Below are 51,701 nucleotides of genomic sequence, written 5' to 3' on the forward strand. Positions count from 1 at the left end.
GGGCGTCCTCCCTCACGGTGGGCGGTGAGGGAGGACGCGCCACGATCAGGTCAGCTGATCATCGACCGGCGGCGTCGGCGATCAGTGGCTGTGGCCGTGACCGTGCGAGTGGCCGTGGGTGTGGTGCCCGGCCCCCGCGTGCTCGTGCTCCTCCTCCGGCGCCTCGACGACGGCGGAGTCGGTGGTCAGCACCATCGCCGCGATCGACGCGGCGTTGCCCAGCGCGGCCTTGGTGACCTTGACCGGGTCGATGACGCCCTGGGCGGCCAGGTCGCCGTACTCGCCGGTGGCGGCGTTGAAGCCCTGGCCCACGCCGAGGTCACGGACCTTGCTGACGACGACGCGGCCCTCGAAGCCGGCGTTGTCGGCGATGCGGGCCAGCGGCGCCTCCAGCGCACGCTGCACCGAGCGGGCGCCGGTCAGTTCGTCGCCGGAGAGGCCGAGCGCGTCGACCGCGGCCGCGGCGTGCACCAGCGCGGAGCCGCCGCCGGGGACGACGCCCTCCTCCACCGCGGCGCGGGTGGCGGCGATGGCGTCCTCGATGCGGTGCTTGCGCTCCTTGAGCTCGACCTCGGTGGCCGCGCCGACCCGGATGACGCCGATGCCGCCGGCCAGCTTGGCCAGCCGCTCCTGCAGCTTCTCGCGGTCCCAGTCGGAGTCGGTGGCCTCGATCTCGCGGCGGATCTGGGCGACCCGGTCGGAGATGGCGCCGGCCGTGCCGCCGCCGTCGACGATCGTGGTGGTGTCCTTGGTGACCGTCACGCGGCGAGCGGTGCCGAGCACCTCGAGGCCGACCTGGTCGAGCTTGAGGCCGACGTCCTCGCTGACGACCTGGCCGCCGGTGACGATGGCGAGGTCGGTCATGAAGGCCTTGCGGCGGTCCCCGAAGTAGGGCGACTTGACCGCGACCACGCGGATCGTCCTGCGGATCGAGTTGACGACGAGGGTGGACAGCGCCTCGCCCTCGACGTCCTCGGCCACGATCAGCAGCGGGCGGGCGCCGTTGCCGAGGACCTTCTCCAGCAGCGGCAGCAGGTCGGCCAGCGCGCCGACCTTGCCCTGCACCAGCAGCACGAGGGCGTCCTCGAGGACGGCCTCCATCGCCTCCTGGTCGGTGATGAAGTACGGCGAGAGGTAGCCCTTGTCGAACTGCACGCCCTCGGTGACGTCGAGGTCGGTCGACATGGTGGAGCTCTCCTCGACGGTGATGACACCGTCCTTGCCCACCTTCTCCATCGCCTCGCCGATCAGGGCACCGACCTCGGCGTCCTGGGCGGAGATGGTGGCGACGCCGGCGATGGCCGCCTGCTCCTCGACCGGGGTGGCGACCTCGTCGAGGGCCGCCGACACCGCGTCGACGGCGGCGCGCATGCCCCGGCCCAGCGCCATCGGGTTGGCGCCCGCGGCGACGTTGCGCATGCCCTCCTTGACCAGCGCCTGGGCCAGCACCGTGGCGGTGGTGGTGCCGTCACCGGCGACGTCGTTGGTCTTGGTGGCGACGTTCTTGGCCAGCTGCGCGCCGAGGTTCTCGTAGGGGTCCTCGAGCTCGACCTCGCGGGCGATGGTGACGCCGTCGTTGGTGATGGTGGGGGCGCCGAACTTCTTGTCGAGGACGACGTTGCGACCGCGCGGGCCGAGGGTCACCTTGACGGCGTCGGCGAGCTTGTCGACGCCGCGCTCGAGCGCGCGGCGGGCGTCCTCGTTGAACTTGATGATCTTGGTCATGGGGCCCTTCCGATCAGATCGCTAGGGGTGAGACGACGACCGCCCCGGGACCCGGTCATTCGGGTCGCCGGGGCGGTCGGGTGCCGTGCTGGAACGGCCTCGTCCAGAGGCGCGTCCCGAGCGTGCGAGGGGTGAGGAGGACGAGGTCCTTCTACTTCTCCACGACGGCGAGCAGGTCGCGGGCGGAGAGCACCAGGTACTCCTCGCCGGCGTACTTGACCTCGGTGCCGCCGTACTTCGAGTAGATGACGACGTCGCCGACGTTGACGTCGAGCGGGACGCGGTTGCCGTTGTCGTCGATGCGGCCGGGGCCCACGGCGATGACCGTGCCCTCCTGCGGCTTCTCCTTGGCGGTGTCCGGGATGACCAGGCCGGAGGCGGTGGTGGTCTCGGCCTCGTTGGCCTGGACGACGACGCGGTCCTCGAGCGGCTTGATGTTGACCTTGGTAGCGGTCGTCACGAGGTGACGCCCCCTTCGGGATCGGACGGCTGGTGGTCTCACATGCAGTGGCACGGGGGCCGGGCCTGCCGTCGCGGGGGTCAGGCGCCTGCCCGTGTCGATTGGCACTCTACCCACGAGAGTGCCAGCCACTCAACCGGGTCCACCGCCCGGGCGGCCGGGCGCTGCGGGAGGCTGGCGAGGTGTCCGACGACGGGGTGCTGGCCCTCCTGCGCGCACCCGGCGGCGCGGCCGCCACCGCCCGCGCGGCGGCGCTGCTGGCCGAGGGCGCCGACGTGCTCACCGGCGTGGCCCGGCTGCGTGCCGAGGTGGGACCGGAGCTGGCCGGGCCGGCGTGGGAGCTGGCCCGGTTGCGGGCCCGGGCCCGGCCGGTGTTCGGTGCCGACGCCGACCGGCTGTTCCTCACCGCCGACACCCTCGAGCAGGCCGGCCGCCCCGAGCTCGCCGCGCGCCGCGCCACCCGGCTGCTCACCGACGGCACCGACTCCGTGGCCGACCTCGGCTGCGCCGCGGGCACCGACACGGTCGCGCTCGCGCGGGCCGGGGCGCGGGTGCTCGCCGTCGACCGCGACCCGGTGGCCCGGGAGCTGACCGCCGCCAACGCCGCCGCGCTCGGCGTCGACGGCGACGTGTGGGTGGTCGCCGGTGACGTGGTGGAGCTGGTCGGCGCCGCCCGCGGCGGGGAGGTGGCCGGCTGCGGCGCCGCCGTCCTCGACCCCGCCCGGCGGTCCGGGGGGCGCCGGCAGCTCGACCCCGACCGGTGGTCGCCGCCCTGGTCGACGGTGGCCGAGCTGCTCGACCGGGTGCCGCGCGCGGTGGTCAAGGTGGCGCCCGGGCTGGACCACGAGCGGGTACCCGTGGGCGTCGAGGCCGAGTGGGTGTCGGTGCGCGGGTCGATCGTCGAGGCGCTGCTGTGGGGCCGCGGGGTCTCGACGGTGTGGCGGCGGGCGACCGTCGTCCGCGACGGCGCGGTGTCCGAGCTGACCGCGGACGCCGACCCCGGCCCGGCGCCCACCGGACCCGTGCGCGGGTGGCTGCACGAGCCCGACCCCGCCGTCATCCGCTCCGGGCTGGTGTCGCGGGTCGCCGCCGACCTCGGCGCGACGCTGGTCGACCCGACGATCGCCTACCTGACCTCGGACGCGGCCGCCGGCTCCCCGTGGGTGCACTCCCACCGGATTGAGGAGGTGCTGCCGTTCAACCTCAAGCGGCTGCGGGCGCTGCTGCGGGCGCGTGGGGTCGGCCGGGTGGTGGTGAAGAAGCGCGGCTCGCCCATCGAGCCCGAGACCCTGTCCCGCCAGGTGCGCGGACCCGGCGCGGCGACGGCCACGGTCGTCGTCACCCGGGTGGCCGGCGCCCCGACCGCCCTGGTGTGCGACGTCGTCAACCCAGGTTGACGAGCCCGACGTCATCAACCTAGGTTGACGGCGTGGCGGTCGAACCGGTCGACGTCCCGGGCCCCGAGGACCCGGAGGCGGCGCTCGCCGCCGTCGTCGCCCTGCGCCGGCTGGCGAGCCGGCTGGAGGTCGAGGCGGTGGTCGAGGCGGTCGGCCGGGGGTGGACGTGGGCCCAGGTCGGCGAGGCGCTCGGGATCAGCGCGCAGGCCGCCCACAAGAGGTTCGCCGCCGAGGTCCGCGCGCGGCGCGGGCACCGACCAGGAGGAGAGGGCTGATGGGGATCGTCACCGCGGTACGGGACCTGCGGACGGTGCGGGCGCTGCTCACCGGCGCCGAGGCCGAGGCGCGCGGCGCCGGGGAGGCGACCCCCGGACCCGAGCACCTGCTGCTCGCGGCCACCGCCCTGCCCGACGGCACGGCCGCCGCCGCACTCGCCCGCGTCGGGGTCGACGCCGCCCGCCTGCGCGGCGCGGTCGAGGCCGCGCACGCGGCCGCGCTCACGTCGGTCGGGGTCGGAGTCGCCGCCGGGGACGCGGGCCTGCGCGGTCCGGCCACCGGCCCGATGCGCTCGACCCCGCAGGCGCAGCAGGTGTTCCGGGCAGCGGTCACGGCGGCGAGGGCGGCGCGTGCCCCGCTGCGCGGCGCGCATGTCGTCGCCGCGGTGTGCGACCTCGAGCGCGGCACCGTCGTCCGCGCGCTGTCCGCCCTCGGCGTCGACCGCGACCGGCTGCGCGACGCCGCCCGCGCGGAGGCGGCCCTCAGACGGTGACGGCGTCGATCGGCAGCGAGCTGTCGGCACCGAGGTCGGGCGCCGACGGCGCGACGCCGGCGGCGACCAGCCGCGAGCCGAGCGCGGCGACCATCGCGCCGTTGTCGGTGCACAGCTTCCGGCTGGGCACCCGCAGCACGATCCCGGCCGCGGCGCAGCGCTCCTCGGCCAGCGCCCGCAGCCGCGAGTTGGCCGCCACTCCCCCGCCGAGCACCAGGTGGTCGACGCCGTGGTCGCGGCAGGCGCGCACGGCCTTGGCGGTCAGCACGTCGGCCACCGCCTCCTGGAACGACGCCGCGACGTCGGCAATGGGCACCGGCTCACCGGCCTTGCGGCGGGCCTCCACCCAGCGGGCGACGGCGGTCTTGAGCCCGGAGAAGCTGAAGTCGTAGGGCGCGTCGCGGGGGCCGGTGAGCCCGCGCGGGAAGTCGATGGCGGCGGGGTCGCCCTCGCGGGCGGCGCGGTCGATCGGCGGCCCGCCGGGGAAGGGCAGGCCCAGCACCCGGGCGACCTTGTCGAAGGCCTCGCCGGCGGCGTCGTCGATCGTGCGGCCCAGCGAGGTGACCTCGCGGGCGAGGTCGGGCACGAGCAGCAGCGAGCTGTGCCCGCCGGAGACCAGCAGCGCCAGCGACGGCTCGGCCAGCGGACCGTGCTGCAGCTCGTCGACGGCGACGTGCGCGGCGAGGTGGTTGACGCCGTACAGCGGCTTGTCCAGCGCGAGCGCGTACGCCTTGGCCGCGGCCAGCCCGACCAGCAGCGCGCCGGTCAGGCCGGGGCCGGCGGTGACGGCCACGGCGTCGACGTCGGACGCCGACACCCCGGCGTCGGCCAGCGCGCGGTGCACGGTCGGGACCATCGCCTCCAGGTGCGCCCGCGAGGCGATCTCCGGCACGACGCCGCCGAAGCGCTCGTGCTCGGCGACCGAGGTGGCGAGCGCGTCGGCCAGCAGCGTGTGGCCGCGGACGACGCCGACGCCGGTCTCGTCGCAGGAGGTCTCGAACCCGATGACCAGGGGGGCGCTCACCGCTTCTCCCGTCTCATGACGACCGCGTCGGTGTTGCTGGGCTGGTAGTAGCCCCGGCGCCGGCCGATCTCGGTGAACCCGCGCCGCCGGTAGAGCTCCTGCGCCCGCTCGTTGTCGGCGCGGACCTCGAGCAGCACGACCGGGCTGCGACGGTCGGCCTCGGCGAGCAGCGCGTCGAGCAGCAGCGCGCCGATCCCCTCGCCCTGACGGGCGCCCGCGACGCCGACGGTGGCCACGTGCGCCTCGTCGTCGTAGGCGATGAGCCCGGCGTAGCCGACGACGTCGTCGCCGTCCTCGGCGACCAGGTAGTGCCGGGTGTCGGTCCGCGCGAGCTCGTCGCGGTACATCGCGCGGGTCCACGTGTCGGGGGCGAAGAGCTGCTCCTCCAGCGCCAGGACGGCGTCGAGGTCAGCCAGCCGCATCGGCCGCAACCGCACCGTCACGACGTGGTCACCGGCTTGAACGACGTCGGCGGGACCGCGTCGGGCCGGCGCAGGTACAGCGGCACCAGCGGTCCGGCGGACAGCGGGTCGTCGAGCAGGGACGACGCGGCCAGCAGCAGCCCGGCCGTGGTCACCTGGGCCGGGGTCACCTCGGCGCCCAGCCGCTCGGCGAACCGCGGGTCGCCGACGAGCGGGCCGGGGAACCGGGCCTCCTCGGGGCGGGCGACGCCGGGCCCGTCGACCCGCGCGCCGGCGGCGTCGTAGGCGGCCCAGTAGACCTCCCGGCGCCGGGCGTCGGTGACCACCGTCCGCGCCCCCGACCCGACGGCGTCCAGCGAGCAGACGCCGACCGCGGGGATGCCGCGGGCGTCGGCGAGCGCGGCGGCGGTGACCACGCCGACGCGCAGCCCGGTGAACGGCCCGGGACCGAGCCCGGCGACGACGGCGGCCACGTCGGCGAGCGCGAGACCGGCGTCGGCCAGCGCCGCGCGCACGGTCGGGACGAGCAGCTCGGCGTGCCGGTTGCCCGAGGGCACCGCGCGCTCGACGAGCACCTCGGCGTCCCCGCCGGCCGCGTGGCGGGCGACGCCGGCGACCAGCGTGGGGGTCGCGGTGTCGAGGGCGAGGACGAGCACGACCGCCGAGGTTAGTCCGGTGTCCGCCAGGACCCACCGGCCGCACCGGCCAGCCCGCGGACGACGTCGGCCCAGGCCGGGTGGGCCAGGCGGAGACCCGGGAGGTCCGCGGCGGTCACCCAGCGCAGCTCGTCGTGCTCGTGCGGCTGGCGGTTGCGCGGTTCGCCGTCCCAGGCGCGGACCGCCCACAGCGCGAGGTGCAGGTCGCCGTCGTCGACGACCAGGACCCGGTGGGTCTCCCGCGGGGTCACGCCGAGCTCCTCGCGCAGCTCCCGGGCCAGCGCGGCCGCCTCGTCCTCCCCCGGCTCGACGTGCCCGCCCGGGAAGTCCCACACGCCCGGGTACCAGCGCCGGCCCGGCGACCGGTGCCCCATCAGCACGGCGGAGCCGCGGACGAGCACCCCGGCGACGACGAAGTGGGCCGCAGCGCTCACACCGGGAGCTCGTGCACGATCTCGAGGCCGTCGACCTCGTCGACCTCCTCGCCCACCTCGACGAAGCCGAACGGGCGCGCCACCGCCAGGGAGGCCGCGTTGTCCGGGGCGATCGAGAGACGGACCACCCGCACGGCCGGCTCGCGGCGGGCGCGGTCGAGCAGCACCGTCAGCGCCGCCCGCGCGTAGCCGCGGCGCCGGTGCTCGGGCAGCACGGCATAGCCGATCTCGACCACGCCCTGGGCGTCCGGCGGGCCGTGGAACCCGGCCCGGCCCACGGCGAGGCGCCGGGCGGGGTCCCAGATCACGCCGGTCACCCAGGACGCCACGGCGGGGTCGGCGGCGACCTGCGCGGCCCGGATCCGCCAGACCGGCGCCCAGTCGGGGTCGGCGAACGCCGGCGGCAGCGGCACCGGAGCGGCGGCGCCGGCGGCCGCGAGATCGCCGTCGGCCAGGGCGGTGAACACCGGGCCGGAGAGGGCGAGCACCTCCACCTGCGGGGTCACGCGTCCAGCCGGGCTTCCCAGCCGGGGCCGCGCGGCACGAGCACGGCGGTGCGGACGTCGTCGTCGCGCCGGTCCAGGCGCACCTCCAGGTGCTCGTCGGCGAGTTGCTCGACCAGCCCGGCGCCCCACTCGACGACGGTCACCGACTCCTCGGTCGAGGCATCGAGGTCGAGGTCGTCGACGTCGGCGACGCCGCCGAGGCGGTAGGCGTCGACGTGCACCAGCGGCAGCCGCCCGCCCCGGTGCACGCGGGCGATGACGAACGTGGGCGAGGTGACCGGCTCGGTCACGCCGAGCGCGACGCCCAGGCCCTGGGTGAGCGCGGTCTTGCCGGCGCCGAGCGGCCCGGTGAGCACCAGCAGGTCCCCGGGCGCCACGACGGCGGCGAGCGCGGCGCCCAGCCCCCGGGTGTCGTCCACCGTGGGCAGGACGTGCTCGCGCCTCACCGCAGGCTCGCCGCGACGGCGGTGAGGTCGGCCAGCAGCCCGGCGCGCGGCGCCCCGGACGGGCCGAACCGGATCGCCGCCGAGGGGTGGTAGGTGGCCCAGACGGCGCGGCCGTCGACGTCGTGCGGGCGGCCGCGGGCCTCGGCAAGCACCGTCCTCGGCCCGAGGAACCACTTGGCCGACGACAGCCCGAGCGCGACGACGACCGGCGGGTCGAGCAGCTCGAGCTGGCGGCGCAGCCAGCCGCTGCAGCGGGCCACCTCCGGCGTCTTCGGCGTGCGGTTGCCCGGCGGGCGGCACTTCACGACGTTCAGCACGGCGGCCTCGGCGCGGTCGAGACCGGCCTCGCCGAGCAGCAGGTCCAGCAGCTGCCCCGACCTCCCGACGAACGGCCGGCCGCTGTCGTCCTCGGTCGCGCCGGGCGCCTCGCCGACCAGGGCGAAGCGGGCCCGGCCGCGCGCCGGCGGGTCCCCGACCACGACGTGCTGCCGGGTGGCGGCCAGCTCCGGGCAGGCCACGCAGGGGGCGGCGGCCGCGGTGAGCGCGTCCCAGTCGGCCGCGGCCGCGGCGGTGCGGGCGACCTCCTCGGCCGTGGCGTCGAACCGGGGCGGACGGGGAGCGGCCACGCACCGACCCTACGGCGGGCGTCCCGCCGTGGCCCGAGGGCTTCCGCGTGCGCGCCCGGCCTGTCACCGTTCTCCGCGGGGGACCCCACGCCGGGAGGAGCCGCCATGACGTCGCAACCGGACGTGTACGACGTCGCCTACCTCGCCGGGGGTCCGCAGCGGGTCGTCGACACGGCCCTGGTGGCGCTGCTGGTGACCGGCCGGGTCCGCGCGGTCGCGCCCGGGGAGCTGCAGGTGGTCGACCCGCGGCGGCGCCACCCGGTCGAGGCCGCCGTCCTCGACGCCGTCGGCGGCCGGGGACGCCGCTCGGTCGAGACGGTGCGCTGGCGCGCGCTGGCCGACGAGCGGGTCACCGGCATCGTCCGGGCGCTGCGCGACCGGCGGCTGCTCGGGCGGCTGGCCCGCCGCACCGCCGCCGGACGCCAGGTGCTCCTGCGGGCCCGGGCCGCCGACGTCGGGCCGGTGCTGCACGTCGCGCTCGACGGGCGGGAGCGGATCGCCGACCCCGCGCTGCGCGAGGCGGTCCTGGAGCCGCCGCCGCGGCCGGTGCTCCCCGACAGCGGGGTCTCCCCGTGGGTGCTGTCCTACGCCGACGGCTGCGACGTCGCCCGGCGGACCCGCGACCGGCTGCTCGGGCGGGCCCTCGACGGACACCTCCAGTAGGCCGGCAGCGGCCCTCAGTCCAGGACGCGCCCGGCGACCCCGGCGGCCACCCGGCGCACCAGCCGGCCCAGCGCGCGGGTCACCTCCTCGGGCTTCTCCAGCGGCACCAGGTGCCCGGCCTCGGGGACGACGACGTACTCGACCCCCGGCCCCTCCCCGCCCAGCAGCTCGACCAGGGTGTCGCTGTGCGCCATCGGGATCAGCTTGTCCGCGTCCCCGGTGAGCACCAGCGTCGGTACCGCGCGCAGCGGCTCGAGCACGCCGGCGTGGTCGAGGCCGGCCAGCGCCGGGTAGAACTCGGCGATCACGTCGACCGGGGTGCCGGCGATCATCGCGTCGACGTAGCGGCCCAACCGCGGGTCGACGTCGGTGGAGGCGAACGACAGCGACCAGGTGGCCGCCGAGACGACGTCGGCGGCCAGCCGGCGGGTGCGCTCGGCGAAGGCCGGCCGGCGGCGCATGGTGAACGCCGCGATGGGCAGCACGGCCGCCCGGACGCGGGTGAGGAACTCGGGCAGGCCGAAGTCGAGGTCGGCGAGGTTGCCGCTCGACGTCGACACCAGGGCCGCCCCGGCCACCGTCGTGCCGAACAGCTCGGGGTGCAGCGCGGCCAGGCCCATGACGGTCATCCCGCCCATCGAGTGGCCGACGAGCACGACCGGCCCGGTGGGCACCCGCGCCTCCAGCACCGCGGCGAGGTCGCGGGCGAGCTGCTCGATGGTGGAGTTCTCGGCCGGCCCGCGCGAGGAGGACCCGTGGCCGCGCTGGTCGTAGAAGACCAGCCGCGCCGCGGGCCGGTGGCCGTTGGCCGTGGCGAGCTGGGCGCCCAGGGCCCGCCGCTGGAAGGTCCACGACGCCATCGACAGCGTGTAGCCGTGCACGAAGACGACCGTCAGCGGCGCGTCGAGCGGGCCGACTTCCTCCACCGCCAGGAGCACGCCGTCGTCGGCCTGCACCAGCGCGGTGCGGTCGGCCCGGCAGGACGCGGCACCGAGTGGGTCGTCCTCGCGCAGGTCGGCGTCGCTGGCGCCCTCGGGGAGCGCGCCGCCCGGGCTGAGCCGCTCGGCCCGCACCCGGCGGGTGGCGATCCGGGCCACGGCCACGCCGACGGCGGTGGTCGCCGCCGCCAGGCCGACGACGGCACCGGCGACGCCGGCCGCCGGGTGCCGCTCGAACGCGCCGGCGAGGCCCGTCCTGGGCTCCGGCGCCCGCTGCAGCCGGGACAGGACGTGCCGCTGTGCCATCAGATCGCTCCCGCGGACCCGACGTGGCGGCGGGTGAAGCGCCCCCCGACCCGGGTCACCAGCTCGTAGTGGATGGTGTCGACCGCGTCGGCCCACTGCTGCGCGGTCGGCTCGCCGCCGTCACCGGGACCCCACAGGACCACCTCGTCGCCTGCCGCGACGGCCGCGTCGCCGACGTCGAGGACGAACTGGTCCATGCACACCCGCCCGGCGATGGTGCGCTGCGCGCCGCCGGCGAGCACCGGTGCGCGGTTGCCCGCGGCCCGGGGCACGCCGTCGGCGTAGCCGACCGGCACCAGGGCCAGCGTGGTCTCGGTGGCCGGGGCGTAGGTGTGGCCGTAGGAGACGCCGGCGCCGGCGGGGACCCGCTTGGTCAGCGCCACCCGGGCGCGCACGGTCATCGCCGGCCGCAGGCCGTGGGCGGCGGGGTCGCCGCCGAGCGGGTCCAGGCCGTAGAGGGCGATGCCGGGCCGGACCATGTCGTACCAGGTGTCGGGCAGCGCGACGGTGGCCGCGGAGTTGGCCAGGTGCCGGCGGCCGCGCAGCCCGGCGGCCGACGCGATGCCGAGGGCCTCCTCGAACAGCCGGACCTGGGCGCCGATCGTCGGGTGGGTGGGCGCGTCGGCGTAGGCCATGTGGCTCCACAGCCCGACGACCTCGACCTCGCCGTCGGCCTGTGCGCGGGCGGCCGCGGCGACCAGGCCGGGCCAGTCGGCCACCGTGGCGCCCTCGCGGGACAGGCCGGTGTCGACGAACAGGTGCAACCGGGCGGTCCGGCCGGTGGCGCGGGCGGCGTCGACCACCTCGGCCAGACCCCACTCGGCGTTGACCGACACCTCGACGTCGGCCTCCAGCGCCGGGGTGAAGTCGGTGCCGGGCGTGTGCAGCCAGGCCAGCAGCGGCGCGCGCACCCCGGCCGCGCGCAGCGCCAGCGCCTCCTCGAGCACCGCGACGCCGAGCTGGTCGGCACCCCCGGCCAGCACCGCGCGGGCCGCGGGGACCAGGCCGTGCCCGTAGCCGTCGGCCTTGACCACCGCCATGAGCGGCCGGCCGACCCGCTCGCGGAGCACGGCGGTGTTGGCCGCGATCGCGTCGAGGTCGACGACCACCTCGGCCCGGGGTGCGTTCACACCCCCCAGTGTCCCAGGCCGGGACCGCGGACCCGGCGCACCGCCTCGGGGAGCCGCCGGACCAGGTCGCCGGACACGATCGGCCCCGCCTCGGCGGCGACCTGCCCGGTCCGGCCGTGCAGGTGCGCGGCGGCCGCGGCGGTCCGCGCGGCGGGCGCGCCGGTGGCCAGCAGCGAGCCGAGGATGCCGGACAGCACGTCGCCGCTGCCGGCGGTGGCGAGGTCCGAGGTGCCGGTCGCGTTGACGTAGGCCGTCCCGTCCGGGTCGGCGACGACGGTGGCGTCGCCCTTGAGCAGGACGACGGCGCCGAGGTCGGCGGCCAGCCGGCGGGCGCTGCCGATCCGGTCGGGGCCCACCGGGACGCCGAAGCGGGCGAACTCGCGGTCGTGCGGGGTGAGCACGGTGGGGGCCTCCCGGCCGCGGACCAGCTCCGGTTCGCGGGCGGCCAGCGTCAGCGCGTCGGCGTCGACCACGACGGGCAGGTCGGTGGCCAGCACCTCGGCCAGCACGTCGCGGGCGGCGTCGTCGGTGCCGGCGCCCGGGCCGACCACCCAGGCCTGCACCCGCCCGGCGTCACCGGGCCGGCCGTCGGTGACGATCGCCTCCGGCCACGCCGCGCGCACCGCGTCGCCCGCGGTGCCGGCGTAGCGGACCAGGCCCGGCCGCGTGCGCAGCGCCGCCCCGGTGGAGAGCACCCCGGCGCCGGGGTAGGCGGCGGAGCCTGCGGCCACGCCGACCACGCCGGTGGAGTACTTGTCGTCGGTGGCGCCGGGCGGCTGCAGGTGCGCGGCGACGTCGGCGTCGGTGAGCTGGTGCGCCCGGGCGGGGGCCAGGTGCGGGCCCAGGCCGATGTCGACCAGGTGCACCGTGCCGGCGTACCCGCGGCCCGCTCCGGTGACCAGGCCGGGCTTGACCGCGCCGAAGGTGACCGTGTGCACCGCGGGGAACGCCGCGCCCTCCACCGCGCCGGTGTCGGCGTCGACGCCGCTCGGGACGTCGACGGCGACGGTCAGCCCCGGGCCGGTGGCCGCCCGCTCCGCCAGCCGCGCGGCGTCGGGGCGCAGCCCGCCGTGGCCGCCGATGCCGACGATCCCGTCGAGCACGAGGTCGGCGCGGTCGAGCCCGTCGGCGCGGTCGGGTCCGGTGACCCGGCCGCCCGCGCGGCGCAGCGCGGCCAGCCCGGCGGGGTGGGCGCGGGCGGCGTCGAGCAGGACGGCGGTGACCCGGGCACCGCGGGCGGCCAGGTGCGCGCCGGCGAACAGCGCGTCGCCGCCGTTGTTGCCGCCGCCGACCAGCAGCGTGACGCGGGTGCCGTGCGCCCGGCCGAGCAGCCGCAGGCAGACGGTGGCCAGCCCGGTGGCCGCGCGCTGCATGAGCGCGCCCTCGCGGGTGGCGGCCAGCAGCACGTCCTCCGCGGCGCGCACCTCGGCGACGGTGGACAGGCCGATCACGGCGCGCCCTCCGGCGCGGGTCCGCCCTCGCCGACGACCACCGCCGAGGCGATCCCGCCGTCGTGGCTGAGCGACAGGTGCCAGCGGGTGATGCCCAGCTCGGCGGCCCGCGCGGCGACGGTGCCGCGGACCTCCAGGTGCGGCCGGCCGTGGTCGCCGACGGTCACCTCGACGTCGTGCCAGCGCAGGGCGCCGGGCGCGCCGAGCGTCTTGGCCACCGCCTCCTTCGCGGCGAACCGCGCGGCGAGGGACTCGGCGGAGCGCTCGGTCCCGCGCGGGGTGGTCTGCTCGGCCTCGGTGAACAGCCGGTCGCGCAGTCCCGGGGTGCGGACCATCGACTCGGCGAAGCGGGTCACAGGGACCACGTCGATCCCGACCCCGATGATCACCCGGTCAGTCTGCCGTGCGGCCGCGGATCGCGCCGTCCTGGCGCACCGCAGCGCGTCCTCCCGCACCGCAGCGCGTCCTCCCGCACGGCCGGCGGTGAGGGAGGACGCCGCACGATCAGGTCACCTGATCGTGCGCGGGCCTCACTCGACGGTGACGCTCTTGGCCAGGTTGCGCGGCTGGTCGACGTCGAAGCCGCGGGTGTCGGCGATCTCGCAGGCGAGGATCTGCAGCGGCACGGTGGTGACCACGGGGGCCAGCAGGGTCGGCGTCCGCGGCACCCGGATGAGGTGGTCGGCGTAGGGGACGACGTCGTCGTCGCCCTCCTCGGCGATGACGATCGTGCGCGCGCCGCGGGCCCGGACCTCCTGGATGTTGGAGACGACCTTGCCGTGCAGCAGGCTGCGCCCGCGCGGCGACGGCGCGATGACCACCACCGGGGTGCCCTCGTCGACCACCGCGATCGGGCCGTGCTTGAGCTCGCCGGCGGCGAACCCCTCGGCGTGGATGTAGGCGAGCTCCTTGAGCTTGAGCGCCCCCTCCAGCGCCACGGGGAAGCCCACGTGCCGGCCGAGGAACAGGATCGTGCCGGCGTCGGCCAGCGACCGGCCGAGCTCGCGCACCGGCTCCATCTGGGTGAGCACCTGCGCGACGGCCTCGGGCAGCTTCTGCAGCTCGTGCACGATCGCGGCGACCTCGTCGGCGTACTTGATGCCGCGCACCTGGGCCAGGAACAGCCCGACGAGGTAGCAGGCGACGATCTGGGCCAGGAAGCTCTTGGTCGAGGCGACGGCGATCTCCGGGCCGGCGTGCGTGTAGAGCACGGCGTCGGACTCGCGCGGGATCGTCGAGCCGTTGACGTTGCAGATGGCCAGGACGCGGGCCTTCTGGTCCTTGGCGTGCCGCAGCGCCATGAGGGTGTCCATCGTCTCGCCGGACTGGCTGATGACGACGACCAGCGTCGAGCGGTCCAGGACCGGGTCGCGGTACCGGAACTCGCTGGCGACCTCGACCTCGACCGGGATGCGGGTCCAGTGCTCGATGGCGTACTTGGCGATCAGCCCGGCGTGGTAGCTGGTGCCGCAGGAGACGACGAAGACCTTGTCGATGTCGCGCAGGTCCTGGTCGGACAGCCGGACCTCGTCGAGCACGAGCTCGCCGTCGTCGCCGAGCCGGCCGAGGAGGGTGTCGGCGACGGCCTGCGGCTGCTCGGCGATCTCCTTGAGCATGAACCAGTCGTGGCCGCCCTTCTCCGCGGCGGCCGCGTCCCAGTCGACGGTGTAGGCCACCGGCTCGGCGGGGGCGCCGTCGAAGTCGGTGACGCTCACCCCACGGGTGCGGTCGATCTCCACGACCTGGTCCTGCCCGAGCTCGCGCGCCTCGCGGGTGTGCGCGATGAAGGCCGCGACGTCGGAGCCGAGGAAGTACTCGCCGTCGCCGACGCCGACCACCAGCGGGCTGTTGCGGCGGGAGGCGACCAGCGTGTCGGGCTCGTCGGCGTGCGCGGCGACCAGCGTGAAGGCGCCCTCCAGCCGGCGGGAGACGGCGCGCAGCGCCTCGGCCAGCCGGCCGGGGCCGGCGGGCAGGTCGCGGTAGACGGCGGCCAGCAGGTGGGCGACGACCTCGGTGTCGGTCTCGGAGCGGAACTCCACCCCGGTGGCCTCGCACTCGGCGCGCAGCGCCGCGAAGTTCTCGATGATCCCGTTGTGGATCACGGCCACCCGCCCGTCGGCGGACAGGTGCGGGTGGGCGTTGCGGTCGGTGGGCCCACCGTGGGTGGCCCACCGGGTGTGCCCGATGCCGATCGTCGACTCCGGCAGCGGCCCGTCGGCCAGCACCTTCTCGAGGTTGGCGAGCTTGCCCGCCTTCTTGGCCGCGGCCAGCTCACCGGAGTCGGGGCCGCCCACCCGGACGGCCACGCCCGCGGAGTCGTATCCGCGGTACTCCAGCCGCCGCAGGCCCTCGAGGACGACGTCGAGGGCGTTCTTCGGGCCGACGTATCCGACGATGCCGCACATGTGGACCGAGGGTACCGGCGGTGGTGGACCGATCCGTCCCTCCGAGGTGTGAGACCGGCCGGCCGCCCCAGCCGTCCCACGGGCACCGACACCTGACACGCGGCCCGGCCAGGGACCCCGGCTCAGCCGACGGCGACGACGACCCCCGCCAGGCGTTGGGCGATCCCGTCGGCCTGCTCCTGGGTGGGCGCCTCGACCATCACGCGCACCAGCTGCTCGGTGCCCGACGGGCGCAGCAGCACCCGGCCGTCGTCGCCGAGCTCCTCCTCGGCGGCGTTGACCGCGGCGGCCACGGTGTCGCTCTCGACGACGGCGATGCGGTCGCGGACCGGCACGTTGACCAGGGTCTGTGGCAGCCGCTGCACCACCGAGGCGAGCTCGGCCAGCGAGGCCCCGGTGGCCGACATGCGCGAGAGCAGCGCCAGCCCCGTGAGCAGGCCGTCGCCGGTGGTGGCGTGGTCGAGGAAGACCAGGTGGCCGCTCTGCTCACCGCCGAGGGAGAGCCCGCGGGCGCGCAGGGCCTCCAGCACGTAGCGGTCACCGACGGCGGTGGTGTGCACCGCGATGCCGGCGTCGCGCATCGTGTGGTGGAAGCCGAGGTTGCTCATCACGGTGGCGACGACGGTGTCCGCCGCCAGCGCCCCGCGCTCCTTGAGGCCGAGCGCGCAGACGGCGAGGATCGCGTCGCCGTCGACGACCTCGCCCGCGGCGGTGACGGCCAGGCAGCGGTCGGCGTCGCCGTCGTGGGCGATGCCGAGGTCGGCGCCGGTCGCCCGGACCGCCTCGGTGAGCGGACCGAGGTGGGTGGACCCGACGCCGTCGTTGGTGTTCCAGCCGTCGGGCTCGCCGCCGATGACGGTGACGTCGGCGCCGGCCCGGCGGTAGACGTCGGGGGCGCAGGTGGCGGCCGAACCGTGCGCGCAGTCGACGACCAGGCGCAGCCCGGAGACCGGGGACGGCAGCGTCGAGAGCAGGTGCGCGGCGTAGTCGGCGGCGCCGCCGGGCAGGTCGCGGACCCGGCCGATGTCGGCCCCCGAGGGCCGGTGCCCGGCCGTGTCGCCGGCCAGGACGGTCGACTCGATGGCCGCCTCGACCGCGTCGGGCAGCTTGTGACCGCCGCGGCTGAACAGCTTGATGCCGTTGTCGGGCATCGGGTTGTGGCTCGCCGAGATCATGACGCCGAGGTCGGCGCCGGTCTCGGCGGTGAGGAAGGCGACGGCCGGCGTCGGGAGCACGCCCACGCGCAGCACCTCGGCGCCGGCGCTGGCCAGGCCCGCGACCACGGCGGCCTCGAGCATCTCCCCGCTGGCACGGGGGTCGCGGCCGACGACCGCGACGGGACGCGAGGTCCCGTCGCGGTCAGCGAGCACACCGGCGGCCGCACGGGCCACCGAGAGGGCCAACTCCGGCGTGAGGTCGGCGTTGGCCCGACCCCGGACGCCGTCGGTCCCGAAGAGGCGACCCACGGCGGTGCCGGTCAGCGCTTCGAGTACTGAGGCGCCTTGCGGGCCTTCTTGAGGCCGTACTTCTTGCGCTCCTTGACCCGCGCGTCGCGGGTGAGGAAGCCGGCCTTCTTCAGCGCGGGACGGTCCTCGGCCTCGACCTCGATGAGGGCGCGGGCGATGGCCAGCCGCAGCGCGCCGGCCTGGCCGGTGACGCCGCCACCCTTGAGGATGCCGACGACGTCGTACTGCTCGGCCTTCTCGAGGGTCACGAACGGCTCACGGATGAGCTGCTGGTGGACCTTGTTCGGGAAGTACTGCTCGAGGGTGCGGCCGTTGAGGCGGAACTGGCCGGTGCCCGGCACGAGCCGCACGCGGACGATCGCCTCCTTGCGCCGGCCGACGGTCTGCACCGGACGCCCCTCGGCGTCGGTCACGGTCGGAGCCGCGGTCATGGGCGTGGTCACTGGGCCACCTGCTTGATCTCGAAGGTCTGGGGCTGCTGGGCGGCGTGCGGGTGCTCGGGACCCGCGTACACCTTCAGCTTCTTGATCATCTGCCGGCCGAGGCTGTTGTGCGGCAGCATGCCCTTGACGGCGCGCTCGACGACCCGGTCGGGGTGCGTGCGGATCTGGTCGCCGACGTTGATCGCCCGCAGGCCGCCGGGGTAGCCCGAGTGCCGGTAGGCGGTCTTCTGGTCCCGCTTGGAGCCGGTCAGGGCGACCTTGCCGGCGTTCACGACGACGACGAAGTCGCCGACGTCCACGTGCGGGGCGAACTGGGGCTTGTGCTTGCCGCGCAGCAGGGTCGCGATCTGGCTGGCGAGTCGACCGAGCACCACGTCGGTGGCGTCGATGACGTGCCAGGCGCGGTCGACCTCGCCGGGCTTGGGTGAGTACGTGCGCACGGCGCTCGTGTCCTCCGTCGTCGTCGGGGCGGCTGGTGGGATCGCCTCACCGAGCACGGGAGACGGAGCGGCGCGCGCGCACCAGCCGGCGGCCGCGCACCAGCCGACCACGATACCAGCGGCCCGCAGGGCCGCCGCGACGTGCCGGAACGGCCCCGGGTGACGTGCCGGAACGGCCCCTGGTGACGTGCTGGAACGGCCCCGTCCAGAGGCTCGCCCCGAACGTGCGAGGGGTGAGGAGGACGGGGTCCTCCGACTTCAACCGTCGATCAGGTCCCGCTGGGCCGGCAGCAGCCGGTCCATCGCCGCGACGTCATCGGCCGCCGCCAGGCCCAGGACGTCGACGCTGGCCAGGTGGCTGCCGTAGCCGACGTAGCAGCGCTGGTAGAAGCCGTCCGCCGACTCGAACCAGAAGCACGGCGCCTCGGGGATGGAGGGCAGGGTGAAGGGCGTGCCGCCGAACTCGGCCTGCTCCAGCTCGGCGAAGGCCGTGTACACGGTGTTGGTCTGCTCCGACGACGGGAAGGCGTACAGCGCCACGGCGTAGCTGAGGTCGGCCTCGTCGGCCTGCTTGGAGTAGAAGCCGCGGAAGCCGTTGGCGGTGAGCAGGTCGCGCTCGCGGACCGGGTCGATGGCCAGGCGCAGGTAGCCCTCGAGGTCGTAGGGACCGGAGAAGTCGGTGGGGTCCCCCGGCGGGTCCAGGGTGAGCTGCTGGAGCCCGTCGGGGTCGACCGGCAGCGAGGGCACCTGGTCCTGCGGGGTGGGCGCGAAGCCCTGCAGCAGCCCCACCTGGTCGGTGAGGAGCCGGCCCACCTCGTCGGGTCCGCGGCCGGCGCCGGTGACGTGGAAGGCGTAGGCCAGCATCCGGCCGACCGGCACGAACGCCTGGACGAGGTCCTCCCCGCCGTCCTCCTGCAGCACCACCTCGCCGTCGAGGCCGGGCACCTCGACGGGCGCGTAGCCCGCGGCGACCTGGTCCTCCGCGAGCTCAGCCGCCGCCCGCCGCGCCGACTCGGGGTCGGACAGCTCGGCCACCATCGTCAGCGTGCTGCGTCCGTCGGCGGGGTCGGTGTTGCACTGGCCCCAGGCGGTGACGAAGCCCCAGCGGTCGAGGACCGCCCCGGCCGTCCCGGTGCCGAAGTAGGCCTCGTCCAGCGCGGCCGCGTCGCTCCAGGGGCCCGACGGGAAGCAGGTGTCGGTCCGCTCGGGGAAGGTGACCTGCACCAGGGAGGTCACCGACGCGATCCGGTGCGACTCCACCAGCGTGCCGACGCCGGGCCGGGGCGCGGGGGTGACGTCGGCCGGCGGCTGCGCCGGCGTCGTCTCCGCGGGCGGCTCGCTCGTCGAGGGCGGTGCGCTCGCCAGCGGCGTCGCCGTCCCGCTCACCGTGCTCGTGCACCCCGCCAGCAGCACCCCGGCCACCAGGGCGACCGCCGTCCCGCGTCCCCGTGTCCCCGTCACGGGCGCGGAGGATAGGGGCGGCGACGGCCCCGGTGGTGCGTCCTGCGCCTGCCGGGCGGATCTCAGTCGATGCGGCGGAGCCGTCCGGTCGACACGTCGTAGACGGTGCCGCAGATCTCCTTCGACAGCAGGAACGGGCTCTCCCGCAGCAGCCGGATCGACTCGCGGACGTCCTCGTCGACGTCGGTGAACGCCCGCGCCGGCCACGGCGGGCGGGCACCGGTGGCCCGCTCGACGAGGTCGGCGAAGGAGGCGTCGTCGGTCTTCTGCAGGCCGCAGTCGGTGTGGTGGACCAGCACGATCTCGCGGGTCCCGAGCAGGTGCTGGGAGATGGTCAGCGAGCGGATCGTGTCGTCGGTGACCACGCCGCCGGCGTTGCGGATGACGTGCGCGTCACCGACGGCCAGACCCAGAAGCGGGAACAGCGGCATCCGGGAGTCCATGCAGGCGACGACGGCGACCTTGCGCGCCGGCGCCACGGGCAACTCGCCGCCGAAGTCCCGGGCCCACTGCTCGTTGGCGACCAGCATGCGCTCGTACTCGGCCACGTGGCGCTCCTCTCGTGTCAGGCATGGGAAGCTCTCCGCACGTCTGGGGCGCGCGGACGTGGGGAGAGCTTCCTATGCCTCGGCCACGCGTTCGCGGGCGACCTGTGCGGCGAGTGCGTCCGCGGTGAGTGCCGGCCGGCCACCGAGCCGCTGCACCGTCAGCGTCCCCGCCGCCGAGGCCGCCCGCGCCGCCCCGGTCGGGGAGGCGCCGTCGAGCAGCGCGGCGGTCAGCGCCGCGACGAAGGCGTCCCCGCCGCCGGTCGGGTCGACGGGCTCGGTGTCCGACAGCGGCACCCGGACCACGCCGTCGGGCGGCCAGTCCGCACCCCGGCCCACCGGCGGGCGACCGCCCCGCCAGGCCACCACCTCACCGTCGTCACCGGCTGACAGCGCGACCAGGCGGGGCCCGGCCGCCACGAGCTCGCGGGCCGCGGCGCGGACGTCGTCGACCCCGCCGAGGGCCCGGCCGACCAGCAGCCCCGCCTCCTGCGCGTCGGCGCGCAGGACGGTGGCGCGGTCCAGCAGCGCGGCGCGGGTGGCATCGTCGGCCGGCGCGCCGTCGGCGACGACGAGCGCGTCGGGGCGGGCCAGCCGCAGCGCCGCGCGCACCGCCTCCCCCGGCTGCTGCAGCTGCAGGGACAGCGCCCGGCAGCCGGTCACCGCGCCGGCGGCCGCGGCGACGTCGTCGGCGGTCAGCAGCACGCCGTCGGGCACGTCCTCGAGCAGCCGGCGGCGGCCGCCGTCCTCCACGACGTCGACGAGCAGCGCGGTCGCCACCCGGGCACGCCGGGTCACGCAGCCGACGTCGATGCCGTCCGCCCGCGCCGCGGCGGTCACGTCGGCGCCCGCGGTGTCGTCGCCCACCACACCCACCAGCGCCACGGTCACGCCGAGCTGGGCCAGCGCCACGGCCTGGTTCGCGCCCTTCCCGCCGAGGACCTCCCGCCGCTCGGCGACGTCCGCCGAACCGCCGGCCTCCGGCAGTCCACCGACCCGCAGGACGAGGTCCCGCCCGACCTGTCCCAGGACCACGACGCCGGTCACGCCCCCACGCTCCCCGCGACGCCCGGGGCCCGCCAGCCGGGCGGGGGCCCATCGGCCAGGATGGCCGGGTGCGCACGGTCGAGGAACACCAGGCGGCGGTGGCCGCCCTGCTCGCCCCCCTCGGGGAGGAGGAGGTGCCGCTGGCCGCGGCGCACGGCCGCGTGCTCGCCCGTGACGTGACCGCCGGCGTGCCGCTGCCCGGCTTCGACAACTCGGCGATGGACGGCTACGCCGCGCGCTCGGCTGAGCTCGCCGGCCTGCCCGTCCGGCTGCCGGTCGCCGACGACGTCCCCGCCGGCCGCACCGACGTCGTACCGCTCCGCGCCGGGACGGTGCAGCGGATCATGACCGGCGCGCTGCTGCCGCCGGGTGCCGACGTGGTCGTGCCGGTGGAGCTGACCGACGCGGCCACCGACGTCGTCGAGATCCGCGACGCACCCGCCGCCGGCACCCACCTGCGCCGGGCCGGGGAGGACATCACCGCGGGCACCGTCGCGCTGGAGGCCGGGAGCCCGCTGGGAGCCGCCCAGCTCGGGCTGGCCGCCGCCGTGGGCGCGCGGACGCTGTGGGTGCGCCGCCGGCCGCGGGTGCTGGTGCTCTCCACCGGCAGCGAGCTGGTCGAGCCGGGTGAGCCGCTGCTGCCCGGGCAGGTGTACGAATCCAACTCGCTGCTGCTGTGCGCGGCAGTCGAGGACGCCGGCGGCACCGCGCGGCGGCTGCACTTCGTGCCCGACGACGTCGGCCAGTTCCTCGGTACCGTGCGCGCCGAGCTCGCCGACGCCGACCTGCTGGTCACCAGCGGCGGCGTGAGCGCCGGGGCCTACGAGGTGGTCAAGGACGCGTTCGGCACGCTGGGCACCGTCGAGTTCGTCAAGGTGGCCATGCAGCCGGGCGGCCCGCAGGGCGCGGGCACCGTCGACGGCGTGCCCGTGGTGACCCTCCCCGGCAACCCGGTGAGCTCGTTCGTGTCCTTCGAGGTCTTCGTGCGGCCGGCGCTGCGCCGAGCGCTCGGCCACGCCGCGCCGGGCCGGCTGCGGGCGCCCGCGGAGCTCACCGCGCCGCTGCGCTCCCCCGCCGGGCGCCGCCAGTTCCTCCGCGGCCGTTACGACGCCGGCCGCGTCTCCCAGGTCGGCGGGCCCGGCTCGCACCTGGTCGCCCACCTCGCCCGCGCCAACTGCCTGGTCGTCGTGCCCGAGGACGTCACCGAGCTGCCCGCGGGCGCCGCGGTCGACGTCGTCCTGATCGAAGGAGCGCTCCAGTGACCGAGCTGACCCACGTCGACGAGACCGGCGCCGCGCGCATGGTCGACGTCTCCGCCAAGCCGGTCACCGCCCGCGAGGCGACCGCGGCCGGGCGGGTGCTGGTCAGTCCCGAGGTGGTCGCGCTGCTGCGGGGCGAGGGCGTGCCCAAGGGAGACGCCGTCGCGGTCGCCCGGATCGCCGGCATCGCCGGGGCCAAGCGGACGCCGGACCTCGTGCCGCTGTGCCACCCGATCGCGCTGCACGGTGTGACCGTGGACGTCACGGTGGCCGACGACGCCGTCGAGATCACGGCCACCGCGCGCACCGCCGACCGGACCGGCGTGGAGATGGAGGCGCTGACCTCGGTCGCCGTCGCCGGGCTGACCGTCATCGACATGGTCAAGGCCGTGGACCCGCGGGCGTCGATCACCGACGTCCGGCTGCTGGCGAAGTCCGGCGGCAAGAGCGGGGAGTGGCGGCGGTGACCCTCCCCGAGGGCGCGCGGGCGGTCGTGGTCACCGCGTCCAACCGCGCGTCGGCCGGCGTCTACGAGGACCGCAGCGGACAGGCGCTGGCCGAGGGGCTGCGGGAGCTCGGGTTCGCCGTGGACGGGCCGCACGTGCGCCCCGACGACGTCGACGCGCTGGCCGCCGTCCTCCGCGAGGCGGTCGCGTCCGGGGCCGACGTCGTCCTCACCACCGGCGGCACCGGCCTGTCGCCCACCGACGTCACGCCCGAGGCGACCCGCGCGGTGGTCGAGAGGGAGGCGCCGGGGCTGGCCGAGGCGGTGCGCCGCTACGGCGAGGGGAACGTGCCCACGTCCGTGCTCTCGCGCGGGATCGCCGGCACCGCGGCGCGGACGCTGATCGTGAACCTGCCCGGGTCCACCGGCGGGGTGCGGGACGGGCTGGCCGTCCTCGGCCCGCTGCTCCCCCACGTGGTCAGCCAGCTCCGCGGCGGCGACCACCCGCGGCCCTGACCCGGCGCGGCGAGGGTGTGCGCCGGCGCCGCGTTCCCGGCAGCAGCACCCGGCGTGGGCGCACACGCTCGTGGTCAGTCGGGCAGGACGAGGCGGTCCTGGCGGGTGTAGACGTTGCAGCCGTCGCCGCGGAGGAAGCCGACCAGCGTGATGCCGACGTCGGCGGCCAGCTCCACCGCGAGCGACGACGGCGCCGACACCGCGGCCAGCACCGGGATCCCGGCCATCGCCGCCTTCTGCGTCAGCTCGAAGCTCGCCCGCCCGCTGACCATCAGCACGTGCCCGGCCAGCGGCAGCCGGCCCTCGCGCACCGCGTCGCCGACGACCTTGTCCACGGCGTTGTGCCGGCCGACGTCCTCGCGCAGCGCCACGAGCTCCCCGTCGGCGGTGAACAGCCCGGCGGCGTGCAGCCCGCCGGTCTTGCTGAACACCTCCTGCGCGGCCCGCAACCGGTCGGGCATCGCCAGGAGCGTGGCCAGCTCCAGCCGGGTGGCGTCGGCGGCGACGTCGTGGCGGGTGCGGGTGCGGATGGCGTCGATGCTCGCCTTGCCGCACACCCCGCACGAGCTCGACGTGAGGAAGGTGCGGTCCAGCGCGGTGGCGGGCGGCTCGACGCCGGCCACCAGGTCGACGTCGACGACGTTGTAGGTGTTGCGGCCCTCGTCGTCGACGGAGTTGCAGTACCGCAGGCCGGCGACGTCCTCGACGCCGGCGATGACCCCCTCCGTGGCGAGGAAACCGTGCACGAGGTCGAAGTCGGCGCCCGGCGTGCGCATCGTGACCGCCAGCGGCGTGCCGTCGAGCCGGATCTCCAGCGGCTCCTCCGCGGCCACCGTGTCGGGTCGGGTGGTGCGCACGGGGCCCCGGATGCGCAGCACGGGCGTGCGGCTGGTGACTCGTCCCACGACCGGGACGGTACCCACGCGCGGCCCCTACGGTCGGTCCGTGACCGCACCGGCCCCGCTCCCGCCCTACGCGGCGGTCGTGCTCGCCGGCGGCCGCGCGGCCCGGCTGGGCGGGCGGGCCAAGCCGCAGCTGGAGGTCGGCGGGCGCACGATGCTGGCCGCCGTCCTCGACGCCGTCGCCGACGCCCAGCCGCGGGTCGTGGTCGGCCCGCCGCAGCCGGTGCCCGGTGACGTCGTGGTGGTGCGCGAGCGGCCGCCCGGCGGTGGCCCGGTCGCCGCGATGCGCGCCGGTCTGGCCGTCGTCGACACCGACGTCGTCGCCGTCCTCGCCGGCGACCTCCCCTTCGTGACGCACGCGCTCGTGCGCGATCTCCGCGAGCGGCTGACCGGCGACGGCGTCCTCGTCGTCGACGACGCCGGCCGCGACCAGTACCTGCTCGGCGTCTGGCGGACGGCCGCGCTGCGGCGGGCGCTCGCCGGCACCTCCGGCCCGCTGCCGGTCCGCCGGGTGGTCGCCTCGCTGACGGTCACCCGCCACCGGCCGGACCGGCGGCCCGGCACGCCACCTCCCTGGACCGACTGCGACACCCCTGCCGACCTCGCCCGCGCCCGCGCGGCCGCCGGGGAACTCGGCTGGGGATGACCGGGCGCTCCGGATAGGGTGCGCCATGCGCGTCGCCATCGCCGGTGCCCACGGCCAGGTCGCCCGCCGCCTCGGTCGCCTCCTGGCCGGCCGCGGGGACACCGTGGTCGGGATCGTCCGCAACCCCGACCACGCCGCCGACCTCGAGGCCGACGGCGTGACGCCGGTCGTGCTGGACCTGGAGTCCGCGTCGGTCGACGAGGTGGCCGACGCCGTCCGGGGAGCCGACGCCGTGGTGTTCGCCGCGGGTGCCGGACCGGGCAGCGGCGCGGCGCGCAAGCACACCGTCGACCACGCCGCCGCGGTGCTGCTGGCCGACGCCGCCGAGCGGGCCGGCGTGCGCCCCTACCTGCTGGTGTCCTCGATGGGAGTGGAGCAGGCCCGCCAGGGGACGCCGAAGGGCATGGACCCGGTGTTCGCCGCCTACCTGCAGGCCAAGCTGCGGGCCGAGGACGTGATCCTCCCGCGGCCGGCCCTCGACACGGTCGTCCTGCGGCCGGGCCGGCTCACCGACGACCCGGGCACCGGCCGGGTCACCCTGACCCACGGCGTCGAGTTCGGCGACGTCCCCCGCGACGACGTCGCGGCGGTCCTGCTGGCGCTGCTCGACGCCGGCAAGACCGACGAGGTCGTCGAGCTGGTCAGCGGGCCGACGCCGATCGAGGAGGCCGTCGCGGCGCTGCCGTGACTCAGCTGCGCAGGGCCCGGGTGAGCTGCGCGCGGGCCGCGAGGTCGGCGTCGGCCGGGTAGTCGACCCGCACCAGCGTCAGCCCTCCCGGCGGGGCGACCACGACCTCGTCCGCCCGCTTGCGGCGGGTCAGCAGGCCGGCCGGCCAGTCCGGGTCGCGGCGACCCTCACCGACGGCGAGCAGCGCACCGACGAGGCTGCGGACCATCGAGTGGCAGAACGCGTCGGCGGACGCCTCCACGGTCACTAGGTCGCCGTCGCGGGCCACTCCCAGCGCCAGCAGGGTGCGGATGGTGGTGGCGCCCTCGCGGCGGCGGCAGAAGGCGGCGAAGTCGTGCCGGCCGAGCAGCCGTGCGGCGGCGGCGGCCATGGCACCGGCGTCCAGGCGCCGTGGCCAGCTGACGGTGTCGGCCCGGCGCAGCGGCGACGGCCCGCCCTCGGCGTCGGTGAGCCGGTAGACGTAGTGCCGCGCCAGCGCGCCGAAGCGGGCGTCGAAGCCCGGCGGCGCCTCGGTGACGGCCGGGACGGCGACGTCGGGCGGCAGCACCCCGCGCAGTCGGCGGACCAGGCGCCCCGCCTGCTCGGTCCAGGCGGCGTGCGGCACGTCGGCGTGGGCCACCTGCCCGGTCGCGTGGACGCCGGTGTCGGTGCGACCGGCGACGGTCAGCTGCACGGGGGCCCGCAGGACCGTCGCCAGCCCGGTCTCGAGCTCGGCCTGCACGGTGCGCCGACCGGGCTGGCGGGCCCAGCCGGAGAATCCGGTGCCGTCGTAGGCGACGTCCAGGCGGAGACGGACGAGCCCGCCACCGGGAACGGTGGCGGGCTCGTCTGCGAGGTGGTCGCTCCTCAGCGGGGGTCGGGCGCGGACTCGCCGCCCGGCGCGAGGGTGCCGGAGGTGGCGGCGTCACCGAGCTCGGCGGCCTCCACCTCCGCGGCGGCCGCCCGGGCCACGTCGGGCGACAGCGTCGGGTCGTCGACGACGGCGGCGTTCTCCCGCTGCGGCTCCGGCCGGACGTTGCTCTCGTCCTGGCGGTCGCCGTCGGGGTTGTAGACGTCGGTGACGACCTGCTGGGCCTCGGGGTCGACGTCGCCGGAGGTCACGGCCGGCGAGGTGTCGCCACCGGGACCGGTGGTCTCACCGGCGAACGTGGCGCCCTGGTCGCCGCCGCTGGCGGGGACGCCGACGGCGCCGACGTTGCCGCCCTCGCCCGGACGCTCCTCCGTGGTCACCGGGTGCCGCCCGGGGCGTCGGCGTCGCCCGGGGTCTCGGTGTCGCCCGGGGACTCGGCGTCGGCGGCCACGGTGTCGGCGTCGGCCGGCTCCGCGTCGGCCTCGGCGGCCTCGACGGCCTCGACCTCGTCGGCGACCGCGGCGTCGGCGGCAGCGGCGTCGTCGGCAGCGGTGTCGTCGATGCTCACGGCAGCCGTGTCGTCGGCCGCGGTGTCGTCGGCGTCGGCGGTCTCGATCGCGTCGGCGGTGACCTCGCCGGAGGCGGCGGCCGCGCCGGCGCCGGAGGCGAACCGGGTGCCGCGCGCACGCTCGGCCTCACCGACGGCCTCCTGGGCCACGGTCAGGCCCTCGACGAGCTCGATGACCGCCATGGGCGCGTTGTCGCCCTTCCGCGGGCCGACCTTGGTGATCCGCGTGTAGCCGCCCGGCCGGTTCTCGAAGCGCGGGCCGATCTCGGCGAACAGGTGGTGGACGACGTCCTTGTCCCGGATGACCGTCATGACCTGGCGGCGCGCGTGCAGGTCGCCGCGCTTGGCGAAGGTCACCAGCTTCTCGGCGAACGGGCGCAGCCGCTTGGCCTTGGCCTCGGTGGTGGTGATCCGCCCGTGCTCGAACAGCGAGGTGGCCAGGTTGGCCAGCATCAGCCGCTCGTGCGAGGGGGACCCGCCGAGACGGGGGCCCTTGGTGGGGGTGGGCATGTCGGTCCTTCCTCAGGCGGCCGGGCGGGCGTTGCCGGCTGCTTCCGGGTGGTGCTGTCGTCTGTGCTCAGTGTGGCGGGCCGGGAGCCCACGGCCGGGCGGTGGGGTACCCACCGCCCGGCCGGTGCAGCGTCAGAGCTGCTCGGTCTCCTGGTAGGAGCCGTCGTCGTACTGGACCTGCCCGTACTCGGTGCCGTACTCGCCGGTGCCGTGGTAGGCGTCGGTCTCGTAGCCCTCGTCGTAGCTCTCCACCGAGGTGGGGATGAACCCGGGCGGGCTGTCCTTGAGCGCGAGGCCCATGGCCGCCAGCTTCATCTTGACCTCGTCGATCGACTTGGCCCCGAAGTTCCGGATGTCGAGCAGGTCGGCCTCGGAGCGGGTGACCAGCTCGCCGACGGTGTGCACGCCCTCGCGCTTGAGGCAGTTGTAGGACCGGACGGTGAGGTCCATGTCCTCGATCGGCATCGAGAAGTTGGCGATGTCGGCGGCCTCGGCCGGGCTGGGGCCGACCTCGATGCCCTCGGCGTCGACGTTCAGCTCGCGCAGCAGGCCGAACAGCTCGACCAGCGTGGAGCCGGCGGAGGCGATGGCGTCGCGCGGGGCGATCGACGGCTTGGTCTCGACGTCGACGACCAGGCGGTCGAAGTCGGTGCGCTGCTCGACGCGGGTGGCCTCGACGGCGTAGGTGACCTTGAGGACCGGCGAGTAGATCGAGTCGACCGGGATGCGGCCGATCTCCTGGCCGGGCTGCTTGTTCTGCGGGGCCGGCACGTAGCCGCGGCCGCGCTCGACGACCAGCTCGATCTCCAGCCGGCCCTTGCCGTTGAGCGTGGCGATGTGCAGGTCGGGGTTGTGCACCTCGACACCGGCCGGGGGCGCGATGTCGGCGGCGGTGACCTCGCCGGGGCCCTGCTTGCGCAGGTACATGGTCACCGGCTCGTCGGAGTCGGAGCTGACCACGAGGCCCTTGAGGTTGAGGATGATCTCGGTGACGTCCTCCTTGACCCCGGGCACGGTGGTGAACTCGTGCAGGGTGCCCTCGATCCGGATGCTGGTCACGGCAGCACCGGGGATCGACGACAGGAGGGTGCGGCGCAGCGAGTTGCCGAGGGTGTAGCCGAAACCGGGCTCCAGCGGCTCGATGACGAACCGCGAGCGCTGCTCGGTGAGGGTCTCCTCGGTCAGCGTCGGACGCTGGGCGATGAGCATGGGTGTTCTCCTCTGTGACCTCCGGCGCCCGCCATATGACGCCGTGAGGGAGTGGTGCTGGCCCCGGCGGACATCCGTCCGCCCGCCGGGGCCGGTACTGCAGGTGGTGCTGCGAGCCCTTACTTGGAGTAGAGCTCGACGATCAGCTGCTCCTGGACCGGGGTGTCGATCACCTGGCGGGCCGGGATGCTGTGGACGACGGCGCGCAGCTGGCCGCTGATGACCTCCAGCCACGGCGGCACGGGACGCTCGCCGGCGCGGGCCTGGGCGATCTCGAACGGCACCATCCGCCGCGACTTCTCGGCGACCTCGATGATGTCGTTGGCGCTCACCCGGTACGACGGGATGTCGACCTTGCGGCCGTTGACCCGGATGTGGCCGTGCTTGACCAGCTGGCGGGCCATGTCGCGGCTCTCGCCCCAGCCGGCCCGGTACACGACGTTGTCCAGGCGGGACTCGAGGATCTGCAGCAGGACCTCACCGGTCTTGCCCGTCTTGCGGTTGGCCTCCTCGTAGTAGCCGCGGAACTGCTTCTCGAGGACGCCGTAGATGCGGCGGGCCTTCTGCTTCTCGCGCAGCTGCAGGAGGTACTCGCTGTCCTTGCTGCGGCCCCGGCCGTGCTCGCCCGGCGGGTAGGGCCGGATCTCGATCGGGCACTTCGGGGACTCGCACTTGCTGCCCTTGAGGAACAGCTTCATCTTCTCGCGCCGGCACATCCGGCAGTCGGCTCCGGCGTAACGGGCCACGTCAGGTACTCCTCGTTCGTCTCGTCAGTGGCCGGTCAGACCCGGCGGCGCTTCTTGGGGCGGCAGCCGTTGTGCGGCTGCGGGGTCACGTCCTGGATCTGTCCGACCTCGAGGCCGGTCGCCTGCAGCGAGCGGATCGCCGTCTCGCGACCGGAGCCGGGGCCCTTCACGAAGACGTCGACCTTGCGCATGCCGTGCTCCTGGGCCTTGCGCGCGGCGTTCTCGGCGGCCATCTGGGCGGCGAACGGCGTCGACTTGCGCGAGCCCTTGAAGCCGACGTGGCCGGCCGAGGCCCAGCTGATCACGTTCCCGTTGGGGTCGGTGATGGACACGATCGTGTTGTTGAACGTGCTCTTGATGTGCGCGGCGCCGTGGGCGACGTTCTTCTTCTCCTTGCGGCGGACCTTCTTGGCCCCAGCCGCGGCGCGAGCCCTGGGAGGCATCTCTCTCCGGTTTCCTTCTGATCAGTGGCCAGTTAGAGCGCGTCGCGCACCGCCGCTCCCGCCCTCACGGGTCGCTGCGACGGCGCGCGGACACACTTACTTCTTGCCGGCCTTCTTCTTGCCGGCGATGGTCTTGCGCGGGCCCTTGCTCGAGCGCGCGTTGGTGCGGGTGCGCTGACCGTGCACGGGCAGCCCACGACGGTGGCGCAGGCCCTGGTAGCAGCCGATCTCCACCTTGCGGCGGATGTCGGCGGCCACCTCGCGGCGCAGGTCACCCTCGACGCGGAAGTGCTCGTCGATGTAGTCGCGCAGCTTCAGCAGGTCCTCGTCGCCGAGGTCCCGGACGCGCAGGTCGGGGCTGACGCCCGTCGCGGCCAGGGTCTCCTTGGCGTGGGCCTTGCCGATGCCGTAGATGTAGGTGAGCGCGATCTCCATCCGCTTCTCGCGGGGCAGGTCGACGCCGGCCAGTCGTGCCATGTCTCAGGTACTCCCTCAGCCCTGCCGCTGCTTGTGGCGGGCGTTGTCGCAGATGACCATGACCCGGCCGTGCCGGCGGATCACCTTGCACTTGTCGCAGATCTTCTTCACCGACGGCTGGACCTTCACCGTTGCCGCCCCTCATTCCTGTCGATCGATGGCCGCCCGCGCGGCACCCTCGGGTGCCCCGCGCCGGCGGCGGTCACTTGTAGCGGTAGACGATGCGACCGCGGGTCAGGTCGTAGGGCGAGAGCTCCACGACGACGCGGTCCTCCGGCAGGATGCGGATGTAGTGCTGGCGCATCTTGCCGCTGATGTGGGCGAGCACCCGGTGCCCGTTCTGCAGCTCGACCCGGAACATCGCGTTGGGCAGCGGCTCGACGACGCGACCCTCGACCTCGATGGCCCCGTCCTTCTTCGCCATGCCCGACACGGCCTCCCTGACTCGGTGGTGCTGGTGGATGTGGTGCTGGAGTCGCGGACGACCACGCCGGGGCCCGGCGGTCGTACGCGGTGGTTGCAGACCAGGTGGTGCAGGCGCTCCCGCGAGGGCGTCCCGCGCCGTGCGGCCACAGCACGACGACAGGACGGCGCGAACGCCGTCGTTCACTGTACCCCGCTGCGACGGGCCTCTCCAACCCGGCCTCTGTCACAACGGAAGGCCCCGGGTGGCCCCGTCGCAGGGTCCCACCACGAGCTCGCGAGTGGTGGGGGGCGAGGGGGCCCTTGCTCAGGTGCGGGGGGTGATCCCGAAGGGGGCCAGCCCCGCGACGCCGCCGTCCTCCGCCGTCAGGACCCAGGGCCCCTCGGGGGTGATGGCGACGGTGTGCTCGAAGTGGGCGGCCCGGGAGCCGTCCTTGGTGACCACGGTCCAGCCGTCCTCGAGTTCGACGGTGGCGGGGTCGCCCACCGTCACCATCGGCTCGATCGCCAGCGCGAGACCGGGCACCAGCCGGGGGCCGCGGCCGGGCCGGCCGTAGTTGAGGACGTGCGGGTCCTGGTGCATCTCGGTGCCGATCCCGTGGCCGCCGTAGTGGTCGACGATGCCGTAGGGGTGTGACTCCGCGGTGATGGCCTGCTCGACGGCGGCGCTGATGTCGGTGAGCCGGCCACCGGCGACCGCCCGGGCCAGGCCTGCCCACATGCTGCGCTCGGTGACGGCGATGAGGGCGGCGTCCTCGGCCGAGGGCGGGCCGACCGTGACGGTGACGGCCGAGTCGCCGTGCCAGCCGTCGAGGATGGCGCCGCAGTCGATCGAGATGTTGTCGCCCTCGGCGAGCACCCGCTGCGGGTCCGGGATGCCGTGCACGACCTCGTCGTTGATCGACGCGCAGATGCTGCCGGTGAAGCCGTGGTAGCCCAGGAACGACGGGACCGCCCCGGCCGACCGGATGGTGTCCTCGGCGATGGCGTCGAGCTCACCGGTCGTCACGCCGGGACGGACGGCGGCGCGCACGGCGCCGATCGCCTTCGCGACGACGAGGCCGGCGCCGCGCATCAGCTCGATCTCCTGCGGCGTCTTGATCTGGATCATGCGTCCACTCCACTTCGCCAACAGCGGGAGGCGGCTCAGGATCCCGGCCGACATGCGCGGCGCCGTCCCCTCAGCTGTCGTCTGACCGTCCGGGCTGCCCGAGGGCGGTCATCACGCGGTCGGTGACCTCCTCGATGGTGCCGATCGCGTCGATGCGCGACAGCAGCCCCTCGCCGTCGTAGAACCCCGAGAGCGGCGCGGTCTGTTCCCGGTAGACCTCCAGCCGGTGCCGGACGGTCTCGGGCCTGTCGTCGTCGCGCTGCACCCACTCGCCGTCGACGAGCATCCGCCGGCCGGAGAGCCGGCGGACGAGCTCCTCCTCCTCGACGACGAGCTCGAGGACGCGGTCGAGGTGGTGCCCCAGCTCGGCCAGCGAGCTGCGCAGCTGCTCGGCCTGGGCGATGGTGCGCGGGAACCCGTCGAGCAGGAAGCCGGCCTTGGCGTCGGGCTCGGCCAGCCGGTCCTTGACCATGGCGACGGTGATCTCGTCGGGGACCAGGTCGCCGGCGTCCATGTAGACCTTGGCCTTGCGGCCCAGCTCGGTCCGGCCGCTGACGTTGGCGCGGAAGATGTCGCCGGTCGAGATGGCCGGCACGCCGAGCCGTCCCGCGATGATCTGCGCCTGCGTCCCCTTGCCGGCTCCAGGGGGACCGAGCAGCACGACGCGCACTACTTCAGGAACCCTTCGTAGTTGCGCTGGTTGAGCTGGGTCTCGATCTGCTTCACCGTCTCCAAGCCCACTCCCACCATGATCAGCACCGCGGTCCCGCCGAACGGGAAGTTCTGGTTCGCTCCCTGCTGCGTGATCGACAGGAAGAAGTTGGGCAGCACCGCCACGATGCCGAGGTAGATCGACCCCGGCAGGGTGATCCGGGAGAGCACGTACTGCAGGTACTCGGCCGTGGGCCGGCCGGGGCGGATGCCGGGGATGAAGCCGCCGTAGCGCTTCATGTCGTCGGCCCGCTCCTCGGGGTTGAACGTGATCGACACGTAGAAGTACGTGAAGAAGACGATCAGGCCGAAGTACAGCGCCACGTGCACCGGGCTGCTCTGGTCGATGACGTAGTTCTCGAAGAACTGCCGCACCGGCCCGGTCTCGTCGCCCTGCAGCTGGGTGATCAGCTGCGGCAGGTAGAGCAGCGACGAGGCGAAGATGACCGGGATGACACCGGCCTGGTTGACCTTCAGCGGGAGGTAGGTCGACGTCCCGCCGTACATCCGGCGGCCGACCATGCGCTTGGCGTACTGGACCGGGATGCGCCGTTGCGCCTGCTCGACGTAGACGACCGCACCGATGATCAGCAGGGCGAAGGCGCAGACGACGGTGAAGACGACGCCGCCGCGGGTCTGCAGGATCGCGCCGCCCTCGGCCGGGATGCGGGCCGCGATCGAGGTGAAGATCAGCACGGACATGCCGTTGCCGATCCCCTTCTCGGTGAGCAGCTCGCCGAGCCACATGATGACGGCGGTGCCGGCGGTCAGCGTGATGACCAGGATGACCGTCGTCCAGATGCTCTGCGACGGGATGATCTCCTGCTGGCAACCGGGGAACAGCTGGCCGCTGCGGGCCAGCGCGATGATGCCGGTGCTCTGCAGGACCGCGAGGGCGATCGTGAGGTAGCGGGTGTACTGGGTCAGCTTCTGCTGCCCCGACTGCCCTTCCTTCTTCAGCTGCTCGAAGCGCGGGATCACCACGACCAGCAGCTGCACGATGATGCTGGCGGTGATGTAGGGCATGATCCCCAGCGCGAAGATCGACAGCCGCAGCAGCGCCCCGCCGGAGAACAGGTTCACCAGCGAGTAGACGTCGCGCTGGTCGGAGGCCTGCGCCTGCTCGAGGCAGCTGTTGATCGCCTCCACCGAGACCCCGGGACCCGGGATCGCGGCCCCCAGCCGGTACACGGCGATGATCGCCAGGGAGAACAGCAACTTGCGCCGGAGGTCTGGCGTCCGGAACGCCGCGGCGAACGCCTGCAGCACGTGCCCTCCCCTTATCGGTCGGACGAGGTTAGCAACGACGGAGGACCTTCCCTGCCCCCACCACTCGCGGACGCGCGGCGGGGGGCCCGGAGAGAGGCCGCAACCCGCCCGCCGGAGGGCGGACGGGCCGGGAACAGCAGACGACCCCCGGGGCTGGTGGTGCGGCCCCGGGGGTCGTCCGTCGCTCAGATGCGGGTGGTGCTGCCCCCGGCCGCGGCGATCTTCTCCGCCGCGGAGGCGGAGAAGGCGTGCGCGTGCACGGTGACCCGGACGCCGCCCAGGTCGCCGGTGCCGAGGACCTTCACCGGCTGGCCGCGGCGGACCGCGCCGGCGGTGGCGAGCGAGTCGGGGTCGACGTGCCCGCCCTCGGGGAACAGGGACGCGATCCGGTCGAGGTTGACGACCTGGAACACGACCTTGTTGCGGTTCTTGAAGCCGGACATCTTGGGCAGCCGCATGTGCAGCGGCGTCTGACCGCCCTCGAAGCGCGCGGAGGTGGTGCCGCGCGCGCCGGTGCCCTTGGTGCCGCGACCGGCCGTCTTCCCCTTGGAGCCCTCACCACGGCCGACTCGCGTCTTGGGGGTGTGGGCGCCCGGGGCCGGACGCAGGTGGTGGACCTTGAGAGTCATGATCAGTCCCTGCTCAGATCTCTTCGACGGTGACGAGGTGCGTCACCGTGGCGACCATCCCGCGGATCTCGGGACGGTCCTCCTGCACGACCGTGTCGTTGACCCGCTTGAGGCCCAGGGACCGCAGCGTCTGCCGCTGGTTGGGCTTCGTGCCGATCGCCGACCGGACCTGGGTGACCTTGAGCTGCGCCACGTCAGACCCCCTGACCCGCACGCGCCCGCAGCATGGCGGCTGGGGCGACGTCCTCGAGGGGCAGCCCGCGACGGGCGGCGATCTCCTCGGGCCGGACGAGGTCCTTCAGCGCCTGCATGGTGGCGTGCACGATGTTGATGGGGTTCGACGAGCCCAGGCTCTTCGAGAGCACGTCGTGGATCCCCGCGCACTCGAGCACGGCGCGCACCGGGCCACCGGCGATGACACCGGTACCGGGGCTGGCCGGCTTGAGGAGCACGACACCGGCCGCCGCCTCCCCCTGCACCGGGTGCGGGATGGTGCTGGCGATCCGCGGCACCTTGTAGAAGTGCTTCTTGGCCTCCTCGACGCCCTTGGCGATCGCCGCGGGCACCTCCTTGGCCTTGCCGTAGCCGACACCCACGGTGCCGTCGCCGTCGCCGACGATCACCAGCGCGGTGAAGCTGAAGCGCCGGCCGCCCTTGACGACCTTGGACACGCGGTTGATGGCCACCACGCGCTCGATGTAGTTGCTCTTCTCGGCAGGCGCGCCGCCGGGCCCCCGCCCGCCGTCACGACGGTCGCGGCGGTCGTTGCCGCCGCCGGCGCCGCCGCCGCGTCGCTGTGGTCCTGGCATCAGACGTCCCTCTCGATCTGCTCGTAGGCGGTGCTGCTCATCAGAAGTCCAGCCCGCCCTCTCGTGCGCCGTCGGCGAGCGCGGCGATACGGCCCTGGTAGCGGTTGCCACCGCGGTCGAAGACGACCCGGGTGATGCCCGCGGCCTGGGCGCGCTCGGCGACCAGGGTGCCGACCCGGCGGGCCAGGGCGGACTTGTCGCCCTCGGCGCCGCGCAGGCTGGCGTCCAGCGTCGAGGCGCTCACCAGGGTACGGCCGACGGTGTCGTCGACGACCTGCACATGGATGTGCCGCGAGCTGCGGTTGACCACCAGGCGCGGACGCTCGGCCGTGCCGGCGACCCGCTTGCGGAGCCGGTTGTGGCGGCGCAGCCGCGAGACGCGGCGGCGCGTGCTGATGTCGGTGCCGACGGGCGAGTGCACCCGAGCGGCCTTCTCGGTCTGTGCCATCACTTACCCGTCTTCCCGACCTTGCGCTTGACGACCTCGCCCTGGTAGCGGACGCCCTTGCCCTTGTACGGGTCCGGCCGGCGCAGCTTGCGGATGTTGGCGGCCACCTGGCCGACCTGCTGCTTGTCGATGCCGGTGACGCGCAGGCGCGTGGGCGACTCGACCGTGAAGGTGATGCCCTCCGGCGCCCGCACGGGCACCGGGTGGCTGAAGCCGAGGGCGAACTCGAGGTCGCTCCCCCGGGCCTGGACGCGGTACCCGACGCCGACGATCTCGAGGGTCTTGGTGTAGCCCTCGGTGACGCCGGTGATCATGTTGGCGATCAGCGTGCGGGACAGGCCGTGCAGGGCCTTGCTCTCGCGCTGGTCGTCGGGACGGCTCACCGCCAGGGTGCCGTCCTCGCCCTTGGCGACGGTGATCGGCGCGGCGACGGTGTGCGACAGGCTGCCCTTGGGGCCCTTGACGTTGACCGTCTGGCCGTCGATGGCGACGTCCACACCACCGGGCACCGGAATCGGCAGTCGTCCGATCCGTGACATCTCGCTCGCTCCTCTTACCAGACGTAGGCGAGGACTTCCCCGCCCACGCCCTTCTTGGTCGCCTGCCGGTCGGTCAGCAGCCCGGTCGAGGTGGAGATGATCGCCACCCCGAGGCCGCCGAGCACCTTGGGCAGGGCGTTGGACTTCGCGTAGACCCGCAGGCCCGGCTTGGACACCCGGCGCACCCCGGCGATGCTGCGCTCGCGGTTGGGGCCGAACTTCAGGTCGATCACCAGCTCCTTGCGGGTGGCGCCGTCCTTCTCGACCTCCTCGACGCGCCAGCCGGCGATGTAGCCCTCCTGCTGGAGGATCTCGGCGATGTGCGTCTTGAGCTTCGACGACGGCATGCGCGCCGAGTCGTGGTAGGCCGTGTTCGCGTTGCGCAGCCGCGTGAGCATGTCCGCGATCGGGTCGGTCATCGTCATGGGTGTCGTGCCTCTCTCGCCGCGGTTCCTCACGCGTCCCTCGCGTGGGCCTCTCGGCGAACGGTGGAGCTGGGGCCGCCCCGCGCGGTCAGCGCGCGGTGCGGGTACTGCGGACTACCAGCTGGACTTGCTCACGCCCGGCAGCTCGCCGGCGTGCGCCATCTCCCGCAGGCAGATCCGGCACAGGCCGAACTTGCGGAAGACCGAGTGCGGACGACCGCACCGCTGGCAGCGGGTGTAACCGCGGACCGCGAACTTCGGCTTGCGGGCCGCCTTGTTGATCAGCGCCTTCTTGGCCATCTCGGTGTCTCCTCGGCCCGGCTCAGCGGATGGTGGTGACGACGGGCTGGCCGGCGAACGGGAAGCCCAAGAGGCGGAGCAGCTCGCGACCCTCCTCGTCGTTGGTCGCGGTGGTGACCAGCGTGATGTCCATGCCGCGGGGACGGTCGATCTTGTCGACGTCGATCTCGCGGAACATCGACTGCTCGGTCAGCCCGAACGTGTAGTTGCCGTGCCCGTCGAACTGCTGGGCGTTCAGGCCGCGGAAGTCACGGATGCGGGGCAGGGCCAGCGCCAGGAGCCGGTCGAGGAACTCCCACATGCGGTCACCGCGGAGGGTGACCTTGGCGCCGATGGGCATGCCCTCGCGCAGCTTGAACTGGGCGATGGACTTGCGGGCCCGGACGACGGCCGGACGCTGGCCGGTGATCGCGGTCAGGTCGCGCACCGCGCCGTCCATGAGCTTGGCGTCGCGGGTCGCCTCGCCGACGCCCATGTTGACGACGATCTTGGTCAGCCGCGGGATCTGCATGACGTTGGCGTAGCCGAACTCGTCCTGCAGGGCCGGCACGATCGACTCGCGGTAGTGCGCCAGCAGGCGCGGGAGCTCGCGGGTGGGTGCAGTCATCGTCAGAGGTCCTTACCCGTCCGCCGCGACACCCGGATGTTGCGGCCTTCCTCGTCCTTGCGGTGGCCGACCCGGGTCGGCTTGCCCTCGGAGTCGATCACCATCACGTTGCTGACGTGGATGGGAGCCTCCTGGGTGACGATCCCGCCCTGCTGCGCGCCCCGCTGGTTCGAGCTGATGCGGGTGTGCTTCTTGACGCGGCCGACGCCCTCGACGAGGACCTTCTGCAGCTTGGGGTAGGCGGCGATGACGCGGCCGCGGGCGCCCTTGTCCTTGCCGGACAGGACCACGACCGTGTCGCCCTTCTTGACCTTCATGGACGGCGTCCTCTTGTTCTCGGCCATCTTCTTGTCGGCCATGGTCAGAGCACCTCCGGGGCGAGCGAGATGATCCGCATGAAGCGCTTGTCGCGCAGCTCGCGGCCGACGGGGCCGAAGATGCGGGTACCGCGCGGGTCACCGCTGTCGCGGATGATCACGGCGGCGTTCTCGTCGAAGCGGATGTAGGAGCCGTCGGGACGACGGCGCTCCTTGGCGGTGCGGACCACGACGGCCTTGACGACGTCGCCGCGCTTGACGCCGGCACCCGGCAGCGCGTCCTTGACCGTCGCCACGATGACGTCACCGATGCCCGCGTAGCGTCGCCCGGAGCCGCCGAGCACCCGGATGCAGAGGATCTCCTTCGCACCGGTGTTGTCGGCGACCCGCAGTCGCGACTCCTGCTGGATCACGTCCTACTCCCAATCTCAGTGGTGACAGCCGGGCCGGAACGGTGAACCGGCTGTCCGGTTCCCACGTGCGGACGCACCGGCAGCGGAGGGCTGCCGGTGCGTCCGACACGGGTACCGGGATGCGGCGCTCACCCGGAGGGGCGCCAGTCGTCCAGGGTACCTGGTCCCCGGACGTCCCACGAGGGGCCGTCCGTCACAGGACCGGGACGCCCGGACCCCTCACTTGGCCTTCTCGACGACCTCGACCAGCCGCCACCGCTTGGTGGTCGACAGCGGCCGGGTCTCCATGATCTGCACGCGGTCGCCGATGCCGGCGACCCCCTGCTCGTCGTGGGCCTTCAGCTTGCTGGTCCGGCGGATGACCTTGCCGTAGAGGCCGTGCTTCACGCGGTCCTCGACCTCGACGACGATCGTCTTGTCCATCTTGTCGCTGACCACGAGGCCCTCGCGGACCTTGCGGTAGCCGCGGCCGGCCAGGCCGGGGCCGCTGGCGACAGCGGTGTTGTCGGGCTCGCTCATGCCACACCCTCGTTCGGGGCGGCCGAGAGACCGAGCTCGCGCTCGCGCATGATCGTGTAGATCCGGGCGATGTCGCGGCGGACGGTCTGCAGCCGCCGGTTGTTGTCCAGCTGGCCGGTGGCCACCTGGAACCTCAGGTTGAACAGCTCTTCCTTGTGCTCACGCAGCCGCGTGGCGAGCTCGTCGGCCGAGAGCTCGCGCAGCTCCGGGGCGGTCAGACCGGCAGCCATCACACCTCTCCTTCACGCGTGATGAAGCGGCACTTCATGGGCAGCTTGTGGATGGCGCGGCGCATGGCCTCGCGGGCGACCGGCTCGGCCACGCCGGAGAGCTCGAAGAGCACCCGGCCCGGCTTGACGTTGGCGACCCACCACTCGGGCGAGCCCTTGCCCGAGCCCATGCGGGTCTCGGCCGGCTTCTTGGTGAGCGGACGGTCCGGGTAGATCGAGATCCACACCTTGCCGCCACGGCGGATGTGCCGCGTCATGGCGATACGGGCGGACTCGATCTGCCGGTTGGTCACGTAGGCCGGCTCCAGGGCCTGGATGGCGTACTCGCCGAAGTTGATGGCGGTACCGCCCTTGGCCCGGCCGGAGCGGTCCGGGTGGTGCTGCTTGCGGTGCTTGACGCGCCGGGGGATCAGCACGTGTCAGCCCTCCGTCTGGGTGTCGGTCGCCGTCGTCTCGGCCGCCGCGGTGCCCTCGGGGCCGGCCGCCTGGGCGACGGTCTGCTCGGCCGCGACCTCGCCGGAGGTCACGGCCAGGGTGCTGTCGGCGGTGTCCGGGCCGGTGGGCGCGCCCGACGACTCGGCCGCGGCGCGGCCGGCCTCGGTGCCACCGGCGGTCGTGCCGCTCGAGCCCGACCGGCGGGGGCGCTGCGGCCGCTCACGGCGCTGCTGCCGGGCGGCGAGGGCCTCGAGGGCCTCCCGCTCGGCACGCGAGCCGCTGACGTCGCCCTTGTAGATCCACACCTTCACGCCGATGCGGCCGAAGGTGGTGCGGGCCTCGTACAGGCCGTAGTCGATGTTCGCGCGGAGGGTGTGCAGCGGCACGCGCCCCTCGCGGTAGAACTCCGACCGGCTCATCTCGGTACCGCCGAGGCGCCCGGAGCACTGCACCCGGATGCCCTTGACCTGCGGGCTGCGCTGGGCCGACTGCATGGCCTTGCGCATGGCGCGGCGGAAGCTCACCCGGCTCGACAGCTGCTCGGCCACGGCCTGGGCCACCAGCTGCGCGTCGGCCTCGGGGTTCTTCACCTCGAGGATGTTGAGCTGCACCTGCTTGCCGGTGAGCTTCTCCAGCTCGCCACGGATGCGGTCGGCCTCCGCGCCGCGGCGGCCGATGACGATGCCCGGCCGGGCGGTGTGGATGTCGACGCGGACCCGGTCACGGGTGCGCTCGATCTCCACCTTGGAGATGCCGGCGCGCTCCATGCCCTTGGTCATGAGCTTGCGGATGGCCACGTCTTCCTTGACGTAGTCCTTGTAGAGCTTGTCGGCGTACCACCGGGACTTGTAGTCGGTGGTGATGCCCAGGCGGAACCCGTGCGGGTTGACCTTCTGACCCACTAGCGGGTCCCTCCCCTCGTGTTGGCGCGCTGCTGCGTGCCCTGCTGCCCGGTCTGCTGGACCGCGGGGCCGGACTGGCCGGTGCGGCGGCGGGCGGTGCGGGACTTGCCGGCGAGCTCGGCGCTGGAGCCGACCTCGCTCACCTCGACGGTGATGTGGCTCGTCCGCTTGTTGATCCGGTAGGCCCGGCCCTGCGCCCGCGGACGGATCCGCTTGAGCGTGGGGCCCTCGTCGACGTAGGCGGCGCTGACGACGAGCGCGGCCGGGTCCAGCCGCAGGTTGTGCTCGGCGTTGGCGACGGCGCTGGCGACGACCTTGGCCACCGGCTCGCTGGCGGCCTGCGGGGCGAACCGCAGCAGCGCCAGGGCCTCGTCGGTGGGCAGGTAGCGGACCAGGTCCACCACCCGGCGTGCCTTCATGGGGGCGACGCGGACGAACCGGGCGGTGGCCCGGGCGACCTGCGTCTCCTCTCCCAGCTGGGAAGTCATCTCGTGTCTCTCTCTCGCGGGACCGTGCTCAGCCCCGCCGGGACCGGCGGTCGTCCTTGACGTGGCCCCGGAAGGTCCGGGTGGGGGCGAACTCGCCGAGCTTGTGCCCGACCATCGCCTCGGTCACGAACACCGGCACGTGCTTGCGCCCGTCGTGCACGGCGATGGTGTGGCCGAGCATGTCCGGGATGATCGTCGAGCGCCGCGACCAGGTCCGGATGACCGTCTTGGTGCCCTTCTCGTTCTGCGCGTCCACCTTCTTGAGCAGGTGGTCGTCGACGAACGGGCCCTTCTTCAGGCTGCGTGGCATGTCTGTCGGACTCCTCTACCCGCTCAGCGCTTCTTGTTGGTGCGGCGACGGCGCACGATCAGGGCGTCGCTGGCCTTGCGCTTGCGCGTGCGGCCCTCGGGCTTGCCCTTCGGGTTCACCGGGTGGCGACCACCGGAGGTCTTGCCCTCACCACCACCGTGCGGGTGGTCGACCGGGTTCATGGCGACACCGCGGACGGTCGGGCGCTTGCCCTTCCACCGCATGCGGCCGGCCTTGCCCCAGTTGATGTTCGACTGCTCGGCGTTGCCCACCTCGCCGACGGTCGCGCGGCAGCGCACGTCGACGTTGCGGATCTCGCCCGACGGCATGCGCAGCTGGGCGAAACGACCCTCACGGGCGACCAGCTGGACGCTCGTGCCGGCCGACCGGGCGATCTTGGCGCCGCCGCCCGGGCGCAGCTCGATGGCGTGCACCACCGTGCCGACCGGGATGTTGCGCAGCGGCAGGTTGTTGCCGGGCTTGATGTCGGCCGAGGGGCCGCACTCCACCGTGTCGCCCTGCTTGAGCCGCGCCGGCGCGATGATGTAGCGCTTCTCGCCGTCGGCGAAGTGCAGGAGCGCGATCCGCGAGGTGCGGTTCGGGTCGTACTCGATGTGCGCGACCTTGGCCGGCACGCCGTCCTTGTCCGCCCGGCGGAAGTCGATCAGGCGGTACGCGCGCTTGTGGCCGCCGCCCTGGTGGCGAGCGGTCACCTTCCCGTGGACGTTGCGCCCACCGCGGCCGTGCAGCGGCCGGACCAGCGACTTCTCGGGATGGTCGCGGGTGACCTCGGCGAAGTCGGCGACGCTGGAGCCGCGGCGGCCCGGCGTCGTCGGCTTGTACTTGCGGATAGCCATTGCTGACTCGGTTCCTCTGTCTCTGGTCCGAACGATCCGGGCGCTCAGGCGCCGGGACCACCGAAGATCTCGATGCGGTCACCGGGGGCGACCGAGACGATGGCGCGCTTGGTGTCCTTGCGCTTGCCCATCCGGGTGCCCCGGCTGCGCTTGCGCTTGCCCTGGCGGTTGATCGTGTTGACGGACAGGACCTTCACGTTGAAGACCTGCTCGACGGCGATCTTGATCTGCGTCTTGTTGGCCTCGGGGAGCACCACGAACGTGTACTGGTTGTCGTCCAGCAGCCCGTAGCTCTTCTCCGAGATCACCGGCGACAGCAGGACGTCCCGGGGGTCGCGGACGCTCACTTGGTCTCCTCGGTGGTGTCGGTGCCGGCGTCCTCGTCGGCGTCGTCGGCGTCGACGTCCAGGTCGGTGGTGCCCTGGGCCGGCTGGACGGACGGGATGGCACCGGGGATGTCCGGCGTCGTCAGGTCGGGCTTGGTCAGCGAGGTGGTGCGGGCACCACCGTGCGGACCGGCCACGAACTCGGCGAGGGCGGTCTCGGTGAAGACCACCTCGTCGCTGACCAGGACGTCGTAGGTGTTGAGCTGGCCGGCCTCGATCAGGTGCACGCGCGGCTCGTTGCGCAGGCTCACCCAGTTGAGGACGTCGTCGCGGTCGAGGACCACCAGCACGCGCTTGGCGCTGGTGACGGCGTCGAGGGTGGCCAGCGCCGCCTTGGTCTTCGGCGCGTCGCCGTCGACGAAGGTGGTGACGACGTGCACGCGGCCCTCGCGCGCCCGGTCGGAGAGGGCGCCGCGGAGGGCGGCGGCCTTCATCTTCTTGGGCGTGCGCTGCGAGTAGTCGCGGGGCTGCGGGCCGTGGACGGTGCCACCGCCGGTGAACTGCGGGGCCCGGATCGAGCCCTGCCGGGCGCGGCCGGTGCCCTTCTGGCGGTAGGGCTTGACGCCACCGCCGCGGACGGCACCGCGGGTCTTGGTCGCGTGCGTGCCCTGGCGGGCGGCGGCCAGCTGGGCCACCACGACCTGGTGCAGCAGCGAGACGTTGGTCGCCGTGTCGAACAGGTCGCCGGGCAGCGTCACGCTGCCGGAGGTCTCCCCGGCCGGCGTGCGGACGTCGACCTGGCGGTCGGCGCGCGCGGCCTCGGTCGCGGTCGAGCGGGTCACTGGTTGTCACTCCCCACGGGCCCGCCCTTGACGGCCGAGCGGACGAGCACGAGGCCGCCCTTCGGGCCGGGGACGGCGCCCTTGATCAGGATCAGGCCGCGCTCGGCGTCGACCTTGTGGACGACGAGCGAGAGCGTCGTGGTCTTGACCGCGCCCATGCGGCCGGCCATGCGCAGGCCCTTGAAGACACGGCCCGGGGTCGAGGCGCCGCCGATGGAGCCCGGCGACCGGTGCTTGCGCTGGGTGCCGTGCGCGGCACCCAGGCCCCGGAAGCCGTGACGCTTCATGACACCGGCGGTGCCCTTGCCCTTGCTCGTGCCGATGACGTCGACCTTGGCCACGCCCTCGAACACCTCGGCGGTCAGCTCCTGGCCGACCGTGTACTCGGAGGCGTCCTCCGTGCGCAGCTCCACCACGTGGCGGCGCGGGGTGACGCCGGCCTTGGCGAAGTGGCCACCCTCGGGCTTGTTCACCTTGCGGGGGTCGATCTCGCCGAAGCCGAGCTGGACGGCCGAGTAGCCGTCGACCTCGGGGGTGCGCACCTGCGTCACCACGTTCGGGCCCGCCTTGACGACGGTCACCGGCACGATGCGGTTGTTCTCGTCGAAGACCTGGGTCATCCCCAGCTTCTCGCCGAGGAGCCCGCGGAACGTACTCGCCATGACTGGTCTCGGTCCCTTACTGGATGTTGACGTCGACCGAGGCCGGCAGGTCGATGCGCATGAGCGCGTCGACCGTCTTCGGCGTCGGGTCGAGGATGTCGATGAGCCGCTTGTGCGTGCGCATCTCGAAGTGCTCCCGCGAGTCCTTGTACTTGTGCGGCGAGCGGATGACGCAGTACACGTTCTTCTCCGTCGGCAGCGGCACCGGGCCGACGACGCGCGCTCCGGTCTTCGTGACCGTGTCCACGATGCGCCGCGCCGAGGCGTCGATCGCCTCGTGGTCGTAGGCCTTCAGCCTGATGCGGATCTTCTGTCCCGCCATCGCTGTCTCTCGCTCCTGCCGATCGCTGTTCTGCTTGCTGGGGAACGCCGGGTGCGTCCGGAACTCATCCGGTCTGGCCCCAGCGGGGAGGGTGGCGGTGCACACAGGCGGGCCGCGCACCCGGGGACGGGCGGCGGCGCGGTCCCGCGCCGCCGCCCGTCGGGGGTGTTACTTGATGATCTTGGTGACGCGACCGGCGCCGACGGTGCGGCCACCCTCACGGATGGCGAACCGCAGGCCCTCCTCCATGGCGATCGGCTGGATCAGCTCGACCGTCATCTCGGTGTTGTCGCCCGGCATGACCATCTCGGTGCCGGCCGGCAGGGTCACGACGCCGGTGACGTCGGTCGTCCGGAAGTAGAACTGCGGACGGTAGTTGTTGAAGAACGGCGTGTGACGGCCACCCTCGTCCTTCGAGAGGATGTAGACCGAACCCTCGAAGTTGGTGTGCGGGGTGATCGAGCCGGGCTTCACGACGACCTGGCCGCGCTCCACGTCCTCGCGCTTGATGCCGCGCAGCAGCAGACCGACGTTGTCGCCGGCCTGGCCCTGGTCGAGCAGCTTGCGGAACATCTCGACGCCGGTGACGGTGGTCTTGGTCGACGACGGACGGATGCCGACGATCTCGACCTCCTCCGACACCTTGACGATGCCGCGCTCCACGCGACCGGTGACGACGGTGCCGCGACCGGTGATGGTGAAGACGTCCTCGACCGGCATGAGGAACGGCTTGTCGATCTCACGCTGCGGCTCGGGGATCGCCGTGTCGACGGCGTCCATGAGCTCCATGAGCTTGTTGCCCCACTCGGCGTCGCCCTCGAGCGCCTTGAGCGCCGAGACGCGGACCACGGGGACGTCGTCGCCCGGGAACTCGTACTCGCTGAGCAGCTCGCGGACCTCCAGCTCGACGAGCTCGAGGATCTCCTCGTCGTCGACCATGTCGGCCTTGTTCAGCGCCACGACGATGTAGGGGACGCCGACCTGGCGGGCCAGGAGGACGTGCTCCTTGGTCTGCGGCATCGGGCCGTCGGTGGCGGCGACCACCAGGATGGCGCCGTCCATCTGCGCCGCACCGGTGATCATGTTCTTGATGTAGTCGGCGTGCCCGGGGCAGTCGACGTGCGCGTAGTGACGGTTCTCCGTCTGGTACTCGACGTGGGCGATCGAGATCGTGATGCCGCGGGCCTTCTCCTCGGGCGCCTTGTCGATCTGGTCGAAGGCCGACGCCTCGTTGAGGTCCGGGTACTTGTCGTGCAGGACCTTGGTGATCGCCGCGGTCAGCGTGGTCTTGCCGTGGTCGATGTGCCCGATGGTGCCGATGTTGACGTGCGGCTTGGTCCGCTCGAACTTGGCCTTGGCCACTGGGTTCCTCTCCTCGTGGTGTCGCAGTCGTGCTGACGCTGGGGTGGGCTTGCAGGGGGCCGGGCGGGGACGTACCCCGCCCGGCGGTCACTCGCCGGTGGCCTTGGCGATGATCTCCTTGGCCACGTTCTGCGGGACCTCGGCGTACGAGTCGAACACCATGGTGTAGCTCGCCCGCCCCTGGGTGCGGCTGCGCAGGTCGCCCACGTAGCCGAACATCTCCGAGAGCGGGACCAGGGCCCGGACGACGCGGGCGCCGGAGCGCTCCTCCATCGCCTGGATGAGCCCGCGCCGGGAGTTCAGGTCGCCGATGACGTCACCCATGTAGTCCTCGGGCGTGACGACCTCGACGGCCATCATCGGCTCGAGCAGCGCAGGGCTGGCCTTGCGCGCGGCCTCCTTGAAGACCATCGAGCCGGCGATCTTGAAGGCCATCTCCGAGGAGTCGACCTCGTGGTACTGGCCGTCGACGAGGGTCGCCTTGACGCCCACCATCGGGTAGCCGGCGAGGATGCCGTACTGCATGGCGTCCTGCATGCCCTGGTCGACCGAGGGGATGTACTCCCGCGGGATGCGACCACCGGTGACGGCGTTGACGAACTCGTAGGTCGGGCCGTCGCCGCTGACCTCGAGCGGCTCGATGCTCACCTGCACCTTGGCGAACTGGCCGGACCCACCGGTCTGCTTCTTGTGGGTGTAGTCGACCTTCTCGACCGCCTTGCGGATGGTCTCGCGGTAGGCCACCTGCGGCTTGCCGACGTTGGCCTCGACCCGGAACTCGCGACGCATGCGGTCGACGAGGATCTCCAGGTGCAACTCGCCCATGCCGGAGATGACCGTCTGGCCGGTCTCCTCGTCGAGCTTGACCTGGAAGGTCGGGTCCTCCTCGGCCAGCTTCTGGATGGCCGTGCCGAGCTTCTCCTGGTCGCCCTTGGTCTTCGGCTCGATCGCGACCGAGATGACCGGGGCCGGGAAGGTCATCGACTCGAGGATCACCGGGTTCTGCGGGTCGCAGAGGGTGTCACCCGTGGTGGTCTGCTTCAGGCCGACGACGGCGACGATCTGACCGGCGCCCACGCCCTCGCGCTCCTCGCGCTTGTTCGCGTGCATCTGGTAGATCTTGCCGATCCGCTCCTTGCGGTCCTTGGTGCTGTTGAGCACCGGGGACCCGGAGGAGAGCCGGCCCGAGTAGACCCGGACGTAGGTCAGCTTGCCGAGGTGCTGATCGGTCTGGATCTTGAAGGCCAGGGCGGAGAACGGCTCGTCCTCGTCGGCGTGCCGCAGGACCTCGGTCTCGCCGTCCATGGCGGTGCCGACGATCGCCTCGATGTCCAGCGGGCTGGGCAGGTAGTCGGTGACCGCGTCGAGCAGGGGCTGCACGCCCTTGTTCTTGAACGCCGTGCCGGTGAGCACCGGGTTGATCTGCGCGGAGATGGTCGCCTTGCGGATCGCGGCCTTCAGCATCTCGACGGAGATGTCCTCGCCGCCGAGATAGGCCTCCATGAGGTCGTCGTTGGTCTCGGCAACGGTCTCGAGCAGCTTCTCGCGGTACTCGGCGGCCTGGTCGGCGAGCTCGGCCGGGATCTCCTCGACGGCGTAGTCCTCACCCATGGCGGTCTCGCCGCGCCAGGTGAGGGCGCGCATCTGCACCAGGTCGACGACACCGATGAAGTCGGCCTCGGCGCCGATGGGCAGCTGCAGCACCGCGGGGTTGGCGCCGAGCCGCTCGACCATCATGTCGACGCAGCGGAAGAAGTCCGCGCCGGTCCGGTCGAGCTTGTTCACGAAGCACATGCGCGGGACGCCGTACTTCTCCGCCTGCCGCCAGACCTGCTCGGTCTGCGGCTCCACGCCGGCGACACCGTCGTACACGGCCACCGCACCGTCGAGCACGCGCAGGGACCGCTCCACCTCGACGGTGAAGTCGACGTGCCCCGGAGTGTCGATGATGTTGATGTCGTAGCCGTTCCAGGAGCACTTCGTCGCGGCCGACGTGATGGTGATGCCGCGCTCCTGCTCCTGCTCCATCCAGTCCATCGTGGCCGCGCCGTCGTGGACCTCACCGATCTTGTAGTTGATACCGGTGTAGAAGAGGATGCGCTCGGTCGTCGTGGTCTTGCCGGCGTCGATGTGCGCCATGATCCCGATGTTGCGGGTCTTGGCGAGCTGGGCCGCGTTGGTGGCCATCTCTGACTCCTCTTTGTCTCTGGTCCGCGTGCGGGTCGTCCGGGGGTGGCCCGGCGTGTCCCGCCGGCGGGTGCTGGCGGGGTGCCACCAGCCGGGTGCGACTACCAGCGGTAGTGCGCGAAGGCCTTGTTCGACTCGGCCATCTTGTGGGTGTCCTCGCGGCGCTTGACCGCGGCACCGAGGCCGTTGCTGGCGTCGAGCAGCTCGTTCATGAGGCGCTCGGTCATCGTCTTCTCGCGGCGCGCGCGGCTGTACTGGATCAGCCAGCGCAGGCCCAGGGTGGTGCTCCGGGAGGCGCGGACCTCGACCGGGACCTGGTAGGTCGCGCCACCGACGCGGCGGCTGCGGACCTCGAGGGCCGGCTTGACGTTGTCCAGCGCGCGCTTGAGCGTGACCACCGGGTCGGTGTCGGTCTTGGCGCGGCAGCCCTCGAGGGCGCCGTAGACGATCGACTCGGCGACCGAGCGCTTGCCGTCGACCAGGACCTTGTTCACCAGCTGGGTGACCAGCGGCGACTGGTAGACCGGGTCGGCGGTCAGCGGACGGCGCGGCGCGGGGCCCTTGCGCGGCATGTCAGCTCTTCTCCTTCTTCGCGCCGTACCGGCTGCGAGCCTGCTTGCGGTTGCGGACGCCCTGGGTGTCCAGCGAGCCACGGATGATCTTGTAACGCACACCCGGGAGGTCCTTCACGCGGCCGCCGCGCACGAGCACCATCGAGTGCTCCTGCAGGTTGTGGCCGACGCCCGGGATGTAGGCGGTCACCTCGATGCCACTGGTGAGGCGGACGCGAGCGACCTTGCGCAGCGCCGAGTTCGGCTTCTTCGGCGTCGTCGTGTACACGCGGGTGCACACACCACGACGCTGAGGGGAGCCCTTCAGCGCCGGGGTCTTGGTCTTCTCGACCTTGTCCTCGCGGCCCTTGCGGACCAGCTGGTTGATCGTGGGCATGGGTGGCCTGGATCTCCTACCTGCGCTGGGTCGTGCTGTGGACGGTGCTGCTGTCGTGTCGCCGGTGCCGGTCCTGCCGGGGTCGTCCGCCCTGGTCGCGAGCCACTCACCGGCCCCCGCGGTCGGGCGTGTCGCCCTCCCCAGGACCGACCGGCGGTCGAACCGGACAGGTCGCCCCCCGCGACTCGGCGCCGCCACCTCCGGCCACCGTCCTGTCGTGGACGGCCCACCGGGGCGGACCCTCGGCCAGGAGGAGGACCTCCGGACACCCAGGCGCACCGCGAACGGGAGCAGGCCCAGGGCACCCTGGGCACGGCTGACCACGATACCCGCGGTCCGGGAGGCGGTCAAAGCCGGGTCCCGGGCGCCCTGCGGGCAGGGCCTGCCTGACGCCCGGACCGGCTCGCAGGGTGCAACGGCGCAGGTCCGGGGACTGTTCCCGGAGCCGGCGCCGGGTCGGCGGACCGCCCGGGGTGGCGAGGACTGTACCGCGGTCCCGCCGCCGCGCCAGGGTGTGACGCGACTCTCCGGGGCTCCCGATCCGGACGTCGCCCCGGGCCCCGGCCCGGACGCCGACCCGCCGTGGCGGCGGCGCGCGACTGTCGGTACCTCCCCCTACCGTCGGTGTCAGCAGAGCCACACACCGCAACGGAGGTCTCCGTGCTCATCGACTCGGCGCGCGAGCTCAAGGCGCGCCTCACCGTGCGGCTGGCCGAGGGCTTCCCCCTGGTCACCGCGAGCGACCTCGGCGGCCGGCTGTGGACCCGGCCGGCCATCGGGCTGGCCCCGGTGTCCCCGGGGAGGGCACACCTGGCCATCCGGGTGGCGGCGGCGGCCGACGCGCGGGTCCTCCTGACCGGCCTGGACGACGTCGTCCGCGCGGAGGTCGACGTCCGGGTGACCGGGCCGATACTGCCGCAGACGGCCCTCTCCCCCGGGCGGTTGCAGCAGCGCACCCGGCCCCTGGTACCCGGCCTGTCGGTGGCACACCCGGCGGTCAGTGCGGGGACGCTGGGCGGCTTCGTCCGGCTCGACGGCCGACTCGCCGTGCTGTCCAACAACCACGTGCTGGCCGCCGCCGACGCCGGCGCGGTCGGTGACGCGGTGCTGCAGCCCGGCCCCGCCGACCGCGGCACCCCGGCCGACCGGGTCGCCACGCTGGCCGCGTCCGTGCCGTTCACCGACCGCGCCAACCGGGTCGACGCCGCCGTGGCCACCCTCGACGAGGGCGTCGAGGCCGATCCGGGCCGCGTCCCGGGCGGGCCGCTGGGGACCACGGTGCCCGACGGGGTGGAGGTCGAGCCCGACGAGGAGGTGGAGAAGGTCGGCCGCACGACCGGTCACACGCGCGGCCGGATCACCGCGGTGGAGGTCGACGGGGTCGCCGTCCAGTACGAGGACGGCGTGCACGTCTTCGACGACCAGATCGAGATCGAGGGCCTGTCGGGGGCGTTCTCCGCCGGCGGTGACAGCGGCTCGGTCATCTGGCGCAGCAGCGACCGCGCACCACTGGCCCTGCTGTTCGCCGGGAGCAGCGAGGGCGGCAGCACCGGGGCCGGGCTGACCTTCGCCAACCCGCTGGCGACCGTGCTGGCGACGCTCGGGGTGGAGTGGGTCGCCTCGTGAGCACATCCCCCAGGTCAGGGGGATGTCGCTCCGGGCGGGGACGAGGCACCATGGGGAGGTGACCGAGCCCGCCCGACCGCCCGGGGCCTTCCTCGCCCCTGGCTCCCGGCCGGCGGGCGTCAGCGAGGAGCCCTCGTGACCGACCGTGCCGCCGCCCGCGCCGCCAAGACCACCCTGGTCCGCCAGCTGTCCGCCCAGCCCGGCGTGGTGGGCATCGGCCTGGCCCGGCGGGACACCGGGTACGTCGTGAAGGTCGACGTCGCCGATGCGGACGCTGCGGGCCGGGTGCCCGGCGACGTCGACGGCGTCCGGGTGGTCACCGAGGTCGTGGGTGCCGTCCGCCCGCTGCGCAGCCGCACCGCCTGACCCATCCGCGCACCGCACCTGAGGCCGGGGGCCGGCCCGGGGCACCCGCTACGGTCGCCGGTGGCGCCGACGCGGGCGCCGCCGACCAGAGGAGTGCAGGTGCGCATCGGCATCCAGGCCAGCTACGCCGGGGGTTTCCAGGAGACGGCGGCGGAGATCGTCGACCTCGAGGCGGCCGGCCTCGACCTCGCGATGTGCGCGGAGGTCTACACCTTCGACGCCGTCAGCCAGCTCGGCTACCTGGCCGCCGTCACCCAGCGGGTCGAGCTGATGAGCGCGATCCTGCCCATCTACAGCCGTACGCCGGCGCTGACGGCGATGACCGCGGCCGGCCTGGACTTCGTCTCCGGCGGCCGCTTCACCCTGGGGCTGGGCGCCTCGGGCCCGCAGGTCATCGAGGGCTGGCACGGCGTCCCCTACGACGCGCCGCTGCAGCGCACCCGCGAGGTCGTGGAGATCTGCCGCCAGGTGTGGCGGCGCGAGCGGCTGGTGCACGAGGGCCCGAAGTACACCGTCCCGCTGCCGGCCGACCAGGGCACCGGGCTCGGCAAGCCGCTGAAGCTGATCAACACCCCGGTCCGCGACCGGATCCCCGTCATGCTCGCCGCGCTGGGCCCCAAGAACGTGGAGCTGGCCGCCGAGATCGCCGAAGTGTGGGAGCCGATCTGGTTCATGCCCGAGCGCGCCGACGACGTCTGGGGCGAGGCCCTGCGGGCCGGCAAGGCCAAGCGCGACCCGGAGCTCGGGGAGCTGCAGGTCATCTGCGGCGTCCCGGTGGCGATCGGCGAGGACGTCGACCACCTGCACGACCAGGTGCGGCCGCAGCTGGCGCTCTACGTCGGCGGCATGGGCGCCAAGGGCAAGAACTTCTACAACGACCTGGCCCGGCGCTACGGGTACGAGGAGGCCGCCGAGACCGTGCAGGACCTCTACCTGTCCGGGCGGAAGGACGAGGCCGCGGGCGCGCTGCCGGAGGACTTCGTCCGCCGGGTGTCGCTCATCGGGCCGGAGTCCTACGTCGCCGAGCGGATCTCCGCCTACGCCGATGCCGGCGTCACCACCATCGCCCTGCAGCCGCTCGACGACAGCCGCGAGGGCCGGCTGCGCACCGTGGAGACCATGCGCCGGCTGGCCGACGCCTAGGCCGGGGATTGCGTCACGTGACGCGAGGCGGGGCCACGGGTCGGCGTCCTCGTCCTCCCTCACCGCCAGGGGGGCGCCCCCCCCCCCCCCCCCGCGCGCCGCCCCCCCCCCCTAACCGTAACAGATAACCCCCACCCCCCCCCCACCCCGGCGGGG

The 51,701-nt window shown here is 73.9% G+C and carries 70 protein-coding genes; 12 read left to right on the forward strand and 58 right to left on the reverse strand.

The genetic code is table 11. The features are described from left to right. Positions 1–81: 81 nt before the first annotated feature. Positions 82–1,725: a chaperonin GroEL gene (gene groL / locus ACI79O_RS18160; RefSeq protein ID WP_456914840.1), complete on the reverse strand. Its 1,644-nt coding sequence runs from the start codon at positions 1,723–1,725 to the stop codon at positions 82–84. Positions 1,726–1,876: 151 nt separating this feature from the next. Next, positions 1,877–2,185: a co-chaperone GroES gene (gene groES / locus ACI79O_RS18165; protein WP_110005357.1), complete on the reverse strand. Its 309-nt coding sequence runs from the start codon at positions 2,183–2,185 to the stop codon at positions 1,877–1,879. A gap of 182 nt (positions 2,186–2,367) precedes the next feature. On the opposite strand from groES, the gene ACI79O_RS18170 reads away from it, so the two are divergent. From ACI79O_RS18170 to ACI79O_RS18180, 3 genes are read left to right on the forward strand one after another with little or no spacing between them, the layout of a single operon-like run. Next, entirely contained in the window at positions 2,368–3,582 is a 1,215-nt protein-coding gene (locus ACI79O_RS18170) for a THUMP-like domain-containing protein (protein WP_456914841.1), read from the forward strand. A 32-nt stretch (positions 3,583–3,614) separates the two neighbouring features. After that, the gene (locus ACI79O_RS18175; RefSeq protein ID WP_456914842.1) at positions 3,615–3,857 is read left to right on the forward strand and encodes an RNA polymerase subunit sigma-70; all 243 of its coding nucleotides are present in this window, start codon (positions 3,615–3,617) and stop codon (positions 3,855–3,857) included. Continuing rightward, entirely contained in the window at positions 3,857–4,351 is a 495-nt protein-coding gene (locus tag ACI79O_RS18180; protein WP_456914843.1) for a Clp protease N-terminal domain-containing protein, read from the forward strand. The genes ACI79O_RS18175 and ACI79O_RS18180 overlap by 1 nt, the downstream gene beginning before the upstream one ends. Here ACI79O_RS18180 and tsaD read toward each other — a convergent pair. From tsaD to ACI79O_RS18215, 7 genes are read right to left on the reverse strand one after another with little or no spacing between them, the layout of a single operon-like run. After that, complete coding sequence (gene tsaD / locus ACI79O_RS18185) at positions 4,341–5,375, reverse strand: tRNA (adenosine(37)-N6)-threonylcarbamoyltransferase complex transferase subunit TsaD (RefSeq protein ID WP_456914844.1); 1,035 nt, start codon at positions 5,373–5,375, stop codon at positions 4,341–4,343. The genes ACI79O_RS18180 and tsaD overlap by 11 nt on opposite strands. Continuing rightward, positions 5,372–5,818: a ribosomal protein S18-alanine N-acetyltransferase gene (rimI, locus tag ACI79O_RS18190; protein ID WP_456914845.1), complete on the reverse strand. Its 447-nt coding sequence runs from the start codon at positions 5,816–5,818 to the stop codon at positions 5,372–5,374. The genes tsaD and rimI overlap by 4 nt, the downstream gene beginning before the upstream one ends. Continuing rightward, complete coding sequence (gene tsaB, locus ACI79O_RS18195; RefSeq protein ID WP_456914846.1) at positions 5,815–6,453, reverse strand: tRNA (adenosine(37)-N6)-threonylcarbamoyltransferase complex dimerization subunit type 1 TsaB; 639 nt, start codon at positions 6,451–6,453, stop codon at positions 5,815–5,817. The genes rimI and tsaB overlap by 4 nt, the downstream gene beginning before the upstream one ends. 11 nt (positions 6,454–6,464) lie before the next feature. Beyond that, on the reverse strand, positions 6,465–6,887 hold the full coding sequence (locus tag ACI79O_RS18200) for an NUDIX domain-containing protein (protein ID WP_456914847.1): 423 nt from the start codon (positions 6,885–6,887) through the stop codon (positions 6,465–6,467). Beyond that, positions 6,884–7,393 (reverse strand): GNAT family N-acetyltransferase, encoded by a 510-nt coding sequence (locus tag ACI79O_RS18205; protein WP_456874263.1) that lies wholly within the window; start codon positions 7,391–7,393, stop codon positions 6,884–6,886. Before ACI79O_RS18205 ends, ACI79O_RS18200 begins: the two co-directional genes overlap by 4 nt. Then, positions 7,390–7,839, reverse strand: a complete 450-nt coding sequence (gene tsaE / locus ACI79O_RS18210) for a tRNA (adenosine(37)-N6)-threonylcarbamoyltransferase complex ATPase subunit type 1 TsaE (protein WP_456890239.1) — start codon at positions 7,837–7,839, stop codon at positions 7,390–7,392. The genes ACI79O_RS18205 and tsaE overlap by 4 nt, the downstream gene beginning before the upstream one ends. Then, a complete protein-coding gene (locus ACI79O_RS18215) occupies positions 7,836–8,465 on the reverse strand; it encodes a uracil-DNA glycosylase (protein WP_456914848.1) in 630 nt (209 codons plus the stop codon). The genes tsaE and ACI79O_RS18215 overlap by 4 nt, the downstream gene beginning before the upstream one ends. Before the next feature lie 105 nt (positions 8,466–8,570). On the opposite strand from ACI79O_RS18215, the gene ACI79O_RS18220 reads away from it, so the two are divergent. Further along, entirely contained in the window at positions 8,571–9,128 is a 558-nt protein-coding gene (locus ACI79O_RS18220; protein ID WP_456890242.1) for a TIGR04222 domain-containing membrane protein, read from the forward strand. A gap of 14 nt (positions 9,129–9,142) precedes the next feature. Here ACI79O_RS18220 and ACI79O_RS18225 read toward each other — a convergent pair whose 3' ends face one another. From ACI79O_RS18225 to ACI79O_RS18275, 11 genes are all read right to left on the reverse strand, one after another. Further along, entirely contained in the window at positions 9,143–10,372 is a 1,230-nt protein-coding gene (locus tag ACI79O_RS18225) for an alpha/beta fold hydrolase (protein WP_456914849.1), read from the reverse strand. Further along, positions 10,372–11,502, reverse strand: coding sequence for an alanine racemase (alr, locus tag ACI79O_RS18230; RefSeq protein WP_456890245.1), 1,131 nt, complete (start codon positions 11,500–11,502; stop codon positions 10,372–10,374). The genes ACI79O_RS18225 and alr overlap by 1 nt, the downstream gene beginning before the upstream one ends. After that, positions 11,499–12,953 carry an NAD(P)H-hydrate dehydratase gene (locus tag ACI79O_RS18235; protein ID WP_456890247.1) on the reverse strand — a complete coding sequence of 485 codons (1,455 nt, stop codon included), beginning with the start codon at positions 12,951–12,953 and terminating at the stop codon, positions 11,499–11,501. The genes alr and ACI79O_RS18235 overlap by 4 nt, the downstream gene beginning before the upstream one ends. Further along, entirely contained in the window at positions 12,950–13,342 is a 393-nt protein-coding gene (locus ACI79O_RS18240) for a holo-ACP synthase (protein ID WP_456890248.1), read from the reverse strand. The genes ACI79O_RS18235 and ACI79O_RS18240 overlap by 4 nt, the downstream gene beginning before the upstream one ends. Before the next feature lie 141 nt (positions 13,343–13,483). Further along, entirely contained in the window at positions 13,484–15,358 is a 1,875-nt protein-coding gene (glmS, locus tag ACI79O_RS18245) for a glutamine--fructose-6-phosphate transaminase (isomerizing) (protein ID WP_456890249.1), read from the reverse strand. A 122-nt stretch (positions 15,359–15,480) separates the two neighbouring features. Continuing rightward, complete coding sequence (gene glmM / locus ACI79O_RS18250; protein WP_456890250.1) at positions 15,481–16,824, reverse strand: phosphoglucosamine mutase; 1,344 nt, start codon at positions 16,822–16,824, stop codon at positions 15,481–15,483. Positions 16,825–16,835: 11 nt separating this feature from the next. Next, positions 16,836–17,267: a 30S ribosomal protein S9 gene (gene rpsI / locus ACI79O_RS18255; RefSeq protein WP_456874273.1), complete on the reverse strand. Its 432-nt coding sequence runs from the start codon at positions 17,265–17,267 to the stop codon at positions 16,836–16,838. After that, positions 17,264–17,707, reverse strand: a complete 444-nt coding sequence (rplM, locus tag ACI79O_RS18260) for a 50S ribosomal protein L13 (RefSeq protein ID WP_456874274.1) — start codon at positions 17,705–17,707, stop codon at positions 17,264–17,266. The genes rpsI and rplM overlap by 4 nt, the downstream gene beginning before the upstream one ends. A 258-nt stretch (positions 17,708–17,965) precedes the next feature. Further along, positions 17,966–19,168: a DUF7373 family lipoprotein gene (locus ACI79O_RS18265; RefSeq protein ID WP_456914850.1), complete on the reverse strand. Its 1,203-nt coding sequence runs from the start codon at positions 19,166–19,168 to the stop codon at positions 17,966–17,968. 62 nt (positions 19,169–19,230) lie between these two features. Further along, positions 19,231–19,716 carry a beta-class carbonic anhydrase gene (locus ACI79O_RS18270; protein ID WP_456914851.1) on the reverse strand — a complete coding sequence of 162 codons (486 nt, stop codon included), beginning with the start codon at positions 19,714–19,716 and terminating at the stop codon, positions 19,231–19,233. A gap of 72 nt (positions 19,717–19,788) precedes the next feature. After that, positions 19,789–20,760 carry a PfkB family carbohydrate kinase gene (locus ACI79O_RS18275; RefSeq protein ID WP_456890256.1) on the reverse strand — a complete coding sequence of 324 codons (972 nt, stop codon included), beginning with the start codon at positions 20,758–20,760 and terminating at the stop codon, positions 19,789–19,791. A 68-nt stretch (positions 20,761–20,828) separates the two neighbouring features. Between ACI79O_RS18275 and moeA the strand changes: the two genes are divergently transcribed. Genes moeA through ACI79O_RS18290 form a run of 3 tightly spaced genes read left to right on the forward strand, consistent with a single transcriptional unit; the run spans position 20,829 to position 22,980 of the window. Continuing rightward, positions 20,829–22,022 carry a molybdopterin molybdotransferase MoeA gene (gene moeA / locus ACI79O_RS18280; protein ID WP_456914852.1) on the forward strand — a complete coding sequence of 398 codons (1,194 nt, stop codon included), beginning with the start codon at positions 20,829–20,831 and terminating at the stop codon, positions 22,020–22,022. Next, on the forward strand, positions 22,019–22,486 hold the full coding sequence (gene moaC, locus ACI79O_RS18285) for a cyclic pyranopterin monophosphate synthase MoaC (RefSeq protein WP_456874279.1): 468 nt from the start codon (positions 22,019–22,021) through the stop codon (positions 22,484–22,486). The genes moeA and moaC overlap by 4 nt, the downstream gene beginning before the upstream one ends. Next, positions 22,483–22,980 carry a MogA/MoaB family molybdenum cofactor biosynthesis protein gene (locus ACI79O_RS18290; RefSeq protein ID WP_456890260.1) on the forward strand — a complete coding sequence of 166 codons (498 nt, stop codon included), beginning with the start codon at positions 22,483–22,485 and terminating at the stop codon, positions 22,978–22,980. Before moaC ends, ACI79O_RS18290 begins: the two co-directional genes overlap by 4 nt. 74 nt (positions 22,981–23,054) lie before the next feature. On the opposite strand, the gene fdhD is transcribed toward ACI79O_RS18290, so the two are convergent. Next, positions 23,055–23,885: a formate dehydrogenase accessory sulfurtransferase FdhD gene (gene fdhD / locus ACI79O_RS18295; RefSeq protein ID WP_456890262.1), complete on the reverse strand. Its 831-nt coding sequence runs from the start codon at positions 23,883–23,885 to the stop codon at positions 23,055–23,057. A 40-nt stretch (positions 23,886–23,925) separates the two neighbouring features. Between fdhD and mobA the strand changes: the two genes are divergently transcribed. Together mobA and ACI79O_RS18305 are read left to right on the forward strand one after the other, a co-directional pair. Further along, positions 23,926–24,528 (forward strand): molybdenum cofactor guanylyltransferase, encoded by a 603-nt coding sequence (gene mobA, locus ACI79O_RS18300; RefSeq protein ID WP_456914853.1) that lies wholly within the window; start codon positions 23,926–23,928, stop codon positions 24,526–24,528. A 25-nt stretch (positions 24,529–24,553) separates the two neighbouring features. Then, on the forward strand, positions 24,554–25,216 hold the full coding sequence (locus ACI79O_RS18305; protein ID WP_456874283.1) for an NAD(P)-binding oxidoreductase: 663 nt from the start codon (positions 24,554–24,556) through the stop codon (positions 25,214–25,216). 1 nt (position 25,217) lies between these two features. Here ACI79O_RS18305 and truA read toward each other — a convergent pair whose 3' ends face one another. The 37 genes from truA to rpsL all read right to left on the reverse strand — a co-directional run bounded on the left by truA (position 25,218) and on the right by rpsL (position 48,410). Further along, positions 25,218–26,066, reverse strand: coding sequence for a tRNA pseudouridine(38-40) synthase TruA (gene truA / locus ACI79O_RS18310; RefSeq protein ID WP_456914861.1), 849 nt, complete (start codon positions 26,064–26,066; stop codon positions 25,218–25,220). Then, positions 26,063–26,446, reverse strand: a complete 384-nt coding sequence (locus ACI79O_RS18315) for a hypothetical protein (protein WP_456914854.1) — start codon at positions 26,444–26,446, stop codon at positions 26,063–26,065. Before ACI79O_RS18315 ends, truA begins: the two co-directional genes overlap by 4 nt. After that, complete coding sequence (gene rplQ, locus ACI79O_RS18320; RefSeq protein ID WP_456890266.1) at positions 26,443–27,144, reverse strand: 50S ribosomal protein L17; 702 nt, start codon at positions 27,142–27,144, stop codon at positions 26,443–26,445. Before rplQ ends, ACI79O_RS18315 begins: the two co-directional genes overlap by 4 nt. Before the next feature lie 132 nt (positions 27,145–27,276). Further along, positions 27,277–28,353: a DNA-directed RNA polymerase subunit alpha gene (locus tag ACI79O_RS18325; RefSeq protein ID WP_456874286.1), complete on the reverse strand. Its 1,077-nt coding sequence runs from the start codon at positions 28,351–28,353 to the stop codon at positions 27,277–27,279. 119 nt (positions 28,354–28,472) lie between these two features. Then, a complete protein-coding gene (gene rpsD, locus ACI79O_RS18330) occupies positions 28,473–29,099 on the reverse strand; it encodes a 30S ribosomal protein S4 (RefSeq protein WP_456874287.1) in 627 nt (208 codons plus the stop codon). 35 nt (positions 29,100–29,134) lie between these two features. Then, a complete protein-coding gene (rpsK, locus tag ACI79O_RS18335) occupies positions 29,135–29,542 on the reverse strand; it encodes a 30S ribosomal protein S11 (protein WP_014377968.1) in 408 nt (135 codons plus the stop codon). 96 nt (positions 29,543–29,638) lie between these two features. After that, complete coding sequence (gene rpsM, locus ACI79O_RS18340) at positions 29,639–30,019, reverse strand: 30S ribosomal protein S13 (protein ID WP_456874288.1); 381 nt, start codon at positions 30,017–30,019, stop codon at positions 29,639–29,641. A 15-nt stretch (positions 30,020–30,034) separates the two neighbouring features. Next, on the reverse strand, positions 30,035–30,148 hold the full coding sequence (rpmJ, locus tag ACI79O_RS18345) for a 50S ribosomal protein L36 (protein WP_012950458.1): 114 nt from the start codon (positions 30,146–30,148) through the stop codon (positions 30,035–30,037). 73 nt (positions 30,149–30,221) lie between these two features. Next, on the reverse strand, positions 30,222–30,443 hold the full coding sequence (infA, locus tag ACI79O_RS18350) for a translation initiation factor IF-1 (RefSeq protein ID WP_012950459.1): 222 nt from the start codon (positions 30,441–30,443) through the stop codon (positions 30,222–30,224). 306 nt (positions 30,444–30,749) lie between these two features. Next, positions 30,750–31,553 (reverse strand): type I methionyl aminopeptidase, encoded by an 804-nt coding sequence (gene map / locus ACI79O_RS18355; protein WP_456874289.1) that lies wholly within the window; start codon positions 31,551–31,553, stop codon positions 30,750–30,752. A gap of 70 nt (positions 31,554–31,623) precedes the next feature. After that, positions 31,624–32,223, reverse strand: coding sequence for an adenylate kinase (locus tag ACI79O_RS18360; protein WP_456914855.1), 600 nt, complete (start codon positions 32,221–32,223; stop codon positions 31,624–31,626). Continuing rightward, entirely contained in the window at positions 32,223–33,533 is a 1,311-nt protein-coding gene (secY, locus tag ACI79O_RS18365; protein ID WP_456874291.1) for a preprotein translocase subunit SecY, read from the reverse strand. Before secY ends, ACI79O_RS18360 begins: the two co-directional genes overlap by 1 nt. 185 nt (positions 33,534–33,718) lie before the next feature. After that, positions 33,719–34,162: a 50S ribosomal protein L15 gene (rplO, locus tag ACI79O_RS18370; protein WP_456874292.1), complete on the reverse strand. Its 444-nt coding sequence runs from the start codon at positions 34,160–34,162 to the stop codon at positions 33,719–33,721. A gap of 13 nt (positions 34,163–34,175) precedes the next feature. Continuing rightward, complete coding sequence (gene rpmD / locus ACI79O_RS18375; protein WP_456874293.1) at positions 34,176–34,355, reverse strand: 50S ribosomal protein L30; 180 nt, start codon at positions 34,353–34,355, stop codon at positions 34,176–34,178. Position 34,356: 1 nt separating this feature from the next. Further along, on the reverse strand, positions 34,357–34,971 hold the full coding sequence (gene rpsE / locus ACI79O_RS18380) for a 30S ribosomal protein S5 (RefSeq protein ID WP_026857030.1): 615 nt from the start codon (positions 34,969–34,971) through the stop codon (positions 34,357–34,359). A 40-nt stretch (positions 34,972–35,011) separates the two neighbouring features. After that, positions 35,012–35,419, reverse strand: coding sequence for a 50S ribosomal protein L18 (gene rplR, locus ACI79O_RS18385; RefSeq protein ID WP_456874294.1), 408 nt, complete (start codon positions 35,417–35,419; stop codon positions 35,012–35,014). After that, entirely contained in the window at positions 35,419–35,958 is a 540-nt protein-coding gene (rplF, locus tag ACI79O_RS18390; protein WP_456890270.1) for a 50S ribosomal protein L6, read from the reverse strand. The genes rplR and rplF overlap by 1 nt, the downstream gene beginning before the upstream one ends. A gap of 14 nt (positions 35,959–35,972) precedes the next feature. Beyond that, positions 35,973–36,377, reverse strand: coding sequence for a 30S ribosomal protein S8 (gene rpsH / locus ACI79O_RS18395; RefSeq protein ID WP_456890272.1), 405 nt, complete (start codon positions 36,375–36,377; stop codon positions 35,973–35,975). Positions 36,378–36,497: 120 nt separating this feature from the next. Further along, entirely contained in the window at positions 36,498–36,683 is a 186-nt protein-coding gene (locus ACI79O_RS18400; RefSeq protein ID WP_012950469.1) for a type Z 30S ribosomal protein S14, read from the reverse strand. Positions 36,684–36,705: 22 nt separating this feature from the next. Next, positions 36,706–37,290 carry a 50S ribosomal protein L5 gene (gene rplE, locus ACI79O_RS18405; protein ID WP_456890275.1) on the reverse strand — a complete coding sequence of 195 codons (585 nt, stop codon included), beginning with the start codon at positions 37,288–37,290 and terminating at the stop codon, positions 36,706–36,708. Between the two features lie 2 nt (positions 37,291–37,292). Next, positions 37,293–37,649, reverse strand: a complete 357-nt coding sequence (gene rplX, locus ACI79O_RS18410) for a 50S ribosomal protein L24 (RefSeq protein WP_456874298.1) — start codon at positions 37,647–37,649, stop codon at positions 37,293–37,295. Between the two features lie 2 nt (positions 37,650–37,651). Next, positions 37,652–38,020, reverse strand: a complete 369-nt coding sequence (gene rplN / locus ACI79O_RS18415; protein ID WP_072919076.1) for a 50S ribosomal protein L14 — start codon at positions 38,018–38,020, stop codon at positions 37,652–37,654. Between the two features lie 219 nt (positions 38,021–38,239). After that, complete coding sequence (gene rpsQ, locus ACI79O_RS18420; protein ID WP_456914857.1) at positions 38,240–38,539, reverse strand: 30S ribosomal protein S17; 300 nt, start codon at positions 38,537–38,539, stop codon at positions 38,240–38,242. After that, positions 38,536–38,769, reverse strand: a complete 234-nt coding sequence (gene rpmC, locus ACI79O_RS18425; RefSeq protein ID WP_073421354.1) for a 50S ribosomal protein L29 — start codon at positions 38,767–38,769, stop codon at positions 38,536–38,538. Before rpmC ends, rpsQ begins: the two co-directional genes overlap by 4 nt. Further along, positions 38,769–39,185 (reverse strand): 50S ribosomal protein L16, encoded by a 417-nt coding sequence (gene rplP, locus ACI79O_RS18430; RefSeq protein ID WP_456874299.1) that lies wholly within the window; start codon positions 39,183–39,185, stop codon positions 38,769–38,771. The genes rpmC and rplP overlap by 1 nt, the downstream gene beginning before the upstream one ends. Before the next feature lie 3 nt (positions 39,186–39,188). Next, entirely contained in the window at positions 39,189–40,106 is a 918-nt protein-coding gene (rpsC, locus tag ACI79O_RS18435) for a 30S ribosomal protein S3 (protein WP_456874300.1), read from the reverse strand. Further along, the gene (gene rplV, locus ACI79O_RS18440; protein WP_456874301.1) at positions 40,106–40,594 is read right to left on the reverse strand and encodes a 50S ribosomal protein L22; all 489 of its coding nucleotides are present in this window, start codon (positions 40,592–40,594) and stop codon (positions 40,106–40,108) included. The genes rpsC and rplV overlap by 1 nt, the downstream gene beginning before the upstream one ends. 28 nt (positions 40,595–40,622) lie before the next feature. After that, complete coding sequence (gene rpsS, locus ACI79O_RS18445) at positions 40,623–40,904, reverse strand: 30S ribosomal protein S19 (RefSeq protein ID WP_089402109.1); 282 nt, start codon at positions 40,902–40,904, stop codon at positions 40,623–40,625. A gap of 23 nt (positions 40,905–40,927) precedes the next feature. Further along, positions 40,928–41,761, reverse strand: a complete 834-nt coding sequence (gene rplB / locus ACI79O_RS18450; RefSeq protein WP_089402108.1) for a 50S ribosomal protein L2 — start codon at positions 41,759–41,761, stop codon at positions 40,928–40,930. A gap of 44 nt (positions 41,762–41,805) precedes the next feature. Further along, a complete protein-coding gene (rplW, locus tag ACI79O_RS18455; protein ID WP_456890277.1) occupies positions 41,806–42,108 on the reverse strand; it encodes a 50S ribosomal protein L23 in 303 nt (100 codons plus the stop codon). Beyond that, positions 42,105–42,929 carry a 50S ribosomal protein L4 gene (gene rplD, locus ACI79O_RS18460; protein ID WP_456914858.1) on the reverse strand — a complete coding sequence of 275 codons (825 nt, stop codon included), beginning with the start codon at positions 42,927–42,929 and terminating at the stop codon, positions 42,105–42,107. Before rplD ends, rplW begins: the two co-directional genes overlap by 4 nt. Then, positions 42,926–43,591, reverse strand: a complete 666-nt coding sequence (rplC, locus tag ACI79O_RS18465) for a 50S ribosomal protein L3 (protein ID WP_456914859.1) — start codon at positions 43,589–43,591, stop codon at positions 42,926–42,928. Before rplC ends, rplD begins: the two co-directional genes overlap by 4 nt. A gap of 16 nt (positions 43,592–43,607) precedes the next feature. Then, positions 43,608–43,913 (reverse strand): 30S ribosomal protein S10, encoded by a 306-nt coding sequence (gene rpsJ, locus ACI79O_RS18470; RefSeq protein ID WP_014742859.1) that lies wholly within the window; start codon positions 43,911–43,913, stop codon positions 43,608–43,610. Between the two features lie 168 nt (positions 43,914–44,081). Further along, a complete protein-coding gene (gene tuf / locus ACI79O_RS18475) occupies positions 44,082–45,275 on the reverse strand; it encodes an elongation factor Tu (protein ID WP_456893474.1) in 1,194 nt (397 codons plus the stop codon). Between the two features lie 87 nt (positions 45,276–45,362). Continuing rightward, positions 45,363–47,462, reverse strand: coding sequence for an elongation factor G (gene fusA / locus ACI79O_RS18480; RefSeq protein WP_456893472.1), 2,100 nt, complete (start codon positions 47,460–47,462; stop codon positions 45,363–45,365). A 101-nt stretch (positions 47,463–47,563) separates the two neighbouring features. Further along, the gene (rpsG, locus tag ACI79O_RS18485; protein WP_456874307.1) at positions 47,564–48,034 is read right to left on the reverse strand and encodes a 30S ribosomal protein S7; all 471 of its coding nucleotides are present in this window, start codon (positions 48,032–48,034) and stop codon (positions 47,564–47,566) included. Position 48,035: 1 nt separating this feature from the next. Continuing rightward, positions 48,036–48,410, reverse strand: coding sequence for a 30S ribosomal protein S12 (gene rpsL, locus ACI79O_RS18490; RefSeq protein WP_012950487.1), 375 nt, complete (start codon positions 48,408–48,410; stop codon positions 48,036–48,038). 660 nt (positions 48,411–49,070) lie between these two features. Between rpsL and ACI79O_RS18495 the strand changes: the two genes are divergently transcribed. The 3 genes from ACI79O_RS18495 (at position 49,071) to ACI79O_RS18505 (ending at position 51,545) form a co-directional block, all read left to right on the forward strand. Continuing rightward, a complete protein-coding gene (locus tag ACI79O_RS18495) occupies positions 49,071–50,036 on the forward strand; it encodes a hypothetical protein (protein WP_456914860.1) in 966 nt (321 codons plus the stop codon). Between the two features lie 135 nt (positions 50,037–50,171). After that, on the forward strand, positions 50,172–50,402 hold the full coding sequence (locus ACI79O_RS18500; protein WP_456893468.1) for a hypothetical protein: 231 nt from the start codon (positions 50,172–50,174) through the stop codon (positions 50,400–50,402). Positions 50,403–50,501: 99 nt separating this feature from the next. Next, positions 50,502–51,545: an LLM class F420-dependent oxidoreductase gene (locus tag ACI79O_RS18505; protein ID WP_456874310.1), complete on the forward strand. Its 1,044-nt coding sequence runs from the start codon at positions 50,502–50,504 to the stop codon at positions 51,543–51,545. Positions 51,546–51,701: the final 156 nt, after the last annotated feature.

The organism is Geodermatophilus sp. SYSU D00696, from assembly GCF_054050235.1.

What these genes read in the sequence shown, in the direction of transcription:
- groL (WP_456914840.1), bottom strand. Translation starts at nt 1,725, where the DNA reads ATGACCAAGATCATCAAGTTCAACGAGGACGCCCGCCGCGCGCTCGAG.
- ACI79O_RS18180 (WP_456914843.1), top strand. Translation starts at nt 3,857, where the DNA reads ATGGGGATCGTCACCGCGGTACGGGACCTGCGGACGGTGCGGGCGCTG.
- ACI79O_RS18220 (WP_456890242.1), top strand. Translation starts at nt 8,571, where the DNA reads ATGACGTCGCAACCGGACGTGTACGACGTCGCCTACCTCGCCGGGGGT.
- ACI79O_RS18225 (WP_456914849.1), bottom strand. Translation starts at nt 10,372, where the DNA reads ATGGCACAGCGGCACGTCCTGTCCCGGCTGCAGCGGGCGCCGGAGCCC.
- glmS (WP_456890249.1), bottom strand. Translation starts at nt 15,358, where the DNA reads ATGTGCGGCATCGTCGGATACGTCGGCCCGAAGAACGCCCTCGACGTC.
- ACI79O_RS18305 (WP_456874283.1), top strand. Translation starts at nt 24,554, where the DNA reads ATGCGCGTCGCCATCGCCGGTGCCCACGGCCAGGTCGCCCGCCGCCTC.
- rplQ (WP_456890266.1), bottom strand. Translation starts at nt 27,144, where the DNA reads ATGCCCACCCCCACCAAGGGCCCCCGTCTCGGCGGGTCCCCCTCGCAC.
- ACI79O_RS18325 (WP_456874286.1), bottom strand. Translation starts at nt 28,353, where the DNA reads ATGCTCATCGCCCAGCGTCCGACGCTGACCGAGGAGACCCTCACCGAG.
- rpsK (WP_014377968.1), bottom strand. Translation starts at nt 29,542, where the DNA reads ATGCCTCCCAGGGCTCGCGCCGCGGCTGGGGCCAAGAAGGTCCGCCGC.
- rpsM (WP_456874288.1), bottom strand. Translation starts at nt 30,019, where the DNA reads ATGGCACGACTGGCCGGCGTCGACCTGCCCCGCGAGAAGCGGATGGAG.
- infA (WP_012950459.1), bottom strand. Translation starts at nt 30,443, where the DNA reads ATGGCGAAGAAGGACGGGGCCATCGAGGTCGAGGGTCGCGTCGTCGAG.
- map (WP_456874289.1), bottom strand. Translation starts at nt 31,553, where the DNA reads ATGATCCAGATCAAGACGCCGCAGGAGATCGAGCTGATGCGCGGCGCC.
- rplO (WP_456874292.1), bottom strand. Translation starts at nt 34,162, where the DNA reads ATGACTCTCAAGGTCCACCACCTGCGTCCGGCCCCGGGCGCCCACACC.
- rpsE (WP_026857030.1), bottom strand. Translation starts at nt 34,971, where the DNA reads ATGCCAGGACCACAGCGACGCGGCGGCGGCGCCGGCGGCGGCAACGAC.
- rplR (WP_456874294.1), bottom strand. Translation starts at nt 35,419, where the DNA reads ATGGCACAGACCGAGAAGGCCGCTCGGGTGCACTCGCCCGTCGGCACC.
- rplF (WP_456890270.1), bottom strand. Translation starts at nt 35,958, where the DNA reads ATGTCACGGATCGGACGACTGCCGATTCCGGTGCCCGGTGGTGTGGAC.
- rpsH (WP_456890272.1), bottom strand. Translation starts at nt 36,377, where the DNA reads ATGACCGACCCGATCGCGGACATGCTCACGCGGCTGCGCAACGCGAAC.
- ACI79O_RS18400 (WP_012950469.1), bottom strand. Translation starts at nt 36,683, where the DNA reads ATGGCCAAGAAGGCGCTGATCAACAAGGCGGCCCGCAAGCCGAAGTTC.
- rplE (WP_456890275.1), bottom strand. Translation starts at nt 37,290, where the DNA reads ATGACTGCACCCACCCGCGAGCTCCCGCGCCTGCTGGCGCACTACCGC.
- rplX (WP_456874298.1), bottom strand. Translation starts at nt 37,649, where the DNA reads ATGGCCGACAAGAAGATGGCCGAGAACAAGAGGACGCCGTCCATGAAG.
- rpsQ (WP_456914857.1), bottom strand. Translation starts at nt 38,539, where the DNA reads ATGAGCGAGCCCGACAACACCGCTGTCGCCAGCGGCCCCGGCCTGGCC.
- rpmC (WP_073421354.1), bottom strand. Translation starts at nt 38,769, where the DNA reads ATGGCTGCCGGTCTGACCGCCCCGGAGCTGCGCGAGCTCTCGGCCGAC.
- rplV (WP_456874301.1), bottom strand. Translation starts at nt 40,594, where the DNA reads ATGACTTCCCAGCTGGGAGAGGAGACGCAGGTCGCCCGGGCCACCGCC.
- rpsS (WP_089402109.1), bottom strand. Translation starts at nt 40,904, where the DNA reads ATGCCACGCAGCCTGAAGAAGGGCCCGTTCGTCGACGACCACCTGCTC.
- rplB (WP_089402108.1), bottom strand. Translation starts at nt 41,761, where the DNA reads ATGGCTATCCGCAAGTACAAGCCGACGACGCCGGGCCGCCGCGGCTCC.
- rplC (WP_456914859.1), bottom strand. Translation starts at nt 43,591, where the DNA reads ATGGCGAGTACGTTCCGCGGGCTCCTCGGCGAGAAGCTGGGGATGACC.
- rpsJ (WP_014742859.1), bottom strand. Translation starts at nt 43,913, where the DNA reads ATGGCGGGACAGAAGATCCGCATCAGGCTGAAGGCCTACGACCACGAG.
- fusA (WP_456893472.1), bottom strand. Translation starts at nt 47,462, where the DNA reads ATGGCCACCAACGCGGCCCAGCTCGCCAAGACCCGCAACATCGGGATC.
- rpsG (WP_456874307.1), bottom strand. Translation starts at nt 48,034, where the DNA reads ATGCCGCGCAAGGGCCCCGCGCCGCGCCGTCCGCTGACCGCCGACCCG.
- rpsL (WP_012950487.1), bottom strand. Translation starts at nt 48,410, where the DNA reads ATGCCCACGATCAACCAGCTGGTCCGCAAGGGCCGCGAGGACAAGGTC.